The sequence below is a fragment of the Aminobacter ciceronei genome, assembly GCF_014138625.1.
Taxonomy (GTDB): domain Bacteria; phylum Pseudomonadota; class Alphaproteobacteria; order Rhizobiales; family Rhizobiaceae; genus Aminobacter; species Aminobacter ciceronei.
Map to the genome: position 1 here is coordinate 1 of NZ_JACJHY010000012.1, position 57,160 is coordinate 57,160.

The 57,160-nt window shown below is 63.4% G+C and carries 53 protein-coding genes (1 of these 53 cut by a window edge); 35 read left to right on the forward strand and 18 right to left on the reverse strand.

Features of this window, described 5'->3' with window-relative positions; genetic code table 11:
• Positions 1-202: 202 nt before the first annotated feature.
• Complete coding sequence (gene rpmE / locus HNQ95_RS13655) at positions 203-424, reverse strand: 50S ribosomal protein L31 (protein WP_067956883.1); 222 nt, start codon at positions 422-424, stop codon at positions 203-205.
• A gap of 188 nt (positions 425-612) precedes the next feature.
• Here rpmE and HNQ95_RS13660 point away from each other — a divergent pair, with 188 nt between their 5' ends.
• Complete coding sequence (locus HNQ95_RS13660) at positions 613-2,418, forward strand: ABC transporter transmembrane domain-containing protein (protein WP_067956880.1); 1,806 nt, start codon at positions 613-615, stop codon at positions 2,416-2,418.
• Positions 2,419-2,422: 4 nt separating this feature from the next.
• Here the strand turns inward: HNQ95_RS13660 and HNQ95_RS13665 are convergent, their stop codons facing one another.
• Together HNQ95_RS13665 and HNQ95_RS13670 are read right to left on the reverse strand one after the other, a co-directional pair.
• On the reverse strand, positions 2,423-3,112 hold the full coding sequence (locus HNQ95_RS13665) for a nitroreductase family protein (protein WP_182574293.1): 690 nt from the start codon (positions 3,110-3,112) through the stop codon (positions 2,423-2,425).
• 102 nt (positions 3,113-3,214) lie between these two features.
• Positions 3,215-6,079 carry an autotransporter outer membrane beta-barrel domain-containing protein gene (locus HNQ95_RS13670; RefSeq protein ID WP_067956873.1) on the reverse strand — a complete coding sequence of 955 codons (2,865 nt, stop codon included), beginning with the start codon at positions 6,077-6,079 and terminating at the stop codon, positions 3,215-3,217.
• Between the two features lie 767 nt (positions 6,080-6,846).
• Here HNQ95_RS13670 and HNQ95_RS34090 point away from each other — a divergent pair.
• Positions 6,847-7,341 (forward strand): helix-turn-helix transcriptional regulator, encoded by a 495-nt coding sequence (locus tag HNQ95_RS34090; protein WP_067956871.1) that lies wholly within the window; start codon positions 6,847-6,849, stop codon positions 7,339-7,341.
• On the opposite strand, the gene HNQ95_RS13680 is transcribed toward HNQ95_RS34090, so the two are convergent.
• From HNQ95_RS13680 to HNQ95_RS13690, 3 genes are all read right to left on the reverse strand, one after another.
• Positions 7,338-8,990: an FAD-binding dehydrogenase gene (locus tag HNQ95_RS13680; protein WP_067956867.1), complete on the reverse strand. Its 1,653-nt coding sequence runs from the start codon at positions 8,988-8,990 to the stop codon at positions 7,338-7,340. The two genes, HNQ95_RS34090 and HNQ95_RS13680, sit on opposite strands and share 4 nt — an antisense overlap.
• A 103-nt stretch (positions 8,991-9,093) precedes the next feature.
• Positions 9,094-11,727: a DUF3857 domain-containing transglutaminase family protein gene (locus HNQ95_RS13685; protein WP_246340717.1), complete on the reverse strand. Its 2,634-nt coding sequence runs from the start codon at positions 11,725-11,727 to the stop codon at positions 9,094-9,096.
• 45 nt (positions 11,728-11,772) lie between these two features.
• A complete protein-coding gene (locus HNQ95_RS13690; RefSeq protein WP_154386612.1) occupies positions 11,773-13,257 on the reverse strand; it encodes a carboxypeptidase M32 in 1,485 nt (494 codons plus the stop codon).
• Positions 13,258-13,395: 138 nt separating this feature from the next.
• On the opposite strand from HNQ95_RS13690, the gene HNQ95_RS13695 reads away from it, so the two are divergent.
• Positions 13,396-13,749 carry a DUF1304 domain-containing protein gene (locus HNQ95_RS13695; RefSeq protein WP_067956860.1) on the forward strand — a complete coding sequence of 118 codons (354 nt, stop codon included), beginning with the start codon at positions 13,396-13,398 and terminating at the stop codon, positions 13,747-13,749.
• A gap of 74 nt (positions 13,750-13,823) precedes the next feature.
• Complete coding sequence (locus tag HNQ95_RS33415) at positions 13,824-14,150, forward strand: hypothetical protein (RefSeq protein WP_154386613.1); 327 nt, start codon at positions 13,824-13,826, stop codon at positions 14,148-14,150.
• A 349-nt stretch (positions 14,151-14,499) separates the two neighbouring features.
• Here HNQ95_RS33415 and HNQ95_RS13705 read toward each other — a convergent pair whose 3' ends face one another.
• From HNQ95_RS13705 to HNQ95_RS13735, 7 genes are all read right to left on the reverse strand, one after another.
• The gene (locus tag HNQ95_RS13705; protein ID WP_067956854.1) at positions 14,500-15,531 is read right to left on the reverse strand and encodes a peptidoglycan -binding protein; all 1,032 of its coding nucleotides are present in this window, start codon (positions 15,529-15,531) and stop codon (positions 14,500-14,502) included.
• A 1-nt stretch (position 15,532) separates the two neighbouring features.
• Entirely contained in the window at positions 15,533-16,552 is a 1,020-nt protein-coding gene (locus tag HNQ95_RS13710; RefSeq protein WP_067956851.1) for a MotA/TolQ/ExbB proton channel family protein, read from the reverse strand.
• A 199-nt stretch (positions 16,553-16,751) separates the two neighbouring features.
• Positions 16,752-17,441: a PAQR family membrane homeostasis protein TrhA gene (trhA, locus tag HNQ95_RS13715; protein ID WP_067956848.1), complete on the reverse strand. Its 690-nt coding sequence runs from the start codon at positions 17,439-17,441 to the stop codon at positions 16,752-16,754.
• 175 nt (positions 17,442-17,616) lie between these two features.
• Positions 17,617-18,417 (reverse strand): inositol monophosphatase family protein, encoded by an 801-nt coding sequence (locus tag HNQ95_RS13720; protein ID WP_067956845.1) that lies wholly within the window; start codon positions 18,415-18,417, stop codon positions 17,617-17,619.
• A 25-nt stretch (positions 18,418-18,442) separates the two neighbouring features.
• Positions 18,443-19,009, reverse strand: coding sequence for an elongation factor P (gene efp / locus HNQ95_RS13725; RefSeq protein WP_018429990.1), 567 nt, complete (start codon positions 19,007-19,009; stop codon positions 18,443-18,445).
• A gap of 103 nt (positions 19,010-19,112) precedes the next feature.
• Complete coding sequence (locus HNQ95_RS13730) at positions 19,113-20,228, reverse strand: tetratricopeptide repeat protein (protein WP_067956843.1); 1,116 nt, start codon at positions 20,226-20,228, stop codon at positions 19,113-19,115.
• Between the two features lie 6 nt (positions 20,229-20,234).
• Positions 20,235-20,882, reverse strand: coding sequence for a thiamine phosphate synthase (locus HNQ95_RS13735; protein WP_154386614.1), 648 nt, complete (start codon positions 20,880-20,882; stop codon positions 20,235-20,237).
• A gap of 174 nt (positions 20,883-21,056) precedes the next feature.
• Here HNQ95_RS13735 and HNQ95_RS13740 point away from each other — a divergent pair, with 174 nt between their 5' ends.
• Both HNQ95_RS13740 and HNQ95_RS13745 read left to right on the forward strand, forming a co-directional pair.
• The gene (locus HNQ95_RS13740; protein ID WP_067956835.1) at positions 21,057-21,827 is read left to right on the forward strand and encodes a sulfite exporter TauE/SafE family protein; all 771 of its coding nucleotides are present in this window, start codon (positions 21,057-21,059) and stop codon (positions 21,825-21,827) included.
• A gap of 57 nt (positions 21,828-21,884) precedes the next feature.
• The gene (locus tag HNQ95_RS13745; RefSeq protein ID WP_182574292.1) at positions 21,885-23,519 is read left to right on the forward strand and encodes an acyl-CoA synthetase; all 1,635 of its coding nucleotides are present in this window, start codon (positions 21,885-21,887) and stop codon (positions 23,517-23,519) included.
• A 37-nt stretch (positions 23,520-23,556) separates the two neighbouring features.
• Here HNQ95_RS13745 and HNQ95_RS13750 read toward each other — a convergent pair whose 3' ends face one another.
• Entirely contained in the window at positions 23,557-24,108 is a 552-nt protein-coding gene (locus tag HNQ95_RS13750) for a DUF2269 family protein (protein WP_067956829.1), read from the reverse strand.
• 451 nt (positions 24,109-24,559) lie between these two features.
• Here HNQ95_RS13750 and HNQ95_RS13755 point away from each other — a divergent pair, with 451 nt between their 5' ends.
• The 10 genes from HNQ95_RS13755 to HNQ95_RS13800 all read left to right on the forward strand — a co-directional run bounded on the left by HNQ95_RS13755 (position 24,560) and on the right by HNQ95_RS13800 (position 30,691).
• Positions 24,560-24,937 carry a hypothetical protein gene (locus HNQ95_RS13755; RefSeq protein WP_067956827.1) on the forward strand — a complete coding sequence of 126 codons (378 nt, stop codon included), beginning with the start codon at positions 24,560-24,562 and terminating at the stop codon, positions 24,935-24,937.
• A 415-nt stretch (positions 24,938-25,352) separates the two neighbouring features.
• Positions 25,353-25,886, forward strand: coding sequence for a protease adaptor protein RcdA (gene rcdA, locus HNQ95_RS13760; RefSeq protein ID WP_067966050.1), 534 nt, complete (start codon positions 25,353-25,355; stop codon positions 25,884-25,886).
• Between the two features lie 90 nt (positions 25,887-25,976).
• On the forward strand, positions 25,977-26,498 hold the full coding sequence (ruvC, locus tag HNQ95_RS13765; RefSeq protein WP_154386616.1) for a crossover junction endodeoxyribonuclease RuvC: 522 nt from the start codon (positions 25,977-25,979) through the stop codon (positions 26,496-26,498).
• A gap of 60 nt (positions 26,499-26,558) precedes the next feature.
• Positions 26,559-26,810, forward strand: a complete 252-nt coding sequence (locus HNQ95_RS13770) for an AbrB/MazE/SpoVT family DNA-binding domain-containing protein (RefSeq protein WP_154386617.1) — start codon at positions 26,559-26,561, stop codon at positions 26,808-26,810.
• 103 nt (positions 26,811-26,913) lie between these two features.
• Entirely contained in the window at positions 26,914-27,153 is a 240-nt protein-coding gene (locus HNQ95_RS13775; protein ID WP_182574291.1) for an AbrB/MazE/SpoVT family DNA-binding domain-containing protein, read from the forward strand.
• A gap of 12 nt (positions 27,154-27,165) precedes the next feature.
• The gene (locus HNQ95_RS13780) at positions 27,166-27,582 is read left to right on the forward strand and encodes a type II toxin-antitoxin system VapC family toxin (RefSeq protein ID WP_210283767.1); all 417 of its coding nucleotides are present in this window, start codon (positions 27,166-27,168) and stop codon (positions 27,580-27,582) included.
• Between the two features lie 13 nt (positions 27,583-27,595).
• Complete coding sequence (ruvA, locus tag HNQ95_RS13785) at positions 27,596-28,216, forward strand: Holliday junction branch migration protein RuvA (protein WP_182574289.1); 621 nt, start codon at positions 27,596-27,598, stop codon at positions 28,214-28,216.
• Positions 28,217-28,256: 40 nt separating this feature from the next.
• A complete protein-coding gene (gene ruvB, locus HNQ95_RS13790; protein WP_067956812.1) occupies positions 28,257-29,297 on the forward strand; it encodes a Holliday junction branch migration DNA helicase RuvB in 1,041 nt (346 codons plus the stop codon).
• Between the two features lie 3 nt (positions 29,298-29,300).
• The gene (locus HNQ95_RS13795) at positions 29,301-29,792 is read left to right on the forward strand and encodes a GNAT family N-acetyltransferase (protein ID WP_182574288.1); all 492 of its coding nucleotides are present in this window, start codon (positions 29,301-29,303) and stop codon (positions 29,790-29,792) included.
• Positions 29,789-30,691 (forward strand): metallophosphoesterase, encoded by a 903-nt coding sequence (locus HNQ95_RS13800; RefSeq protein WP_182574287.1) that lies wholly within the window; start codon positions 29,789-29,791, stop codon positions 30,689-30,691. Before HNQ95_RS13795 ends, HNQ95_RS13800 begins: the two co-directional genes overlap by 4 nt.
• 12 nt (positions 30,692-30,703) lie before the next feature.
• Here the strand turns inward: HNQ95_RS13800 and HNQ95_RS13805 are convergent, their stop codons facing one another.
• Positions 30,704-31,918, reverse strand: a complete 1,215-nt coding sequence (locus tag HNQ95_RS13805) for a glycoside hydrolase family 5 protein (protein WP_246719241.1) — start codon at positions 31,916-31,918, stop codon at positions 30,704-30,706.
• Between the two features lie 341 nt (positions 31,919-32,259).
• Here HNQ95_RS13805 and HNQ95_RS13810 point away from each other — a divergent pair, with 341 nt between their 5' ends.
• The 11 genes from HNQ95_RS13810 (at position 32,260) to HNQ95_RS13860 (ending at position 44,522) form a co-directional block, all read left to right on the forward strand.
• Positions 32,260-33,081: a class I SAM-dependent methyltransferase gene (locus HNQ95_RS13810; protein WP_182574285.1), complete on the forward strand. Its 822-nt coding sequence runs from the start codon at positions 32,260-32,262 to the stop codon at positions 33,079-33,081.
• A 164-nt stretch (positions 33,082-33,245) separates the two neighbouring features.
• Entirely contained in the window at positions 33,246-33,713 is a 468-nt protein-coding gene (gene ybgC, locus HNQ95_RS13815; protein WP_067956802.1) for a tol-pal system-associated acyl-CoA thioesterase, read from the forward strand.
• A gap of 359 nt (positions 33,714-34,072) precedes the next feature.
• Entirely contained in the window at positions 34,073-34,783 is a 711-nt protein-coding gene (gene tolQ, locus HNQ95_RS13820; protein ID WP_067956800.1) for a protein TolQ, read from the forward strand.
• 10 nt (positions 34,784-34,793) lie between these two features.
• Positions 34,794-35,252, forward strand: coding sequence for a protein TolR (tolR, locus tag HNQ95_RS13825; RefSeq protein ID WP_067956797.1), 459 nt, complete (start codon positions 34,794-34,796; stop codon positions 35,250-35,252).
• 8 nt (positions 35,253-35,260) lie between these two features.
• Positions 35,261-36,331, forward strand: a complete 1,071-nt coding sequence (gene tolA, locus HNQ95_RS13830) for a cell envelope integrity protein TolA (protein ID WP_067956794.1) — start codon at positions 35,261-35,263, stop codon at positions 36,329-36,331.
• A 38-nt stretch (positions 36,332-36,369) separates the two neighbouring features.
• Entirely contained in the window at positions 36,370-37,686 is a 1,317-nt protein-coding gene (tolB, locus tag HNQ95_RS13835) for a Tol-Pal system beta propeller repeat protein TolB (RefSeq protein WP_067956791.1), read from the forward strand.
• A gap of 356 nt (positions 37,687-38,042) precedes the next feature.
• Positions 38,043-38,552 (forward strand): peptidoglycan-associated lipoprotein Pal, encoded by a 510-nt coding sequence (pal, locus tag HNQ95_RS13840; RefSeq protein ID WP_067956787.1) that lies wholly within the window; start codon positions 38,043-38,045, stop codon positions 38,550-38,552.
• Between the two features lie 159 nt (positions 38,553-38,711).
• Positions 38,712-39,764: a tol-pal system protein YbgF gene (ybgF, locus tag HNQ95_RS13845; protein ID WP_067956784.1), complete on the forward strand. Its 1,053-nt coding sequence runs from the start codon at positions 38,712-38,714 to the stop codon at positions 39,762-39,764.
• Positions 39,758-41,110, forward strand: coding sequence for a tRNA lysidine(34) synthetase TilS (gene tilS / locus HNQ95_RS13850; protein WP_246787032.1), 1,353 nt, complete (start codon positions 39,758-39,760; stop codon positions 41,108-41,110). Before ybgF ends, tilS begins: the two co-directional genes overlap by 7 nt.
• Before the next feature lie 110 nt (positions 41,111-41,220).
• On the forward strand, positions 41,221-43,155 hold the full coding sequence (gene ftsH / locus HNQ95_RS13855; protein WP_067956781.1) for an ATP-dependent zinc metalloprotease FtsH: 1,935 nt from the start codon (positions 41,221-41,223) through the stop codon (positions 43,153-43,155).
• Positions 43,156-43,496: 341 nt separating this feature from the next.
• On the forward strand, positions 43,497-44,522 hold the full coding sequence (locus HNQ95_RS13860) for a serine hydrolase domain-containing protein (RefSeq protein ID WP_246719242.1): 1,026 nt from the start codon (positions 43,497-43,499) through the stop codon (positions 44,520-44,522).
• A gap of 79 nt (positions 44,523-44,601) precedes the next feature.
• On the opposite strand, the gene HNQ95_RS13865 is transcribed toward HNQ95_RS13860, so the two are convergent.
• The gene (locus HNQ95_RS13865) at positions 44,602-45,234 is read right to left on the reverse strand and encodes a LysE family translocator (protein WP_154386622.1); all 633 of its coding nucleotides are present in this window, start codon (positions 45,232-45,234) and stop codon (positions 44,602-44,604) included.
• Between the two features lie 349 nt (positions 45,235-45,583).
• Between HNQ95_RS13865 and glmM the strand changes: the two genes are divergently transcribed.
• The 3 genes from glmM to HNQ95_RS13880 all read left to right on the forward strand — a co-directional run bounded on the left by glmM (position 45,584) and on the right by HNQ95_RS13880 (position 48,816).
• The gene (gene glmM / locus HNQ95_RS13870; RefSeq protein WP_067956772.1) at positions 45,584-46,936 is read left to right on the forward strand and encodes a phosphoglucosamine mutase; all 1,353 of its coding nucleotides are present in this window, start codon (positions 45,584-45,586) and stop codon (positions 46,934-46,936) included.
• 211 nt (positions 46,937-47,147) lie between these two features.
• Complete coding sequence (locus tag HNQ95_RS13875; protein WP_067956769.1) at positions 47,148-47,930, forward strand: outer membrane protein; 783 nt, start codon at positions 47,148-47,150, stop codon at positions 47,928-47,930.
• Positions 47,931-48,120: 190 nt separating this feature from the next.
• Positions 48,121-48,816, forward strand: coding sequence for an outer membrane protein (locus HNQ95_RS13880; protein ID WP_182574284.1), 696 nt, complete (start codon positions 48,121-48,123; stop codon positions 48,814-48,816).
• A 96-nt stretch (positions 48,817-48,912) separates the two neighbouring features.
• On the opposite strand, the gene HNQ95_RS13885 is transcribed toward HNQ95_RS13880, so the two are convergent.
• Positions 48,913-50,490 carry an ArnT family glycosyltransferase gene (locus HNQ95_RS13885; RefSeq protein ID WP_083948450.1) on the reverse strand — a complete coding sequence of 526 codons (1,578 nt, stop codon included), beginning with the start codon at positions 50,488-50,490 and terminating at the stop codon, positions 48,913-48,915.
• 191 nt (positions 50,491-50,681) lie between these two features.
• Here HNQ95_RS13885 and HNQ95_RS13890 point away from each other — a divergent pair, with 191 nt between their 5' ends.
• From HNQ95_RS13890 to serA, 3 genes are all read left to right on the forward strand, one after another.
• Positions 50,682-50,819 (forward strand): hypothetical protein, encoded by a 138-nt coding sequence (locus HNQ95_RS13890; RefSeq protein ID WP_169808307.1) that lies wholly within the window; start codon positions 50,682-50,684, stop codon positions 50,817-50,819.
• 180 nt (positions 50,820-50,999) lie between these two features.
• Positions 51,000-52,175, forward strand: coding sequence for a phosphoserine transaminase (locus HNQ95_RS13895; protein WP_067956760.1), 1,176 nt, complete (start codon positions 51,000-51,002; stop codon positions 52,173-52,175).
• Between the two features lie 171 nt (positions 52,176-52,346).
• Positions 52,347-53,945, forward strand: a complete 1,599-nt coding sequence (gene serA / locus HNQ95_RS13900) for a phosphoglycerate dehydrogenase (RefSeq protein ID WP_154386623.1) — start codon at positions 52,347-52,349, stop codon at positions 53,943-53,945.
• A gap of 53 nt (positions 53,946-53,998) precedes the next feature.
• On the opposite strand, the gene HNQ95_RS13905 is transcribed toward serA, so the two are convergent.
• Positions 53,999-54,931: a DMT family transporter gene (locus HNQ95_RS13905; protein ID WP_154386624.1), complete on the reverse strand. Its 933-nt coding sequence runs from the start codon at positions 54,929-54,931 to the stop codon at positions 53,999-54,001.
• 195 nt (positions 54,932-55,126) lie between these two features.
• Between HNQ95_RS13905 and HNQ95_RS13910 the strand changes: the two genes are divergently transcribed.
• Together HNQ95_RS13910 and HNQ95_RS13915 are read left to right on the forward strand one after the other, a co-directional pair.
• Entirely contained in the window at positions 55,127-56,425 is a 1,299-nt protein-coding gene (locus tag HNQ95_RS13910) for an adenylosuccinate synthase (protein WP_067956749.1), read from the forward strand.
• Positions 56,426-56,500: 75 nt separating this feature from the next.
• A protein-coding gene (locus HNQ95_RS13915; protein ID WP_154386625.1) for a hypothetical protein crosses the window boundary here: on the forward strand, positions 56,501-57,160 show its 5' portion. The gene runs 849 nt beyond the window's last position; 660 of the gene's 1,509 nt are visible here — the first part of the coding sequence; the start codon lies at positions 56,501-56,503; its stop codon lies beyond the right edge, outside the window.

The following is a 57,160-nucleotide window of genomic DNA, read 5'->3' on the forward strand; positions in this document are numbered from 1 at the left end:
AATCAGCCTCTGGCCAAAGCCAGAACCAAGCCTCGCATGAGGCCAAAGCCGGCTCGCAACGGCCTTGGCATCTGCCCCCCGACATCAATCCAAAAAAGCTCAATCAACCCACAAAACAAAACCCCGCCGAAATTCGACGGGGTTTGTCAGCAGTCTGACCCGCCATGAAGGCGGGTTCTTATATTCTTGGAAGCGGGTCGGCTTAGATGCCGAGGCCTTCGTAGCGCTTCTTGAACTTCGACAGACGGCCGCCGCGGTCGAGCAGGTTGTGCTGGCCGCCGGTCCAGGCCGGGTGCGTGGTCGGGTCGATATCGAGGTTCATCGTATCGCCTTCCTTGCCCCAGGTGGAGCGGGTCAGGTATTCGGTGCCATTGGTCATGACGACCTTGATGGTGTGGTAGTCGGGATGGATATCGGCTTTCATCGCTCTGTTCCTGCTGTCGCGGCGCGGCTTGCGCAGGTATCCTGCGGCGATGCGCCTCTTTCGAAAATTCGAAGCCACGGCTAGATAGGCCACGGCTTCAGAAACGGTCGGCGTGCCTATACATCAGCCGATTTCGAATCACAAGGCCGCGCAGCCGGCAAATGGCCCGCGGCCGAGAGGGAATTGACATGGCGAACACAACAACGGCCGCCAATGAACAGCGCCGACGTTCGCTCCGCCCGCTGAGCAGGCTTTCGCCCTACCTCTACCGCTATCCCAGGCTGGTCATCGGCGCCATCATTTCGCTTGTCGCCGCCGCCGTCACCACGCTGACCCTGCCGATCGCCGTGCGCCGGATGATCGACCACGGCTTCTCCTCCGCCGATTCGAGCTTCATTGCCAAATATTTCGCCATGCTGGTGGCGATCGCTGCACTGCTCGCGCTGGCCTCTGCCTGCCGCTACTATTTCGTCATCACGCTCGGCGAGCGTGTCGTCTCCGACATCCGCCGCGACGTCTTTTCGCACGTCACCTCGCTCTCGCCAGCCTTCTTCGACACGGCGATGTCGGGCGAGATCGTGTCGCGGCTGGCCGCCGACACGACCCAGATCAAGTCGGCCGTCGGTGCCACCGCCTCCGTCGCCCTGCGCAACATCATCCTCGGCCTGGGCGCGCTCGCCATGATGGTGGTGACGAGCCCGAAACTGTCGGGCCTTGTCATCGCCGCGATCCCGTTGATCGTGCTGCCTTTGGTCGCCTTCGGTCGCTCGGTGCGGCGCAAGTCGCGGCTGGCGCAGGACACGCTTGCCAACGCCACGGCCTTTGCCAGCGAACAGATCGGCGCCATCCGCACGCTGCAGGCCTTCACCAACGAAAAGCTGGTGACGGGCCGATTCGCTGCCGCCGTCGAGACCGCCTTCAACGCCGCCCGCGCCTCGGTGCTGGCCCGCGCCGTGCTGACCTTTTTTGCCATCTTCACCATCTTCGCCTCGGTCGTCGCCGTGTTGTGGTTCGGTTCGCGCGACGTGCTTGAGGGCACGCTGTCACCCGGCACGCTCGGCCAGTTCCTGCTTTATTCGGTGTTCGCCGCGGGCGCGCTCGGGGCGCTGTCGGAAGTGTGGGGCGAACTCAGTTCGGCCGCAGGTGCTGCCGAACGCATCACCGAGATCCTCGCCGAAAAGCCCACCGTCGCGACACCGGCAGCCCCCGTCGCCCTGCCAGCAAGGAGCAGCGGCGCGATCGAATTCCGCGACGTCACCTTCTCCTATCCGGTCAGGCCCGACCGCGCCGCCGTGCGCGGCCTGAGCTTCACCGTGAAACCGGGCGAGACTGTCGCCATCGTCGGCCCGTCGGGAGCCGGCAAGAGCACGGTGTTTTCGCTTCTGCTGCGCTTCTACGATCCCGAAGCCGGCGCTGTGCTGATCGACGGGGTCGACCTCCAGAAGGCCGACCCGCAGGCCGTGCGCGACCGCATTGCCATCGTGCCGCAGGACGTGACGATCTTTGCCAGCACGGCAGGCGAGAACATCGGCTTCGGCCGGCCCGGTGCTTCGCAGGCCGACATCGTCAAGGCAGCCGAGGCCGCGCTCGCCGTCGAGTTCATCGAGAAGCTGCAGGACGGCTATGACACCGAAGTCGGCGAACGCGGCGTCACGCTCTCCGGCGGTCAGCGCCAGCGCATCGCCATTGCCCGCGCCATCCTGCGCGACGCGCCTATCCTGTTGCTCGACGAGGCGACATCGGCGCTCGACGCCGACAGCGAGCGGCAGGTCCAGACGGCGCTCGAGCACCTGATGCAGGGGCGCACCACTATCGTCATCGCACACCGGCTGGCAACCGTGCTGAAGGCCGATCGCATCCTGGTCATGGATGGCGGCCGCATTGTCGAGGAAGGCACCCATGCCAGCCTCGTCGCAAAGGGTGGCATCTATGCCCGCCTCGCCAAGCTGCAATTCGACACCGGCGCCAGCGCCTTCCAGGGCGCCGCGGAATAACGCCTCACAGGAAGGTCGCGATCTCCGACAGCGGACGCTTCTCCGTGGCATGCACGGGGATGGTGGCGCCCTCCTTGGGATAGCCGACGACCATCAGGATGTAAGGCTTGTCGTGCGGGTCGCGGCCGCAGATCTGGTTGAGGAAGCTCATTGGGTTCGGCGTGTGTGTCAGCGTCGCCAGGCCAGCGCGGTGCAGCGCGGCGATCAGGAAGCCGGTGGCGATGCTGACCGATTCGGGCACGTAGTAGTTCTTGCGCGAGACACCGTCGGCCGAGCGGCTCTTGCGCTCGCCGAAGATGCAGATCAGCCAGGGCGCCTCTTCCAGGAAGGGCTTGGAGGCATCGGTACCGAGCGGCGCCAGCGCCTTCAGCCACTCCTCGCCGGCGCGGCCCTCGTAGAAAGCACGCTCCTCGATCTCGGCCGCTTCGCGAATCTGGCGCTTGATGTCGGCGTCGCCGATGACGGCGAAATGCCAAGGCTGGTGATTGGCGCCGTTGGGTGCTGTTCCGGCAGCCATGATGCAGGTTTCGATGATGTCGCGCGGCACCGGCCGCGAGGAAAAATCGCGCACGGTGTGGCGCGTGCGGATCTCGTCGTAGAACGACTTTGCGCCGGCGCGCATCTCCTCGACCGGCTTTTCCTTGTAGTCGGGCAGCGGCAGCGTGCGGTAGGTGTGTGCGGTTGAGACGGTCATGGTTGCTCCCCAGGATTGTCGATTGCGGCGACAATCTCGAATGCCATTGCCCGCGTCAACGGGGATTGGCGACGCCTGGAGCGGCGTCGCCTTGTTCCACGACTAGAATTTGACGCCGAGGCTTGCCTTGACGCCGTGATCGCGGGCGCCGCTGGCGAGCTGGCCGTTGTAGCTGAGGGCCAGATTGGCCTTGGGCGAGACGGCGAAGTCGAGACCGGCTTCGATCAACAGTGCATCGCGGGCGATCGGCGCGCCATGGACGGTGAAGCTGTCGCCGCCGCCTGCGAAGGCGACTGTCGAGGCAGGCGTGACGTCGCCGAAGGCATGGCGCCAGCCGAGGCCGCCCCGCACCGTCGCCTTGGCGTCACCAAGGTTGAAGTCGCTTGCGGCGCGCAGGCCGAGCGTGGTCGTGGTGCTGTCGAAGCTCTTGTCGGTGCTGGTCAGCGCCGCCGCGCCGCCGGTTTCAGTGAAGCCGTCGGTCGAGGTCGAGACATAGGCAAGGCCGGCGAAAGGCTCGAAGGCGACGCGGCCCATCTCGACCTTGTAGCCCGTTTCGACGAAGGCCTGCGCCGTGCCGGCATCGTAGCTGGCCTTGAGCGTTTCGGTGAGACCGGGGAACGAGACAGTGCGGCTCGTGTCGATCGCGTGCCTGGTGTAGGACGCCCCAGCGCGCAGCGCGACGGCGCCGAAGTGACGGCCGCCATAGACACCGACATGGAAGTTGTCGCTGTCGCCCGAGGCGGCGCCGCCATCCGTGTCGAAGCTGGTGCGGCTGTAACCGCCGAGCAGGCCGAGACGCCAGCCGTCGCCGACGATGGTGTCGCCGCCGGCGACGAGGCCGCCGCTCGCGTGCTTGAAACCGCCCGAATTGCCGTTGCCGTCGAACGAACCCCAATTGCCCAGCGCCTGGCCCCAGACGACGAAGCGGTCGGTATCGGCGGCGACAAGTTCGAGACCGCCCTCGCCATAGCCCATGACGGGCAGGTCGGGTGCCGCGACATCGCCGAAGGCCGAGCGCACGCGGTCGTTGGCGAACTCGCCGAGGAACTGGCTCGTCTGCGTCGTGCCGCCGCTGACCGAAGCATGCACGTCACCGGCAAGCTGATCGAGCGCGTCGCGTGCCTCGTCCTCGTCCGTCGACATCAGCAAGGCCGAGCGCACCGGATTGCCACTCGGCAGAGTGTCGACGGCACCCGCGACGGCCGACTGGTTCGGCGACTGGGCGACCTCCTCGACCGACAGGTCGTTGCGGCTGAGCGCCAGCGTTACGTCATTGCCGTCGCCACCGGTGTAGCTGATAAGATGATTGAGGAAGAGCAGGTTGTTGAGATTACCGACCGAGGCGAAGGTTCCGGTGACGGCGTCACCGCCATCATTGGCGATGATCGTGAACGGCCCGTTGAGCGGATCCCAGCCTCCGGCCGCGCTCGGGTCGTTGGGTGTCAGTACCAGATTGAGCGTCGCACCCGATATGTCGACCGTACCGTTGACCGTCAGCTTGTCGGCTGTCGTCGGCGTCGCCTCGATCTCGAGGATGCCGTGATTGACGTAGTCGCCGTTGACGGTCTGGGTATGGACGAGGCCCGTTGTAGCCGGGTTCGCCTTGTCGCCCACAGCATGCGCTGCACCTGATGCGATTGTCACGTTGCCGACAACCGTACCGCTGCCGCCGAACCGAGCGCCGGAGTCAACGGAGACTGGCCCAGCCAGCGTACCAATGCCCTTGTAACCGACATTCAGCATGCCGGTGTTGACGAAGGTTTCGCCGGCGAATGCGGAACTGTCGCCCCTTAATGTGATGGTGCCCGATCCCTGCTTGAAGAACTGCCCCGCGCCGGCAAGCTTAACGTTCTGCGGCAGGTAGCCCAGGCCATTGGACATGTTGGAAATCAGCTTGCTGCCAGCGTCGATGGTGATCTTGCCATCGGTCCCACCCAACCAACCGCTCGCCCCGCCGTCACCGAACTGGAGTGTACCGCCGTTAGAGATCAGCACGGTGGCCGTGCCGCTGCCGCTGTTGCCAGCGCCGGTAAGGGTCAACTTGCCACCGCCAATATGCTGGAACGAGCCTGCGCTATTGATCTGGCCGGCAACAACGAGGTCGTCGGAGCGATTGAAGACCAGCGTACCGTGATTGTTGACCGCGCCGGCAAGAGAACCTGACGTGCCACCAGATCCCAGCTGCAACGTTGCGCCGCTGGAGATGGCCGTGCTTCCGGTAAAGATGTTGTTGCCGGTGAAAATCTGTGTCCCGCCATCGATGCTGATGCCAGCGCTGCCATCGATCACGCCGGAAAAGGTGCCGCTGGCCGCTGTGATGTTGAGAATCTTGTCAGCGAGCTTGACCAGACCGCTGCCCGTCAACGCCTTGATGCTGACGCCGCCACCCTTGTTCGAGATGTCGAACGTACCGTCGACCGTCAATCCGCTGGAGGCGCTGATGCTGCTGCTGCTGCCAACCATCTGGAGTGTCGTACCGGAGCCGATCGTGGTGGCGCCTGTATAGGTGTTGACCCAATCGCTGAGCTTCAGCGTACCGCCGCCGACAATGTCGAGCCCGGCTGACCCTTTGATGACCATGCCGATCTCGGCGGAAACTCCAGGACCCACATTTATCGTCGCCGAGCCGATTGCCGGCGCCAAGGTAAGCGAGTCGGAAGCAGTAGCCGTAAGCCTGTAGCCGCTGGCCGTGAAACGAAGTGTATCGAAATTCTGGTGCCCCTGGACGTTTACCCCTCCACCAGTGCCGCCGAACACCGCTGTGCCACCAACCCATTGCTGGTTTGTTGTGCCGGTGACGTCGGTCCAGTTGGTGCTGCCAGCAACCCATGTGCCGGCACCTCCATTGACGGCACCATTGGCAACGATGTCGGCACCATCCCAATACTGGTCTGCAAGGACCGGCGACGCAGCGCCGAGCACAACCGCCACGGCCGCGAGCGTCGCCAGCGCCGTGCCGGACCGCAAGGCGGCGAGACGGGCGATTGGTCGGTTCGAGGGTTGGCTGGAAGAGGTCCTGTTGGCTTGAGCCGATTCCAAATGAGTCCGCGCAGCAGAGCTGCGGTCAAAAAAAGGCATGATATCCCCACCACTTATATGCACGCCCAAACCGGGCAAAGGCATTGTGCGGAGACCCCAATCTCCACCCAAAACTCAACAATAGATTTTGCTTAGAACAGCCAAGCTTATTCAGCAACAGAGAATATTAGGTATGAAGCATTAAACTTGCTTCAACTTGTACAACCGCCAACTCCACTCACCGACGTTTCGAGACGACTCGCGCATGCAAGTGAAATGCGCCAGCAAATGCCAAATGGGGCAGCAGGCATTTGCGACTGTTCTACTCCCTCGATATACACCACGCCTCAAATGCCCTCGAACGAACAGATGAGAAGGTCATCAGTGATGTCCTGACCACCCAGGGACCACCGATCGGCCCAGGCAGGCTGGAGCGAACCGCACAGGGCAAAAAGTGGCACACCCGAAAGAGCGCGCGTTCTGGAAAAAATGGCAGGCACTGCTTGCTCCCCACCTGCCGTCGGGAGGGGAGCTTATCCCTCAGGCAGGCCCCTAAATGATGAGCCACACCTAAGCGACAACACCGTGGTTGGGAAGATTTCGTCCCGCGCCATTTTTGGGTCTAATTCCGGAAACCGGCATTTGACAGATTAGGGCCACGCGGCTCCAGCGGGCACCATGGCTCAAAACTTCACCGCCAAGGTGGCCCTGGCCCCGTGGTCACGCGTACTGTTGCCGATCTGGCCGACATAGGCCGTGGCAAGACGCATGCGCAGCTTCTCAGCTATCGGGCGCGAGGCCGCGGTCGATACCGCAGCGCCCCCCGCCTGCGCCAAGCCGCCGAAGAGGAGGAAAGCCTGCTGCCGGGGGATATTTTGGCCGCGGCGCGGACGATCATCGACCAGCGCCACATGGATGCGGAGCCGTCGCCGGGGTGCGTTGCCGCCCGCGGTGGATGCTCGCGTTCCGAGCTTTATCGCGCATTCTCGGGACAGGCCGAGTCCGTCGCGCCTGCCATCTGGACAGCGCGGCTCGAACGATCGCGGCGCATGCTGACGCTGAGCCCGGCGCTCGACCTCAGCGTCGCCCAGATCGCTTCCAGCTGTGGCTTCCTCGATCCCTCCAACTTCAACCGCATGTTCCGCAATCGCTACGGCATGACGCCGCGCGAGATGCGCGAGCTGGACCGCGACAGGTCCGAAAACGGCTAGCGCGCCGCGTGCCGGCCGGCGTTGCGGCCGGAGAATATGCAACCGCCGAGGAAGGTGCCTTCGAGCGCGTTGTAGCCGTGATAGCCACCGCCGCCGAAGCCGGCGACCTCGCCGGCAGCATAGAGGCCGAGAATAGGCTCGCCATTGGCACCGAGCACCTGACCATTCAGATTGGTGTGCAGCCCGCCCAGCGTCTTGCGGGTGAGCACATTGAGGCGGACGGCGATCAGCGGGCCGTTGGCGGGATCGAGGATCTTGTGCGGCTTTGCCGTCCGCACCAGCCGGTCGCCGAGATAACGCCTGGCGCCATGGATGGCGGTGACCTGGGCGTCCTTGGAGTAGGGATTGTCGATCTCGCGGTCGCGCGCTGCGATCTGGGCATGCAGTCGGTTATGGTCGATGAGGTCGTTGCCGGCGAGCACGTTCATGCCGGCCACAAGATCACGGAGATTGTCGCGGACGACAAAATCCTCGCCATGCTGCTTGAAAGCCTCGACCGACGGCGGCGCGCCCTTGGCGCGGCGGCTCTTCAGCACCTCGATCCAGCGCTTGGAGGTCAGGTCCGGGTTCTGCTCCGAGCCGGACAGCGCGAACTCCTTCTTGATGATCTTCTGGGTCAGCACAAACCAGGAGTATTCGTGGCCGGCGGACAGGATGCGCCGGAGTGTGCCGAGCGTGTCGAAGCCAGGCAGGAACGGCGCTTCCAGCCGCTCGCCCAGCGCGTCGAACCACAGCGACGACGGCCCCGGCAGGATGCGGATGCCGTGGTTGGGCCAGATCGGGTTCCAGTTGGTCAGGCCCTCTGTGTAGTGCCACATGCGGTCGCGGTTGATGACCGCGCCGCCGGCGGCTTCAGTGATCGCGACCATGCGGCCGTCGACATGGTGCGGCACGCCGGCGACCATCTTCTTGGGCGCCGGCCCGAGCCTGTCGGTCGGCCAAGCCGTTCGAACGAGGTCGTGATTGCCGCCGATGCCGCCCGAGGTAACGATGACGGCGTCGGCATGGAATTCGAAATCGCCTGTCACCTTGCGGCCGGATTGCTGGCCACGCTCGACGGCAGACGACTCCAGGATTTCGCCGGCGACACCGGACATTGCACCATGGGTCTTGATCAGCCGGCTGGCCTGATGACGGAATTTCAGCGCGATCCGGCCCGCCGCAGCATGATCGCGGACACGACGGACAAACGGTTCGAGCACGCCCGGGCCGGTGCCCCAGGTGACATGGAAACGCGGCACCGAATTGCCGTGGCCATGCGCCAGCGCGCCGCCACGCTCGGCCCAACCAACGACGGGAAACCAGCGCATGCCCTGGGCATGCAGCCACGGCCGCATCTCGCCGGCAGAGAAATCGATGAAGGCTTCGGCCACCTTGCGCGGCCAATGATCTTCTGGCCGGTCGAATTGCGCCGATCCCATCCAGTCCTGCAAGGCGAGCTCGCGGCTGTCCTTGATGCGCATGCGGCGCTGTTCGGGACTGTCGACGAAGAACAGCCCGCCGAGCGACCAGAACGCCTGGCCGCCGAGCGAGTTCTCGCTCTCCTGCTCGAGCATGATGACCCGCTTGCCGGCATCGGCCAGCTCTGCCGCGGCAACCAGACCGGCAAGTCCGCCACCGACAACGATCGCATCCGCCTGGTCAGCCAACTGCCCCTCCCAAGGTCCTCTGCTGTCGCGGCGAGTTTCGGGCAACGGACGGCAAGATCAAGCAGAAAGTCTGGCCGCATTGGTTCCGCTGGGGAAAGAGCGGTCAGCCGGAAGTCAGATCGTAGTGAGTCAGAGCCACGGTGAAGAAGACCCCGAAGACCATCCAAACCTTGTCCCAGCCGCTGAGCAGGGCGTTTCGAGCCAGATACTCGGGATTTCTTTCATTGATGCGATTGATCGCGACAACGAGTGGCAGCGGCGCGAGCGCGGAAATGGCCAAACCGCCGAATATCCTGAGACCATTCGCCCAGAATGCTTCGGGTGGCTCGATCGCAAAGGTGTAGACTTCACTGCCCAGCAGCAGCAATCCGGCTACTACGCCCAGCCCGGTTGCGACCTGCCGGGCGCCGAGGTCTCGGTTGACGCGGAGGAAAATCTGTACTGCGAAGAACGACAGAAAGACCCCGCGCAGAAACGACCAATAACGCGCGCCATATGCCAGGTTCTGCTGGCGGAACACGCGCCAGCCCCACAGCATGCCGTACAACCCTCCTGTCATCACCGTCATCACGACGAACTTCTGAGGCGAGATCGGCCAGTAAAGCTGGCCGGGCCGTGGTTTGAAGGTCCGCTGTTCGACCACACAGGTCGCAAGCACGGCCAACAGCCATGCGACAAATGTGATCGCCTGAAGTCCCGACATGCCCTCTTCTTCGTCGGGCTCCTCATGGGTGAAATCATAGAACCACCGTGTATTGTCGGTAATCTTGCCGACCGCCGCTACGTAGTCGCCCACGACTGACGCCGGCACCTCAGATGCCAGCTTTTTCAGGTCCCAGTTGAGAGTGAACTCCGTTGGCGTGTTGCTCCATTCGATCCGCATGGTCATGTACGGCGTCATGACGTTCGGCGCCTCCGGCCCGGCGAACCGGGCCTTCAGGTTCTTGACCACCACGCTGTGGCGGCGAAACATCGGATTGCCAATCCATATCGGACCGACCCGGCCAATCATTGCGGGCTTGGGAAAGCTGCCGTCGTCAAGATCGGCGCGGAGTGGAAACTTCTTGGCCAGGTCGTTCGCAGCTAGAGCCTCCGGAGACAGCTCATAGGCTTCCGACAAGGTGATCACATTGCGATCGCGATCATCCACCGGTTTCAACGCCGCCACGCTGCGAATACCAGGATATTGCTGGTCATAATATTTGAGGTAGCTGTCGGCGAACTCTTGAAGCGACTGGCCCGCCAGCTTGCGCCGCATCGCATCCGCGTCGGCGCCACGGTAGGTGCTGACCGTCCTCAGGGTCAGCGGATCGCCGGCCTGCACAGGAAAACTGATCTCCTCGGCAACGGCAGTCGTCGGTTCGTGGGCCTCGGCTGCCTGCATCTTTTCCAGCTCGCCTCTCGAACTCGAGAGCGGCAGAACATAGCCGTAGTCGGGCTCGACGAGCCGGCCGCCGCGGCCCCCCTGGAGGTAATCAGTACCATCCAGCCAGAAGACGCGGGAGCCGATTTCTGCGCGCACGATCGCGTGGTCGAATGCCCGCAACGCAGGCAGGAAGCTGGCCAGGCCATAACCGCCATCAAGGTCGGCGAGCGCAACCTCGGCCTTGACCCCGAGATAGGTCAGAGCCGACGCAAGCAGCAGCGCCTTGTCCTTGCAGTCGCCAAAGCCGCTGGCGATCACGGTTGCAGGGTCACGCGGAAGGTATGACCCGGCGCCCATCGAGAGGCTGATGTAGCGAACCTCGTCCTGAACGATGCGCAAGGCCTCGACCATGCGTTCCCGCGGATCGCTCTGGTGCGCAGCAATTTCATCGAGCTTCGCCGCGAAGGCAGGAGGGAAGGTGTTGACCGGCTGATAGCTCGCGGCCACCGCATCAGCCACGTCTCGCCAGCTTGTGGTGGACGATATCTGGACATAACCCCAAGGCGCAAATGAAGCCGGCAGATTGTCTTCAACCTTGACCGGCTCCGGATTGACGATCTCCCAGAGGTAGCGCGTGTGCCCGGCAACATTCGATATCTTCGGCTTGACCGTGGTGCGCTCCTCCTTGAGCGTCAGCGGGCGCGACGTCGGCCAGATGATCTCGCGTCGCATCATGCCGATCGGCATCTCCCACTCGGTGGCAAAGCGATAGTAAAACAGATCTTCGCCGACGAGCTGTTTTCTGTCCGACGTGGTCGCATAGTCGATGGTGTCGCCGACGCGAACGTCCCTGACATCGAGGCGCGCCGTCAGCCAACCATCAAAGACACCGCGCACCGAATCGCGCTCCTGTCGATAGATATCGAAGGTGGCCTCGGCCAGCCTGTCTTGCACGACACCGTCGCGGATGACCCGCAGATGGTTCAGTTTGATGCTATGCCGCGCCGGATCGAAGTTCAGGTTGATCGTCGCAGCCTGCTCGAGCCCCGGGCGGTCGACGACCTTGTAGACCTCGCGCTCATATTCAACATAACCGCCGGGGCGATACATCACCTGCCAATCCGAAAGCAGGCTGGAAATTCCGTTGCGGATCTGGTCGGCCCGGGTCGGGTCGGCAGTCGGAATATCGACTTCAGTTACCCAGCTTTCGGCAGGTCCCTTGCCAACGTCACTGCCAGCATTGGCAAGTCGAGGATGCAAGACCATCAGAAACAGAACAAGGCTGGCGAGGAGCCAGTCCCTTGCCGAAATACTGCAACCCACAACCAAAACCCCGCCGAACAACAACAGCGATGTTGTCGGCGGGATCAATCGGGAAGTAAAGGCCAGGCCTCGAAAGAAGACCTCGCGCTTTTGTTACCTGCCGTAGCGCTTCTTCAGATGTGCCGTGAAATGCGCCGCATTGAGCCTTTCGCCGGTGGCGCGTTCGAGCAGGTCGGGGGTCGACCAGCGCGAGGCCTGCGACCAGATCTTGTCGCGACGCCAGGCGTTGACCGTTTCGAAATGACCGCGTGCGATCTCGTCGTCGACCGAAGGATGTTCCCTGCTCAGCGCTGCCCACTGCTGCGCCGCCATCATCGCGCCCAGCGTGTAGGAGGGGAAGTAGCCGAAGGCAGCACTCGGCCAGTGCACGTCCTGCATCGGACCGTCGGCCGGATTGTCGATGGTCGACAGGCCGAGATAGTCGCGCATCCTGGCGTCCCAGGCCTCGGGCAGGTCGGCGACCGCAAGACGACCCGAAATCAATTCCTGCTCGAGCTCGTAACGCAGGATGACGTGCAACGGATAGGTGACCTCGTCGGCGTCGACGCGGATCAGTCCGCGCTCGACATGGTGCACATGCGGCAGGATCTCCTCCATCGACCAGCGCTCGCCGAGATGCTGCTCGACCAGCGGCAGCGCCCATTGCCAGAAGGCCGGGTTGCGGCCGAGCTGCTTTTCGACAAACAGGCTCTGGCTCTCGTGCACTGCCATGCCCCGCGCCTTGCCGAGCGGCCAGTGCGACCAGGCTTCCGGCAAATTCTGTTCGTAGAGCGCATGGCCGGTCTCATGCAGCACGCCCATCAGCGCCGACAGGAAATCGGAAGTCTTGTAGCGCGTGGTGATGCGCACGTCGGACGGCACGCCACCGCAGAACGGGTGGTGCGACACAGACAGGCTGCCGCGGGTCAGGTCGAAGCCGACGGCGCCCATCATCGCCAGGCCAAGCTCGCGCTGGCGCTCGATGGCATAGACGCCCGACAGCGGCCGCTTCGGGCTTTTGGCCAGGCGCTCCTGCTGCACAGCCAGCGCCTCCGGCACGAAATCCCTGAGGAAGGCCTTGAGGTCGGTGAAAACGGGTGTGATGTCGGCAACGCGGTTCCCGGGGTCGTATTGCTCCATCAGCGCATCATAAGGATCGAGGCCGAGCGCTTCTGACCGCAGCGCCGCCTCCTCGCGCGCAATGGCGACGATGCCTTCAAGCGCCGGCTGGAAGCCGGCCCAGTCGTTCTTGGCCCTGAGGTCGCGCCACAGCTGTTCGCAACGCAGGCGGGCAGCGGTCTGGCGCTCGACGAATTCCGTCGGCAGGCAGGTCATGTTGGTGTACTGGCGGCGGAACTCACGCACGGCGAGGCGCTGATCGTCATTGAGCGCCTCGGTCTCGGCGGCAGCGATCCAGTCTGATATTTCGGGCGCGGTTGCCTGGCGGTGATGCATGCCGGCGAGCGCGGACAGCGCCTCGGCGCGCTTGGCGCCGCCGCCAACCGCCATATGGGTGGCTTCGTCGGCGCCGAGGATGGCGAGCGCATGTTCGAGCGCTTCGAGCTTGCGGCCGAGTTCGTCTAATCTTGCGAAGGACATGGCATTTCCTCTGTCTCAAAGTCGCGGCGAGAGGATACCAATCCGTGCGCCTTCGCAAGACCGTTCGGCTGGTCCACCACTTGCCGGAACGGCAGCCGGCATGCTCAACTTGTGCAACTGAGGTCGAAGGGGGCGACTATGGTCGCAAACATACTGGTCGGGCTCGTCGCCCTGATCCATCTCTACATCGTCTGTCTCGAAATGGTGCTGTGGGACACGCCGCGCGGCCACAAGGCGTTCGGCCTCAAGCCGGACTTCGCCACGGCGTCGAAAGTGCTGGCGGCCAACCAGGGGCTCTACAACGGCTTCCTCGTCGCCGGCCTGATCTGGGGCCTGTGGCTCGGCGAAGCGGGTTTCCAGGTCAAGGTCTTCTTCCTGCTCTGCGTCGCCATCGCCGGGCTCTACGGTGCGGCGACCGTCAGCCGCAAGATCCTCTACATCCAGACCGTGCCGGCAGCATTGGCACTGGCGGCACTCTGGCTCGGCTGGTAGCTCAAAACCCAGTCACCCCCGGGGAGCGATCCGGGGGGACTGGGTACTCGCTTCTCCTAGCGGAGAGCGGCGTCGTGGTCGAGCTGCAGGCCGAGATCGTTGACCTCCGCCATCAGTTGGTCGTACGCGCCAGCAGGAATGTTGCCGCCGTCACGGGCCGAATCACGGACAGCGGTCCTGCGGATCCTCGCCTCTTCGCCGCGCAGACTGCGAAGCTCGGCCGGGGTGATCAGCCTTGCCTTGCTGTCGCTCATGATGCGGGCATCGTCAGCCTGGAGATCCTCAAGGATGGCGCGCAACTGGCCGCCGGTCGCATAACCGTCGGACAGTGCACCGGCGCGTCCGGCTTATCGCCGCCGCTGGGGCTGTTCTGGAACGAAAACTCGCGCATCGTTCCGTGATGCTCCTTGGCGAAAGCCGTCGCCAGGGGCGTTGAAGCAAGGATTGCGGCAAGCGCCGCCTTGAATGCCATAGAGCGCGTTTTTGCGACTTGCGGACCCGCCGGACGCGACAGGACGCCACGTCAATAGCAGGCCGTCTGGAACCGTCGTGTCACGGTGGGAGGTCATCGCCGGCGGTTCCCGGACCGCCAGCGAAAACTAGGCGCGTCACCGCCAGAAACCTAGTTAAGAAAAGATGATCTTGGCCGCCACATTCGGCCTCGGCCTGCCGCAACTCCACCCCCGATGGGGCGGGCCTGTTCACACACGAAATCTTGAGAACGGCCTCACCTGAGTCCGGTGCTGCGGGCTAGCGCTCGGTCAGCTTTAGCTCGATGCGGCGGTTCCTGGAGCGCGCCTCGTCGGTGCCGCTGTCGTCGAGCGGCTGGAATTCGCCAAAGCCGGCGGCGACGAGGCGATTGGCCGGAACGCCGTTCTCGATCAGAAACTTGACCACCGAGGTCGAGCGCGCCGAGGAAAGCTCCCAATTGTCGCGATAGCGTCCGGTGCCTGACAACGGAATGTTGTCGGTGTGACCGTCGACGCGCAGCACCCAGTTAATTTCCGGCGGAATTTCCTTCTGCAGCTCGATGATGGCGTCGGCGAGCTTCTTCATCTCGCCACGGCCGGCCTCGTTGATCTGTTCTGATCCGGTCGGGAACAGCACTTCCGACTGGAACACGAAACGGTCGCCAACGATGCGGATGTTCTCGCGGTCGGACAGGATCTCGCGCAGGCGGCCGAAGAAGTCGGAGCGGTAGCGGTTGAGCTCCTGCACACGCTGGGCCAGGGCCACGTTCAGCCGGCGGCCGAGGTCGGCAATCTTGGTGTTGGATTCCTTGTCGCGCGCCTCGGACGCGTTGAGCGCCTCTTCGAGGGCGCCGATCTGGCGGCGCAGCGCCGAAATCTGCTGGTTGAGCAGCTCGACCTGGCTCAGCGCGCGCTGGCTGACCTGGCGTTCGCTCTCCAGTTCGCCCGACAGCGTGCCGATACGGGCATTGGCCTCGGCGCCGGCGCCGGCGCCCTGGGACAGCAGCTGTTCAAGGCGGCTCTTTTCGCTTTCGGCCGCATTGAGCGAGGCCTGCAGATTGGCGAGCGCATCTTCGGCGTCCTGCGAGCTGGATTTTTCGAGCGCCAGAAGCTGGGTCAGCTCGTTGATCTGCGAGTTGAGCCTGGTCAGTACCTCGTCCTTGCCGGAGATTTCGCGGCTGAGCAGGAACTGCGCCAGAACGAAGACCGAGAGCAGGAACATGATGGCCAGAAGCAGCGTCGACAAAGCGTCGACAAAGCCCGGCCAATAGTCGATCCGGCGGTCGCCGCGCCGCCCGCGCGCCAATGCCACCTTAGTGCACCCCTTCCTTCTTCAGGGCGTCAGCGATCTTTTCGAGCGTGTTGCGCATCGCCTTCTGTTCATCCGACTGCGCCTCGACCCAGTCGCGCATGATTTGCTGTTCGCTGCGCATGTTCTTGACCAGGCCGGAGATGCCATCGGCGAGATTGGCCATGGCGGCGGCGACACGCGGGTTCGAGCCGCCTTGCTCCTGCATGTTGCGCAGGCGCTCGCTGAGCACGCGGAGTTCGTCGGCCGAACCGTTCTTGGCGTCGGCGACGACCATGTCGGAGGACAGATCGGTGACCGACGACAGCCAGTTTTCCAGTTCGGTGTAGAAACGCGTCTGGGCACGTCCGGCCTGGAGGTCGAGAAAGCCGAGCACCAGCGAGCCGGACAGACCGAACAGCGACGACGAGAACGCCGTGCCCATGCCTTGCAGCGGTGCCGCGAGGCCGGCCTTCAGTGCTTCGAGCACAGCCGAGGCATCACCCGAACCGGGATCAAGCGACTGGATGGTCTCGCCGATCGAGCCGATGGTGCCGAGCAGGCCCCAGAAGGTGCCGAGCAGGCCAAGGAAGACGAGCAGGCCGACGAGGTAGCGCGAGACGTCGCGGCTTTCGTCGAGGCGCGTCGCGATGGAATCGAGCATCGTGCGCATCGAGCTGGTCGAGAATGCCATTGATGCGGAACGCCCGAGCATCGCCTTCATCGGCGCCAGCAGCACCGGTTCGGTGGCTTCGGAGCCGGCGCGGAAGGAATTGACCCAGCGCACCTCGCGGAACAGCCGGCCGACCTGGACGAAGGCCAGCCCGATGCCGACGACGAGCACGCCGAGGATCAGACCGTTGAGGCCGGGATTTGTGCCGAAAGCGCTGGAGATCTGCCGCGTCAGAATCGCGGCGATGAAGGCGACGATTGCCAGGAAGATGATCATCGTCAGCAGGAACACCTGCGGAGAGGACAGGCGGTGCGGGTCGTAGCTCAGCACATCGGAGCCTTTACCCACCCCGAGAGATTTCAACAATGCCATCGGCGCCCCGGTTCCGGTTTCCTGCGATCGGAGCCCCGCCTATCCATACGGATGCGCCCGGGCTGCTCCATCGCCGTAAAGTCTATGCACCGAGCTTTTCATGAGTTTCGGCGCGTTACGTTAGTGGACTACGACTGTAAGCGGAAATGTGACGAAAATGAAAGACGCTTGCGCGCGCTGAGCTGGGACCGGCCGTCGGTCAAAGCCGCGCCACGACCAGAAGGTCCATCATTGCGGCCAGATGCAGGCCAGCGCCGGTGACAACGAAGCCATGCCAGACCGCGCTCTGGAAGCGCAGCCGCTGCCACGCGTAGAAGAAGACGCCGCAGGAATAGACCATGCCGCCGGCAAACAGCAGCCACAACGTCGCCGCCGGCAAGGTGGCGATCAGCGGCTGCAGGATGACGATGCCGCTCCAGCCCATGGCAAGGTAGAAGGCGATCGCCAGCCGGTCGAGCCGGCCGGGCAGGAACAGCTTGATCGCCATGCCGGCTGCCGCCGCCGACCAGACGATGCCGGCCATCCAGCCTGCCGTGACGCGATCGTCGAGCTGGACAAGGAACGGCGTGTAGGTGGCGGCGATCAAAAGGTAGATGCCGGCATGGTCGAAGCGGCGCAGCACCCACTTGGCCGGCGATACCGGCCACAGATTGTAGGCACATGACACCGACAGCACGGTAAGCAGGGCGACGACGAAGACGATCGCGGCGAGATATTCGCCCGTGGCCGTAAAGAATGCGGAGACGGAGAGCAGCACAGCACCGGCGGCGACGGCGAGCACGATGCCGACCGCATGGACCACGCCGTCGGCGATCAGCTCGGCGCGCGAATGACTGTAGCGCCCGACGAAGGGCACAGCTGTGTCAGGCTTGCGCTGCGTGTCCGACATGGTCCGTCCCTGCGCCCTTCATGGTGCATGACCTCGAAAATCGGTACCGATTTCGGAAAGGATCATGCACCGCTCAAACGTTCTACAGCGTCCTTGGCGCGTCCACATGGACGCGCGGCACTGTAGATATGGGCAGGCGTAATTGACGATGGCAAGAAACCGGCGACGCGGCGGATCAGCGCGGCGTGACCGGGCGCTTCAGCGTCTTGATGAGCGCGCGGTGTATGGTCTCGTTGCCGGCGACGATCGAGCCGCCGTCGAGCATGTCCTGGCCGCCCTTGTCGTCGGAGACGAAACCGCCGGCTTCGCGCACGAGCAGGATACCCGCAGCGACGTCCCAGGGCGACAGCGACGTCTCCCAGAAACCGTCCATGCGGCCGGCAGCGACATAAGCCAGGTCGAGCGCGGCCGAGCCGAGACGACGGATGCCCGCCACTTCGCCCATGACGTTGCGCAGCTCGAGCAGGAAGTTGCCGTGATGGCCACGGCCGAGATGCGGCACGCCGCAGCCGATGACGGCATCGACCAGCTTGGTACGGCCGGAAACACGCAGGCGGCGATCATTGAGGAAGGCGCCACCGCCACGCTCGGCGGTGTAGAGCTCGTCCATCGCCGGGTTGTAGACGACGGCGGCAACGATCTGGCCCTGGCGCTCCAGCGCGATCGAGATCGAGAACACCGGAATGCCGTGCAGGAAGTTGGTGGTACCGTCGAGTGGATCGACGATCCAGCGATGCTGGTCGTCCTCGCCGGCGACGGCGCCGCGCTCTTCCATCAGGAAGCCATAGCCGGCGCGTGCCTTGGACAGCTCGGTGAAGATGATGTCTTCGGCCTTGCGATCGGCCTGGCTGACATAGTCGCCCGGGCCTTTCAGCGAGACCTGCAGATTCTGCACCTCGCCGAAATCACGCGCCAGCGAGCGGCCGGCCTTCATGGCGGCCTGCACCATAACATTTAGGATCGCTGAACGCGCCATTTCTACAACCTCAGCAGTGTCGAAATCAGTCCGCGCGGCGGACGTAGGTGATTTCGTTGGTGTCGACGATGATGCGCTCGCCCGAAGAGATGAACGGCGGAACCAGCACGCGGACGCCGTTTTCCAGCACGGCCGGCTTGTAGGACGACGCAGCCGTCTGGCCCTTCACGACAGGATCGGCTTCGGTGATCGTCAGCGTCACCTGGTCGGGCAGCGCGATGCCGATCGGGCGCTCGTCATAGAGCTCGACGGTAACCATCATGCCGTCCTGCAGGAACGCAGCGCGATCGCCGACAAAATCCTTGAGCAGTTCGAGCTGCTCGTAGCTGGCGGTGTCCATGAACACCAGGGCGTCGCCCTGCTCGTAGAGGAACGAAAAATCCTTCTGCTCCAGGCGGACCTTCTCGACGGTCTCGGCTGAGCGGAAACGCTCGTTGAGCTTGGTGCCGTTGATGAGGTTCTTCAGTTCGACCTGGTTGTAGGCGCCGCCCTTGCCGGGCTTGACGTGATTGGTCCTGACCGCCACCCAGAGGCCGCCGTCATGCTCGATGACGTTGCCGGGACGGATTTCGTTGCCGTTGATCTTGGCCATGATTGGATTCCGGAAGAGAGGTTTGCGCCGGAAGGGGCGCTATCGGCGCCTCCAAGACCACAAAATGGCTTTTTAGGCAAGAGAAGTCGAGATTTTCGCTGGATCAGCGCAGACGGTTGGCACGTTCCAGCGCCTGCTTCATCTCGGCGTCGGTCAGGCCACGCAGGAAGTCGTCCATCTCGGGATCGTTGAGCCCGGCACGGCGGGCGTTGATGTACCACGCCGCCGCCAGAATGGGATCGGGATCGACGCCGATGCCGCCCATATAGAACTTGGCGAGCCGGTTCTGCGCCGCGACATTGCCGCCATCGGCGGCAAGCTTCATCCAGCCGAAGGCGGATTTCAGGTCGCGATCGCCGCCACGGCCATCGGCCATCCATAAGCCGAGGTCGAACTGGGCCGAGTCGTAGTTCTGCCTGGCGGCACGGACGAGCAGCAGCCGCGCCTGGTTGTCGTCGCGGCGCTTGCCGCCGACGCCGTTGGCGTAGACCTGGGCCATGGCGTATTGCGCATCGGGCAGCCCGGTGGCCGCCGCGCGCTCGTAATAGGGCACGGCCTTTTCGAGGCCCTTGCCGCCCGGTTCGCGCTGCACCAGCATCTGGGCATAGTTGAACTGGGCGAAACGGTTGCCGGCTTCGGCCGCCGCCTGCATCAGCGCATTGGCGGCCTTGTCGTCGCGGGTAACGTATCTTCCATCGAGCAGCATCAGCGCATATTGGAACTGGGCTTCGGGAATGCCCTGTTCTGCGGCGCGTTCATACCATTTGGCCGCCTCGCTGTCGTTGCGGGCGACGCCCAGGCCGCGCGAAAGGATCTCGGCGACCAGCGTCTGCGCAGCGGCATCGCCGGCCTCGGCACGTGTGATGCCAAGATTGTAGGCCGTCTTGTAGAGGCCACGCTGGAAGGCGCCGTAGGCTTCGTCAGAATGCTTGCCGCCGAAACGGTTGGGGTCGATGCCGTCTGTCGTCTTGGCCGCCGGATTGGCGCCGAGGTCTGGAGTTTGAGGTGCGGGCACCGGTTCGACGACCGGCATGGGCGCGGCGTCGAGCGGCATCGGCGCCGGTCCGAAGCGATTTGGATCGATCAGGTCGAGCGGCTTGCCGAGCGAAGGAATGGCTCCCTGGTCGGACGGCGTGATCGGCGCGCTCTCGACGGCAATCGCGGGCTCGAGCCCAAAGCCCAGGCACAGCAAAGCGGCAAGAAGGCGCGAACGATCCATCGATGACTACTCCTCGAAACGCGGCGCGGTTTCGTCGAGCAGCGCATTGGCGCGGGCCACCGCCTCGCGCGGGTCGATGCCTTCGCCGAACACCGCCGACGACAGGGCAACGAATTCGACGCCGGTAGCAGCCACTGCCTCGACCGAGGCGATGTCCGAACCGGCCATGACGATGCACGGGATCTCGATCATCTCGGACCACCATTCACCGAGCGAGAGATTGCGCGAATGCGGCTCGGGCTTGTTGTCGTAACCGAAGCGACCGAAGAAGATGTAGTCTGGTCGCTCTTCGCCGAGCTCAAGCGCATCGTCGCGCGTCTTTGCGCCACCGGCACCGACCATCATGCGCTGCTGGTAGCTTTCGACGGCCTCCGCAAGCTCTTCCTTGTTGCCCTCTATATGGATGCCATCGGCATGGACACGCCCGGCGACGCGGGTGTCGCCGGCGACGACCACTGCCACCCCGGCCTTCTGCGCGGCGGCCACGACCTTTTCGGCAAAGCTCTGGAACGACGCTTCATCGACGCCCTCGCCGGGCAGGATCAGCGATGCGACGTCGCCACCGGCGAGTGCCGCCTCGACCTGTTGCGGGGCGACTGTCGGCGGCGCGATCAGCACGATACGGCAGCGATTGGGTGGCGTGGTTGGGTTCATGTGCATCGATCCGGGTGCTTGTCGCCTATGCAAGGCGATCATGTTTGCATTGGGGCATAGAACAAAGTGCTGCCGTTGAACAGGATGGGCGGCAAAGCCCAAGCATATGAAAACATGGGGAAGGCACTCGCCAACTGCCCGGCATCCCGATATTGCGGATTCGAGAGGCCCTCGATGACCGACCTTCTTCTCGACCCGTGGTTCTATGCAGCGGCAGTTCCTGCCGTGATTCTGGTTGGCCTTTCCAAGGGTGGCTTTGGCGGTGCCGTCGGCTTCGTCGGCGTTCCGCTGATGGCGCTGGTGATTTCGCCGGTGCAGGCTGCTGCAATCCTTTTGCCGATCCTGATCCTGATGGATGTGGTGTCGCTGTGGACCTGGCGCGGCGTCTTCGACCGCACGATCCTGTGGCAGATGCTGCCGGGCTCGATCATCGGCATCGGCATCGGCTGGCTGATGGCCTCTGTCGTGACTGCCGACAATGTGCGCTTCATCGTCGGCGCCATCGCCTTCATCTTCGTGGCGCGCTGGATTTACACCAGCCTGCGCCACGGCGCCGACCACAAGACCGAGCCGAACGGCGCCGCCGGCGCCTTCTGGGGATCGATCGCCGGCTTCACCAGCTTCGTCGCCCATGTCGGTGGCCCGCCATTCCAGGTCTACACCTTGCCGCTGAGGATGGATCCGAAGGTGCTGACCGGCACCAGCGTCATCTTCTTCGCCGTCACCAACGCCATCAAGCTGGTGCCCTACTTTGCGCTCGGCCAGTTCGACACAGCCAATCTGACCGCCTCGCTGGCGCTGATGCCATTGGCACCGCTGGCGACGCTGGCCGGCGCTTGGCTGGTCAGGCGGATGCGGCCGGAAATCTTCTACCCCTTCACTTACGCGACGGTGGCAATCGTCGCCCTGAAGCTGCTTTATGACGGGGTGGTCGACTTTATGTGAGGATGACCGCCTCGCGGCGGTGGAATAGGCTCGTCGCGACCAGGGAGGAGAACTGTCATGGGCAAGTACGAGGAAGACCTCGACAAGACCCCCGCCAATCACCAGCCGCTGACGCCGCTGAGCTTTCTCGAACGCGCCGCAAAGACGTTCCCAGACCATGTCGCCATCATCCATGGCAGCCAGCGCACGAGTTACCGGCAATGGTGGGAACGGTCACTGAAACTTGCCGCGGCGCTCAAGGCGAGCGGCATCGGCAAGGGCGATACGGTGACGGTGATGCTGTCCAACACCCCGCCGATGCTGGAGGCGCATTTCGGTGTGCCGATGACAAAGGCGGTGCTGCATTCGCTGAACACCAGGCTCGACGCGGCGATCATCGCCTTTCAGCTCGACCATGCCGAGACCAAGCTGCTGATCGTCGACCGCGAATTCACAGGCGTGGTCAAGGAGGCTCTGGCGCTGGCAACGGTGAAGCCGCTGGTCATCTGCTATGACGACCCTGAGTACCCCGCGGACGCCCCCTATCCCAAGGGCGAGCGTATCGGCAGCCTCGACTACGAAGACTTCGTCGCGACAGGCGACAGGGCTTTCGCATGGTCGATGCCCGACGATGAATGGGACGCGATCTCACTCAACTACACATCGGGAACGACCGGAAATCCCAAGGGTGTGGTCTACCACCATCGCGGTGCCGCGCTGATGGCCTACACCAACACCATCCACGCCGGCATGGCCAAGCACGCCGTCTATCTCTGGACGCTGCCGATGTTCCACTGCAACGGCTGGTGCTTTCCGTGGACGCTCGCCGTGCAGGCCGGCACCCATGTCTGCCTGCGCTGGGTACGCGCGAGGCAAATGTATGATGCCATCGCCGACCATGGCGTGACGCATCTGTGCGGGGCACCGATCGTCATGTCGATCCTGATCAATGCCCAGGACGAGGACAAGCGCACATTTCAGCAGCAGGTCACCTTCAACACAGCTGCCGCGCCGCCGCCGGAAGCGGTGCTGTCTGGCATGGCCGACGCCGGCTTCGCCGTCACCCATCTCTATGGCCTGACCGAGACCTACGGGCCTGCGGTCGTCAACGAATGGCACGGCGAATGGGACAAACTCGAGAAGGAACCGCGCACGGCGAAGAAGGCGCGCCAAGGTGTGCGCTATGCCGCACTCGAGGACCTGACCGTGATGGACCCCGAGACGATGCAAAGGACACCCGCCGACGGCGAGACCATCGGCGAGGTGATGTTCCGCGGCAACATCGTCATGAGGGGCTATCTCAAGAACAAGAAGGCGACCGACGAGGCCTTTGCCGGCGGCTGGTTCCATTCCGGCGACCTCGGTGTGATGCATCCGGACGGCTACATCCAGATCAAGGATCGCTCCAAGGACATCATCATTTCGGGCGGCGAAAACATCTCGTCGATCGAGGTCGAGGACGCGCTCTACAAGCACCCCTCGGTCGCTTCATGCGGAGTGGTGGCGCGGTCCGACGACAAATGGGGCGAAGTGCCCATTGCCTATGTCGAGCTGAAGCCAGGCAGGCAAGCGACGGAGGCCGAAATCATCGAGCACTGCCGCTCCCTGCTCGCGCGCTTCAAGGTGCCGAAGGCGGTGATCTTCGCCGAGATTCCCAAGACCTCGACCGGCAAGATCCAGAAGTTCCGGCTGCGCGACATGGCCAAGGGATAAGGATCGAGGGCGACGCGCCGGAAGCGCGCCCATTCCTTCAGGCCGCAACCACGGTGGACGGGTGCAGGCCATCGAAGGCTGCCCACAAGCCGGCCGCGAAAACGACAGCCATCGCCGAGAGGATCGGTAGGTCGGAAGCCGTCGGCTTGAGCACCATGTCGGCGACGATGATCAGCATCATCGCATAGTCGAATCGCGCCACCTTGAGGATGCGCCGGCCCTGATCGAGCGCTGCAGGCGTCACGCCATCGCGGGCGATGATCGCAGCCATGCGGTCGGCGGTCGGCTTGAACACCAGGGTGCCGATCAGGAAGGCCATGGCGTAACCTGCAAGCCCGAGCACGATCCAGAGATCGGTGAAGCCGACCCAGAACCAGCACATGACGAGGCCGAGCAGAAGCGTGACCAGCGATGCCGGCATGAACAGCCGGTTGCCGAGTTCGCCGACCGAACGCATGACCTGCAACATGCCGTCGGTGTCGCCGGCACGGTCGGCGCGAACCGCGAGCAGCATCAGTGCGAAGCCGCCGCCGACCCAGAGAACGGCTGCGACGACGTGAAGAAACTTGAAGAGAGAGTACCAATCCATACTCCTGACCTTTCCAATCCGGTTTTGCGAAATCGCAGCACCCACTTCAGGCCGCGCTCATTTTCGGGCCGGCTAATAGCGCCGGTGCTGTTTCGGTAGTGTGTCGATGAAAACGGCGGGATGTTTCGGCAATGGAAACGATGGTCGGGGGCCCCACAAGGTGGCAGGGGAAAACACGTCATTTCAGCTACAAGGCATGTAATGCCGACCGGGCGACGTGATATCGTCCTTCATGCGCTGGAGGGGCGCGTATCCAACCGGCCGCGGGGGGGGCGAATGGCCGGACACATCATCCTGACGATATCTGCAATGTAACGACCCGACATGCGCGCGGCCTGGCCGTGCGGCATGCTGCGGAAACACGGCCGGTGCACATGCGCCGTAACAGCGGTTCGTCACGGGCCGACATCAACCCATTCCCTGCTGGGGGAAAAGGCATCAGGAGACTACAATGCAAGGGGTAGCACGGAATTTCTTCACGCTCGCGGTCGTCTACGCGCTGTGCGGCATGGCGCTTGGCCTGCACATGTCGATCAGCCAGGACCACAGCCAGATGCCGGTTCACGCCCACACCATGGTGGCGGGCTGGCTGATGTCGGCGGTGTTCGCCTTCTTCTACCATCTTTTTCCTGTCGCCCGCGACAAGACGCTGGCCAAGGTCCATTTCTGGCTGACGGCGGTCAGCGGCATCGGCCTTCTGGTCGGCTTGTTCTTCCTGCTCGGCGGCAATGCGGCGATCGAACCTGTGGTGGCGATGTCGTCGATGGGCTTTTACGCAGCGATGCTGCTGTTTGCCTTCATCGCCCTGCCGACGGTGTGGAAGTCCTGAGTCGGCATAAGATCCTGCCTGCCGGCAACGCCACACCGTTGTGCCGTGCCGGCACAGTCTAACGCGCCATAAGGCGAAATCGGCACCGATCTTAAGCGCCCATTAAGCATTCCCAGTGTTTACTGTGCGTATCCAGTCATCTGGATTCTTACCGAGTGGTTGGAGCCACTTTGTTTGACGCCTCCCTGTTAAACTCCTGAGAGCCGCGCTTTTCCGCGGCTCTTTTTTTCGCCCGCGCGCCTTCGGAAATGCCCTCCAAAAGCTATCCGATCCGGCGCGTTAACCCTTTGTTAAACATGCGCTTGCGTTCACATCGGCGGAAGCGCATTTTCATCGGGCTTGGCGTATAGGAACGGCCGCGCAGAATCCGTCGGGAAAGACGGGCAGAACGCGAACAGGGTGCAGGGTAGCGATGATGAACGAGCCTTCGAGGGAAAGCGCAAACACGATCAAGCTCGCCGAAAGGCGGGTGTTTTCGCCGTCCTTCAAGCCCCTCTACAATGAGGGCATGGGCCTGGTCGAACAGGCCGCCGAGTATCTCGACGGTGCCGGCCGCGTCGAGGCCAAGAAGCTGTCGCGGCTTGCCGCCACCCTCTACGCCGCCGAATCGATGCGGCTGACCACCCGCCTGATGCAGATCGCCTCGTGGCTGCTTTTGCAGCGCGCCGCCAACTCAGGCGAGATGACCCGCGACCAGGTCGCCTCGGAGAAGTCCAAGGTGCGGCTCGACACGGCTTCCGCCCATGACGACGCCGCCGGCTGGAACGAACTGCCCGCCGATTTCGTCGACCTGGTGCGCCGCTCGCTGCGCCTGCAGGCGCATGTGCGCCGCATGGACGATGAAATCTATGGCAATGGCGCAACCGTCGTGCCGGTGCAGGCGATGCGCCGCAGCAACCCGGTTTCCGACCAGATCAGCCTGCTCAACACGGCCTTTGCCCGCAACTGACGCAGCACAATCCCTGCGATGACGCGGGGATTGTTTCTGTTTTGTTCACATTTTTCTGGCGTCTTGTCTCCGTGAAGATAGAGTTCGCGGATGAGAGAGACGATTCGTATCATTGGTATCGATCCCGGCCTTCAGCGCACCGGTTGGGGCATCATCGAGAGCCTCGGCAACGCGCTGCGGTTCGTCGCCGCCGGCACCGTGCGCTCCGACAACAAGGCGGCGCTCGCCAGCCGGCTTTGCCAGTTGCATGACGGCCTAGCCGACGTGCTTCACCGCGAAATGCCGCATGAGGCGGCCGTCGAGGCGACCTTCGTCAACAAGGATGCCACTGCAACCCTGAAGCTCGGCCAGGCGCGCGGCATCGCCATGCTGGTGCCGGCCCGCGCCGGGCTCGTCGTAGCCGAGTACTCACCCAATGCGGTGAAGAAGGCGGTCATCGGTGTCGGCCACGGCGACAAGAAGCAGATCGCCATGATGGTCAAGGTGCTGTTGCCGAAGTCGGTGTTCGACACCGCCGATGCCGCTGATGCCCTCGCAATCGCCATCTGCCATGCCCACCACCGCCAGAGCCCGGCATACAGGCTGGCTGCATTGGCTGCCGCTCACGCGTGATGTTCTTGACTTGTTCTCATCGCTGCAACATTCCTTTCCGGCAAGAAGAGGAATGATTCCATGCGGGTTACCAGCAAGGGCCAAGTGACGATCCCTCGCGATCTGCGCGAGACGTTCGGCATCGGCGCCAACACCGAGGTGATTTTCGGTATCGAAGGCGGCAAGATCACCATCGTGCCCAAGGATGAGATCAACAGGCTGGCCGACCGCGACCGGCTTGACCGGTTCCTGGCCATTCTCGACCGGCTCGAAGGCGCCGGGGATCTGGCGACAAATGGTGACGAAATGCTGGCGCTGGTGAAGGGCCGGTGACGTCCAGTCAGGCGCCCCGACCGCACACCACACCCTCGCCGCGACCTACGTGTTCTTGACTTGTTCTCACATCGCCACTAAGTAATACCTACGAGGTATTACCATGCGCGTGACCACAAAGGGCCAGGTGACGATCCCCAAGGAAATCCGTGACCGGCTCGGCATCGAGGCAGGGTCGGAGGTGGATTTTGTCGAACGCGCCGACGGCGCTGTCGAACTGGTGCGCGGCACCGAGCCAGATATGCGGGCGAAGGCGCTTGACCGCAGCCTGGAGGATTGGTTCCGGCGTATCGAAGGTACGGGCGACAGCAATCTGACTGCCGATGACATCATGGCCATGTGACCAGGGATCGTGATGTCCGCGACAATCATTGATTCCAACGTCATCATTGATGTCGTCGAGCCCGGCTCGCAGTGGGCGACCTGGTCCAGGCAGCAGATTCGAGAAGCACGACGGTATGGCGACCTGATATTCAATGCCATTGTCGCAGCCGAAGTTTCGCATGAGTTCGTTTCGGCGGAGCGTTATCAAGGCGTCTTTGTCTCGACGCTATGGACCTTCGAGGACATACCTTTCGAGGCCGCGCTGGCCGCCGGTTGGGCGCACCGCGAATACCGGCAGCGGGGCGGTCGCGGTGAGCGGGCCCTGCCCGACTTCCTCATCGGGGCGCATGCGCTTGTGTCCGGACATCGCCTGTTGACCCGAGACGCCACCCGCTACCGCACCTATTTCCCCGAGCTCGAGATCATCGCGCCCGATACCCATCCATGACGAGGCTTGAACCATGATCGGCAAGTTGAAGGGCACCGTCGACGAGATCGGCGAGGATTTCTGCGTGCTCGACGTGCATGGCGTCGGCTACGTCGCCTATTGCTCGACGCGCACGCTCGCAGCCTTGCCCGGCGTCGGCGAAGCCGCGATCCTGTTCATCGAGACTTATGTCCGCGAAGACATGATTCGGCTCTACGGCTTCAAGACCGAGCTGGAACGCGAGTGGTTCAAGCTCTTGATGGCCAACGTCCAGGGCGTCGGCGCCAAGGTGGCGCTGGCGATCCTGTCGACGCTGGCGCCTTCCGATCTCGCCAACGCGATCGCGCTGCGCGACATCGCCATGGTCAGTCGCGCGCCCGGCGTCGGCAAGAAGGTTGCCGAGCGCATCGTCACCGAGCTCAAGAACAAGGCCCCGGCTTTCGCCGGCGAGGCAACGGGCACGATCGGGCTCAAGCAGGAACTCGGCGAAGGCGTCGCCCCTGCCCCCATCGCCGACGCGGTCTCGGCACTGGTCAATCTCGGCTATTCTCGCGACATCGCCGCCAACGCCATTGCCGCCGCCATGAAGAGCGTCGGCGAAGACGCCGATTCCTCCAAGCTGATCCGCTTCGGCCTGAAGGAGCTGGCACGGTGAGCGCCTTGCTCGCAGCCGGTCTCCGTGCGAGGACGGACGCATGAATTCGCCTGACCGTCTTATCACCCCCGACAAACGCGGCGAGGATGCCGACAACAGCCTGCGCCCGCAGACGCTGGACGATTTCGTCGGCCAGGCGGCGGCGCGCGCCAATCTCAAGATCTTCATCGAGGCGGCAAAGGGCCGTGGCGAGGCGCTCGACCATGTGCTGTTCGTCGGTCCGCCCGGCCTCGGCAAGACGACGCTCGCCCAGATCATGGCACGCGAGCTCGGCGTCAATTTCCGTTCGACCTCCGGCCCGGTCATCGCCAAGGCCGGCGACCTTGCCGCACTGCTGACCAATCTCGAAGAACGCGACGTGCTGTTCATCGACGAGATCCACCGCCTCAACCCGGCAGTCGAGGAAATCCTCTATCCGGCGATGGAGGACTACCAGCTTGACCTGATCATCGGCGAAGGTCCGGCGGCGCGCTCGGTCAAGATCGACCTGGCCAAGTTCACGCTTGTCGCCGCGACCACCCGTCTCGGTCTGCTGACGAACCCGCTGCGCGACCGCTTCGGCATCCCGACCCGGCTCAATTTCTATACGGTCGAGGAGCTTGAGCTGATCGTGCGGCGCGGCGCCCGCATCCTCGGCATGCCGCTCGCCGACGACGGCGCCATCGAGATCGCGCGCCGGGCCCGCGGCACCCCGCGCATCGCAGGCCGCCTCTTGCGCCGCGTCCGCGACTTCGCCGCCGTCGCCGGCTCCGGTCCGGTCGACCGCCGCATCGCCGATGAGGCGCTGTCGCGGCTGGAGGTCGACGCACTCGGTCTCGATTCGCTCGACCGGCGCTACCTCTCGATGATCGCGATGAATTTCGGCGGCGGCCCGGTCGGCATCGAGACCATCGCCGCCGGCCTGTCCGAGCCACGCGACGCCATCGAGGACATCATCGAGCCCTATCTGATCCAACAGGGCTTCATCCAACGCACGCCGCGCGGCCGCGTGCTGACGGCCAATGCCTGGAAGCACCTTGGCCTCGAGATCCCGCGCGACCTTGCCGTGCAGCAGATCAACCTGTTCCAAGAGGAAGACTGATACATGATCGGCTATCGCCCCGGACTGATAGCCGACATCGTTGGACTGCACGCCGTCTACTACGCCCGCGACTGGGGTTTTGGGCTGCCTTTCGAGGCCAAGGTCGCCAGCGAGCTTTCCGCCTTCATGCGCGACTTCAGACCCGGCCTCGACTTCTTCGCCGCTGAGGATGACGACAACTGCGCCCTGCTTGGCACGATCAGCCTGGAGGCTCCGACCTCGACGGAGCTGCTGGCGCATCTGCGCTGGTTCATCACCAGCGATGGCGCGCGCGGGACGGGCCTTGGGCGCCGGCTGATGGACAAGGCCATGGCGCATGTCGACGCCAAGGGTTTTCCCGGCGTCTATCTCACGACATTCGTCGGGCTCGGTCCGGCCCGGCATCTCTATGAATCGTTCGGCTTCAACCTCGTTGCCGAGGAAGAACGCGACCAGTGGTCCGGCGGCGTGCGCGAGCAGCGCTTCGAGCGCCATCGCACGAGTGCCAAAGCTTGATCACTCGCCGCGGCTTCTTCCGTTTTCTCGGCGGTTCGGTCCTGGCTGCGGCGGCGCTTGGCAGCTATGCGGTCGGCATCGAACCGATGCTGCTGACACGGGTGAAACGCTACGCGCTGACCCCGCCCAACTGGCCCGATGGCTTGAAGCTGCGCGTCGTGGCGCTCGCCGACATCCACGCCTGCCGGCCATGGATGACGCCAGAGCGCATCGCTTCGTTGGCGGAAGAAGCCAACGCGCTGGAGCCCGACATCATCGTACTGCTTGGCGACTACGTCGCTGGAACCCGCATGGTAAGCAGCTGGGTCGATTCCCATGAATGGGCTTCGGCCCTTTCGGGCCTCAAGGCACCGCTCGGCGTGTTCTCCATCCTTGGCAATCATGACTGGTGGGAGGACCTGACGGCGCAAAAGGCCGGGCAAGGTCCGACAATTGCCAGGCGGGCGCTGGAAGCGGCGGGTATTCCCGTCATGGAAAACGACGTCGTCCGGCTGGAAAAGGAAGGTCATGGCTTCTGGATCGCAGGCCTCGCCGACCAGCTGGCCTTGCGGCCAGGCAGAGCATGGGGCCGCAAGGGCTTCACCGGGCTTCACGACCTTAGAGGCACGTTGGCGAAAGTCGGCGATGAGGCACCTGTCCTCCTGCTCGCCCATGAGCCCGACATTTTCCCCGACGTTCCCAGCCGCGTTGCGTTGACCCTGTCGGGCCACACCCATGGCGGCCAGGTGCGCCTGTTCGGCTATTCGCCGGTCGTTCCCTCGCGTTACGGCAACCGCTACGCCTATGGCCACGTCGTCGAAGCTGGCCGCAACCTCATCATTTCGGGCGGCCTCGGTTTCAGCATCGCACCGATCCGTTTCGGCGTGCGTCCGGAAATCCTCACGATCGACCTGGGTTGAGCTGAAGCGAAGCTACTTCAGCCCCTTCACAACCTCGAGCACGTCAGGTTCCGCCTTCCGCCCCTCGAATTCGTCGACGATGCCGAAAGCGCCGCCGTAGCCCCAGATCGACCAGGCATAACCGCGCGCCTCGGCGCGAGCGATCATGTCGTTGACATAAGCGGCGCGCCAGGCACCGGGCATGACGTAGGGATTGTTGTACTCCTGGCGGATCATGCCGAACTCGCCGAGATAGATATTGTCGGGCGAGATGTCGTGCTTCTTCGCCCAGGCATCGACCTGGCGGAACGGCGCGTCGAGCTCGGCTTCGAGCTTTTCCTTGCTGTCGATCAGGGCGATCTGCTCATCGAGATAGGCGAGCATGCCGGCCCGGCGCAGCATCGGCGCCTCGGCCCGGATCTTGGCCCGGACCTTGTCGAGCACAGCATCAAGCTCGGCGCGAGGCACGGCATAGGGCGGATAAGGCAGCCCGGTAACATAACGAATGAAGTCGCCGGCCCAGGTGGCGCCCTGGCTGGTCAGCAGGAACGGCTGGTAAGAATGGAACGTCCAGATGACATTGTCGTCGGGAATATCCTTGGGGTCGAGCGCGGCGAGACCTTCCGCACCGGCCCAGCAACTGCCGGACAGCACAAGGGTCAGGCGGGTCGCCGTTGCGCGCGCGGCGGCATAAAGGCGCTTGAGACGTTCAGGCCAGAGCTTGGCCTCGCCTTGTTCGCAATCGACGACCGGCTCGTTCATCAGCTCAAAGGCGACCAGGCCCGGATCTTCCTTGGCCAAGGTGAGTCCCATCTGCCGGACCAGCTCGACATAACGGTCGAAATTGGCCGGATCGTCCATCACCTCGGACATGCCGATCTGGCCATTGCCGCCTGACGGAATGAGGTGAAGGTCGACCACCGCCTTGAGCCCGGCCGCGTTGACCATGCGCGCCGACTCCAGGACGCTCTCAAGCAATTGTTCGCGCAGCGGTTCTGTCTTTTTGGACAGGAACACCGAAGGGTCGACGGGAATGCGCACGACGTCGAACCCGCCGGCCTTGAGCGTTTTCAGGTCGCCCTCACCGAGCCGTTGGCGCCATTCGGGAAACGGCAGGATGACGTTCGCGTCGTCCCATTTGCCCTCACCGGGCCAGGTTTCCCAGATATCGAGATTGATGCCCCGCTTCATCGTGAAAGTCGCCGCGTCGGCCGTGCAGAGCGGCAACGCGAGCACAAGCAAGGCCATCACTAAGGTTCGGATCATCACCACCATCGCCACCCTCTCGGTCAGACAGAATTGGTGCCCAAAAGCCCGGAGAAAGGAAAGCCCCAAGGCCGAACATGGTGAAAGTCCAGGCCACCGACGCACTAAAGCACCTTCTAAACAACACGTCGACAGATTCGTCGGCACGATTCATTACAAAAGCTGCGCGAGATCCATTGCGAATGTATCTGCATTGAAAGCAATAAATTTTCAGGTTAACCGTAAACGATGATCTTCATGATTTGTTTGCTAAGCATGGATACTTGTTTGCAGATCACAGCTATTGATAGAATTTCGATCGATTGCGCAGCGGGGGTTATGCAATGACGGTGGTTGACCAATGGCGGCCTGAGACAGCAGCCGGCGGATTTACCCGGGACGATGAGGCGATCGAGTTCTACACGCGCGTCAACGCCCTTGTGGAGCCCGATATGGTGGTCGTCGACCTGGGGGCCGGGCGCGGCTCCCGTTTCGACCACGGCAGTGCGCCTTTCCGCAAGTGGTTCTGCAATTTCCATGGCCGCGTGAGGAAGGTCATCGGCATCGACGTCGACCCGGTGGTGATGACGCATCCGCATCTCGACGAGGCGCGGGTCATTGAACCTGGCGGCCGCCTGCCACTGGAAGACGCAAGCGTCGACATCATCATCTGCGAATGGGTGATCGAGCATGTCGAACATCCCCGGCAGTTCGCGCAGGAAATCCACCGGGTGCTCAGGCCCGGCGGATGGCTTTGCGCGCTCACCCCGAACCGCCTTGGCTATGTCGGGATTGGCACCACGCTGGTGCCGGAAACGGTGAAGGATCGCATCATGAGGCTGGTGTGGCCCGAGCGGCCACGGGAAGATGCGTTTCCGACATTCTACCGCATGAACACCTTGGGCAGCATTCGGCGCGCCTTCGACGAAAAGAGCTGGTCGCACCATGGCTACGTTTCCAACGGCACGCCGAAATATCATGGCGGCACGGCGGCGGGCTTTGCCTTCGTCTCGCTGCTGCAATGGCTCATGCCGCCGGCCATGCGGACCAACCTGCTGGTGTTTTCGCGCAAACGTCCGGGGCCGATGGGTACGCAGGCTCGACTGCAGAAGGCATGCCAGGACCTGAGCGTCGCACCTGCCGAAAGGCAGGGCGAAAAGGTCTGACGGAACTGCCGCAAGGCGCTGCCCTGGCCAAGGCTGCTCGGCTGTCGACAAACCCGTGCCGGCAATGCGTCAGACAGTTCTTGATCGTTGCCACCGATAATGCCATCGGACTCCCTGCCCTGTTGCCGGATCGTGCCGACAATGGACCGCAAAGAGGATGTGCAATGGCGGATGATGTGGACCAGGACTTGCTGGCGGCCGGCCTATCCGGCGCCCTGACGCCGTTCGGCCACCGGCTGATGGCGCGGGTCTATTATGCCGACACCGACTTCTCCGGCGTCGTCTACCATGCGCGTTATCTCGAATTCTTTGAACGCGGGCGCTCGGACTTCCTGCGCCTCGCCGGCGTCCACCACACCGAACTTGTCGACGGCAAGCATGGCGAAAAGATCGTCTGGGTGGTGCGCCGCATGGAGATCGATTTCCGCGGATCAGCCAAGATCGACGACATCCTGACCATCGAAACCCGGACGCAGGACGTCTCGGGCGCCCGCATCACCATGGCCCAGCAGTTGAAACGCGGTGACGAGGTGCTGGTCGAAGCCAAGGTCGAAGCGGCAATTATCGGCGAGAATGGCCGCCCCAGGCGTTTCCCAAAGGACTGGATCGAAGCCTTCATGCCCGGACGGTAATGTCGGCCGAGCGGCGGCACACCGCCGACGGCCCTGCCATGAGAGTTCACTGATCACGAGATCGTGTGACGCCGCGCAGCGATTACTGGGCTCCGGAGCGCTGCAATCCCGTCGCACCGGGTGGCAGGTTGGCGCACCATCATGTTCCTAACCCATCTTTAACCATAACGGTCCATTAAGGGGTCGGTGAAAGTCGTAAGTATTCCGAGCGGCCTTCCTTTCACCAAAATTGGCTCCGAAAAGGCCGAAAAGGCGCATTTTGGGGCACTTCCGGAAGCTTCGCGCGAACGGACCACGATGGGATGATGCGCAAGGGCTAGCTGCGAGCCGGGCCCGGAAATCTTAAGGACTGTTACAAGATGGAAAACCTACCTCTCGCCCAAACCGGCGCGGAATTGTCGATTTGGGCGCTGTTCTGGCAGGCCGGCTGGGTGGTCAAGCTGGTGATGCTGGGCCTGCTCGGCGCGTCGGTATGGACCTGGGCGATCATCGTCGACAAGCTGGTTGCCTACAACCGCATGCGCGCAGCGCTGAACCGCTTCGAACAGATCTTCTGGTCGGGCCAGTCGCTGGAAGAGCTCTATCGCAACCTTTCCGATCGCAAGACCACAGGCATGAGCGCGATCTTCGTCGCTGCCATGAAGGAGTGGAAGAAGAGTTTCGAGAAGGGCGCCAAATCGCCGCTGGCGCTGCAGACCCGTATCGACAAGGCAATGGACCTGGCGCTGACGCGCGAGATGGAGCGGCTGGAAGGCCGGCTCGGCTTCCTCGCCACCATCGGTTCGGCCGCCCCCTTCATCGGCCTGTTCGGCACCGTCGTCGGCATCATGACCTCGTTCCAGGCCATTGCCGGCTCGAAGTCGACCAACCTCGCCGTCGTCGCCCCCGGCATCGCCGAGGCACTGCTGGCAACCGCAATCGGCCTGCTCGCCGCTATTCCCGCGGTCATCGCCTACAACAAGCTGTCATCCGACGCCGGCAAGATTGGCATGCGCATGGAGGGCTTCTCGGACGAGTTCTCCGCCATACTGTCGCGCCAAATCGATGAAAAAGTCGCGCAGCGGGCCTGAGGAGTAGACCATGGGTATGTCAGTTAGCGCGGGCGGTTCGGGCCGCGGCGGGCGCGGCCACAGGCGGCGCGGCCGCCACCACGGCCTGATGTCCGAAATCAACGTCACGCCGTTCGTCGACGTGATGCTGGTGCTGCTCATCATCTTCATGGTGGCCGCACCGCTGATGACCGTCGGCGTGCCAATCGACCTGCCCGAGACCCAGGCCAAAGCGCTGAATTCGGAAACACAGCCGATCACCATCTCCATCAACGAGGCCGGCCAGATCCACATCCAGGAAACCGAGATCCCGATCGACGAGGTCGTCGCCAAGCTCGGCGCCATCGCCAAGGCCGGCTACGAGGAACGCATCTACGTGCGCGGCGACAAGACCGCCGACTACGGTACGGTGATGAAGGTCATGGCCCGTATCCAGGCCGCCGGCTACAACAAGATCGGCCTCGTTACGCTGCAGGAACAGGACCAGTAGCCCGCAAAATGAAGACCGGCATCACGACATCTGTGGTTTTGCATGCAGCGGTGCTGGGTTTCGGCCTGTTCACCCTGTCGGCACCCAGCGCCCTCGAAGTCGCCGACGTCGAGGCGTTCCCGGTCGACATCGTGCCAGTGGAATCGATCACCCAGATCCAGAAGGGCGACAAGAAGGCCCCGGCCAACGAAAAGCCGGCGCCCAAGCCGACAAGCCGTCCCGACATCGTGCCGGACGCCCAGAATGTCGGCGACAACAAGACCGACAGCGACAAGCCGCCGACGCCCGAGCCGACGCAGAAGGACGTGGATGTCGCAGCCGCACCGCCGCCCTCGCCCAAGCCCGAGCCCAAGCCGACACCGGTCGAGCAGCCCAAGCCCGAGCCGGTGAAGCAGGCCGAGCCAAAGCCTGTGCCGGTACCGGCGACCGAAGTGACGCCGCAGCCTCAGCCCAAGCAGGAAGTCAAGCCCGACCCGGTTGCCGAGACCATCGTCAACGACCAGGCTGAGGCGGAAGCCGTCAAGCTGCCCGAGAATGCGCCGGCACCCGAAGCCAAGCCGCAGCCTCCGCAGGCGCAGACGGCCAAGACGCCCGAGCGCAAGCAGGAAGACAAGCAGACCCAGCAGGCCTCGTCCAAGCCGAAGTCGGAAGAAAAGGAATTCAACGCCGACGAGGTTGCGGCCCTTCTCAACAAACAGAAGCCTTCGGGCGGCGGCGCCAAGCGCTCCACCGAACAGGCGTCGCTTGGCGGCAAGAAGGACACCGGCGGCAACAAGCTGAGCCAGAGCGAGATGGACGCCCTTCGCGGTCAGGTCCAGCGTTGCTGGAACGTGCCGGCAGGCGCCATGGACGGCGGCAACCTCAAGGTTTCCATTCAGTTCAATCTCACCCCTAGCGGCGAAGTCGAGGGACGGCCGGAGATCATCTCCGGTGGTGGTTCGGCCGGCATCGAGCGGGCGGCAGCCGAGTCGGCGCGCCGCGCGGTCCTCCAGTGTGCTCCGTACAATCTGCCGGCTGACAAATATGCCGGCGGCTGGGACCAAGTCATCGTCAATTTCGACCCGAGCGAAATGTTCTGAGCGCCCACACGCTCACCCGGAACTAAGAGGCCTGTCTAATGAAGCATGTAATCAAAGCGATCCTTCTGATCGGCGCCATGGCGAGCGGCATGACCGCGTTTGCAACCTTGCCCGCACGCGCGCTGGTCGAGATCGACGTCAACAAGGGCAATGTCGAGCCGCTGCCGATCGCCATCACCGATTTCCTGTCAGGTGATGCGATGGGTGCCGAGATCGCCGGCATCGTCGCCGCCGACCTGCAGCGCTCGGGCCTGTTCGCCCCGATCGACAAGGGCGCCTTCATCGAGAAGATCTCCAACCCCGATGTCGCACCGCGCTTCGAGGACTGGAAGGTCATCAATGCCCAGGCGCTGGTCACCGGCCGTGTCAGCCAGGAAGCGGACGGCAGGCTGAAGGCCGAGTTCCGGCTGTGGGACACCTTTGCCGGCCAGCAGCTTGCCGGCGAGCAGTTCTTCGCCAACAAGGCCAATTCGCGCCGCATCGCCCACATCATCGCCGATGCCATTTATGAGCGCCTGACCGGCGAGAAGGGTTACTTCGACACCCGCGTCGTGTTCATCGACGAGTCGGGCGCCAAGACCGCGCGCAAGAAGCGCCTCGCGATCATGGATCAGGACGGCGCCAATGTGCGCTACCTCTCCGATGGCCGCTCGATCGCCATGACCCCGCGCTTCTCGCCGACGCGCCAGGAAATCACCTACATGTCCTACGAAAGCGGTCAGCCGCAGGTCTACCTGCTGCAGATCGAGACCGGCCAGCGCGAACTCGTCGGCAACTTCCCCGGCATGACCTTTGCGCCGCGCTTTTCACCCGACGGCCAGAAGGTGATCATGAGCCTGCTGCGCGACGACGGCAATTCCAACATCTTCTCGATGGACCTGCGCAGCCGCACCACAACGCGCCTGACCAACTCCAGCGCCATCGACACCTCGCCATCCTATTCGCCCGACGGTTCCAAGGTGGTCTTCACCTCCGACCGTGGCGGCCAGCCACAGATCTACGTCATGGGCGCCGACGGCTCGGGCCAGACCCGCGTTTCCTTCGGCGGCGGCAGCTACTCGACCCCGGTGTGGTCGCCGCGCGGCGACCTGATCGCCTTCACCAAGCAGTCGGGCGGCCAGTTCCAGATCGGCGTCATGAAGACCGACGGTTCGGGCGAGCGCATCCTGTCGACCGGATTCCAGCAGGAAGGCCCGACCTGGGCGCCGAATGGCCGCGTCGTGATGTTCTTCCGCGACCAGCCCGGCGGCGGCGGTCCCAAGCTCTACTCGGTCGACCTCACCGGCCGCAACGAGCAGGCGATCCCGACCTCGGGCTTTGCCTCCGACCCGGCCTGGTCGCCGCTGCTCGACTAAGTGCACGGGCGCGAAGATCGGTTTCGAACTTCGCAACGGGGCAGTCACCCGTGTCAAAGTGTGACAGCGCCCTTTGCGCGTCCCAGCTGACACGCAGTGCCACAGGGGCCCGTTGTTAACCTTCTCCGGTGAAGGCGCGACGAATGGACCAGGCGGCGTCAATTGACCAATGACGCCGCCTTTCTGCCGTATTTTCGCCTACGGTGCGCGGCGAAGTGCATGTTCGACGGCTGCCGCATGCGGGGACACTACAGCGAGCAGCAACGATATTTTAACCACGTTTCTTGAATGCCGGTTAACCCCAACGTGGTTACTGGATGTTCAACGAAATCACTCGAATGCGAAGGAGAGGCGGGATGCGCCGTATCGCAAAATTTGCAACCAACCCCGTGGTCGTGGCCCTGATCGCCTCTCTGGCGATTGCCGGCTGCGCCTCGAAGAAGACCCCGAACAACGCGGCCGATCTCGGCCTCGGCGGCGGCGCCGGCTCGGCAACGCCGGGCTCGTCGCAGGACTTCACCGTCAATGTCGGCGACCGCATCTTCTTTGACACCGACTCTTCGTCGGTTCGTGCCGACGCCCAGGGCATCCTGAGCCGCCAGGCGCAGTGGCTGAACAAGTACGGCCAGTACGCAGTCGTTGTCGAAGGCCATGCCGACGAACGCGGCACCCGCGAATACAACCTGGCTCTCGGCGCACGTCGCGCCGCTGCCGCCCGCGACTACCTGATCTCGCAGGGCGTTGCCGCCAATCGCCTGAAGACGATCTCCTACGGCAAGGAACGTCCGGTCGCGGTTTGCGACGACATCTCCTGCTGGTCGCAGAACCGCCGCGCCGTCACGACGCTGTCGGGCGCCGGCAGCTGAGCTGCGCGAAGCCACTGAGTGAAACGAAAGGCGGTCTTCGGGCCGCCTTTTGCTTATCTGGCAGTCCGAAACAAAATTTGGCCGAAGTCTCCGGTCCTGATAAATGACGAGAGCGCATCGGCGCGAAGCAACCAAATTCTCTTCCACGGCGAGAGGCTAATGCATTTTCGATCAATCCTGAGTGGCACACTTGCCATCTTCCTTCTGTCGGGGGCCGCAGCGCACGCGCGCGACGGCATTGGCATCGACTTCCCCAAGATCGGCCTGCCGGGTGTTTTCGGCAGCAAGACGGAGAGCACCGAAGTTCCGATCCAGCTCGCCCAGGCGGGCGATCCGCGCGTCACCGCGCTCGAGGAGGAAATCCGCAAGCTCAACGGCTCCATCGAGGAGCTGAACTTCCAGATCCTGCAGATGCAGGAGCAGATGCGGAAGATGCAGGAAGACAACGAGTTCCGCTTCCAGGAGCTTGAGGGCGGCGGACAGAAGAAGTCCGACGCCTCCGGCAAGAGCAACAGCTCGATCGTTGAGGCGCCCACGGCGCCTCAACCCGGCGCGGCCCAGACGGCGACCGCTCCCGCCCCAGGCGCAAACAGCGTCGAAGACGTAATCACCGATTCCGGCACCGGTGAGCCCGGTGCAGTTGCCGGTGGCGGCACCGGCGCGCCGCCGACGACATTCGGCACCATCACCGTCGATGCCAATGGCAACGTCGTCTCGGAAAGCGCCAATCCGCAGGTCGCTGCACCGGCCCAACCGCACGCGCCTGCCGCAACGCAACCGGCGCAACCGAAGAGCAATGGCACCGCTGTTGCCGCATTGCCCGACACCAACGATCCGGACGAGCTTTACCGTAACTCCTACCAGTTCGTGCTTTCGGGCGACTACACCACCGCCGAACAGGGTTTTCGCGATCACATCTCGCGCTTTCCCGCCGATCCCAAGACGGCCGATGCGCGCTTCTGGCTGGGCGAGTCGCTTCTCGGCCAAAAGAAGTACCGCGACGCTGCCGAGATTTTCCTCAACGCCTCGAAGGAATATCCGAAGTCCAAGAAGGCGCCTGAAATGATGCTCAAGCTCGGCGTTTCGCTTGTCGGCCTGAAGCAGCGCGATGTTGCCTGCGCCACCTTCGGCGAGATTGGCAAGCGCTATCCCGACGTCTCCGGCGCCATCAAGGAACGGGTCAAGCAGGAACGGGCTCTCGCCGCGTGCTGACGCAGCCGATCGACGCTGACTTCTTTGCAGACTTTTCCGAGTTCGACTTTGCCGCGCACGCAACGATCATCGCAGCGGCATCAGGCGGCAGCGACTCGACAGCGCTTCTCCTTCTTCTCAAATCCCATCTCGACAGGCACGCGCCGACGACGCGCTTGCAGGCGGTGACCGTCGACCACGCGCTGCGCCCCGGTTCGGACGCCGAGGCCGACGCGGTTGGGCAGCTCTGCGCCCGCTTTGGTATTGCCCATCGCACGATGCACTGGACCGGCGACAAGCCGTCGACCGGCATCGCAGCCGCCGCGCGCAATGCGCGCTACGATCTGCTCGCCCAGGCAGCGCGCGAGGCGGGTGCGACGATCCTGGTCACCGGTCACACCGCCGACGACCAGGCCGAGACGGTGCTGATGCGCAGCGCGCGCGGCACGGGCCGCGGTGCCGCCGGCATGGCCTCGGCCACGCTTTTCGACGGCGACATCTGGATCGTCCGCCCGCTGCTCGGGCAGCGCCGCGAGCGGCTGCGCGACATGCTCAGGGCGCTCAGGACCAGCTGGATCGACGACCCCACCAACACCAATGACGCCTACGAGCGGCCACGCATGCGGCTGTCGCTGCAGAACGATGGCATCCAGCGGATCGAGGCCGCCCTAAGCGACGCCCGGCAGGCAGGCGCGGCGCGCACCAAACTGGGCGAGCGTGCGGCAGCGCTGATCGCCACCCATGCCAGTCGCGTCAGCCCGGGACTGAACCGTCTCGACCCGGCCTTCGCGGAGACACCTGACAGCGATGCGGCGGCCTACGCGCTACGTGTGTTGATTGCGGTGTCAGGCGGCGTGCCGCATCTGCCTGACGAGGCACGCGTCCGCGACCTGCTGGAGCGTCTCGCCGATGGGCCGGCTAACAAAAAACCGGCCCGCGCCACATTGTCGCGCGCGCTCGTCGACATCAGAAGCACAGGCATTTTCCTGCTGCGCGAGGGACGCGGATTGCCGCGGGCAACGCCATTGGCGACGGGTCTGTGGGACGGCCGCTACAGGATTGCGGCCCCACAACCAGGACAGGCTGAAATGACCGTCGCACCACTCGGTTTGACGGCCGCCATCTCGATGGCGTCGGAGGTGAATGCACCGCAAAGTCTTGTCCGGGCGGCACTTCAGGCCGAGCCCGCCTTGTGGCGCGGCGAAAGATTGGCGGGATTGGCTTTTCTAACAAATGCTGACGCGCTGGCCGGCCCTTGGGCGCGTTTCCTCCCCGGCTTCGACCTGGCTCCGGCTCAGGCAGTGTCAGAACTGATTGGCGGGCGAGCGATCCCGGTCTCGCCATGCCGTGGTCACATTGCTGTTTGACCTTAACCGAGACTTAGGGACGCGCTTGGCAATGTCCGAGGCCGTGCCTATGTTAGGGGCAAGCTTACTCTCACCATACGCGCCCCTCGTGGGCGCCAACGGGAAACTCGATGAATCCGAACTATCGCAACTTCGCGCTGTGGGCGATCATAGCCGTTCTGCTCATCGCCCTGTTCAATCTGTTCCAGACCCCGCAGACCCGCGGCGCGTCGAGCGAAGTGGCATATTCGCAGTTCCTCCAGGATCTGGACTCTGGCCGCGTCAAGACGGTGACGATTGCCGGTGACCGCATCAGCGGTACCTATATCGACAACTCGACAGGCTTCCAGACCTACTCGCCGGGCGACGCGACGCTGGTGTCGCGCCTCGAGCAGAAGAACGTCACCATCAACGCCCGCCCTGAAAATGACGGTTCGGGCTCGATCTTCTCGGTGCTCTTGTCCTGGCTGCCGATGATCCTGATCCTCGGCGTGTGGATCTTCTTCATGCGCCAGATGCAGTCGGGTTCCGGCCGCGCCATGGGCTTCGGCAAGTCCAAGGCCAAGCTTCTGACCGAAGCACACGGCCGCGTCACCTTCGGCGATGTCGCCGGTGTCGACGAAGCCAAGGAAGACCTGGAAGAGATCGTCGAGTTCCTGCGCGACCCGCAGAAGTTCCAGCGCCTCGGCGGCAAGATCCCGCGAGGCGTGCTGCTCGTCGGCCCTCCCGGTACCGGCAAGACGCTGCTTGCCCGCTCGGTCGCCGGTGAAGCCAATGTGCCGTTTTTCACCATCTCGGGTTCTGACTTCGTCGAAATGTTCGTCGGCGTCGGTGCAAGCCGCGTCCGCGACATGTTCGAGCAGGCCAAGAAGAACGCGCCTTGCATCATCTTCATCGACGAAATCGACGCCGTCGGCCGCCATCGTGGCGCTGGCCTCGGCGGTGGCAACGACGAACGCGAGCAGACGCTGAACCAGTTGCTGGTCGAAATGGACGGCTTCGAGGCCAACGAGTCGATCATCCTGATCGCCGCGACCAACCGTCCCGACGTTCTCGATCCCGCGCTGCTGCGTCCGGGCCGCTTCGACCGCCAGGTCGTTGTGCCGAACCCGGACATCGTCGGTCGCGAGAAGATCCTCAAGGTTCACGTTCGCAACGTGCCGTTGGCGCCCAATGTCGACCTCAAGACGGTCGCACGCGGCACCCCCGGCTTCTCCGGCGCCGACCTGATGAACCTGGTCAACGAATCCGCCCTGATGGCTGCGCGCCGCAACAAGCGCCTGGTCACCATGCAGGAATTCGAGGACGCCAAGGACAAGATCATGATGGGCGCCGAGCGCCGCTCCTCGGCCATGACCCAGGCCGAGAAAGAGCTGACTGCCTATCACGAATCCGGCCACGCCATCCTGGCGCTCAACGTGCCGGCCGCCGACCCGCTGCACAAGGCGACCATCATCCCACGCGGCCGCGCATTGGGCATGGTCATGCAGCTGCCGGAAGGCGACCGCTACTCGATGAGCTACAAGTACATGATCTCGCGTCTGGCGATCATGATGGGCGGTCGCGTTGCCGAGGAGTTCAAGTTCGGCAAGGAGAACATCACGTCCGGTGCCTCCTCCGACATCGAGCAGGCGACCAAGCTGGCGCGCGCCATGGTCACCCGCTGGGGCTTCTCCGACAAGCTTGGCCACGTCGCTTACGGCGACAACCAGGAAGAGGTGTTCCTCGGCCACTCGGTGGCCCGCACCCAGAACATCTCGGAAGAGACTGCCCAGATCATCGACGCCGAAGTGCGCCGTCTGATCGATGAGGCCTATTCGACGGCCAGGACCATCCTGACCAAGAAGAAGAAGGACTGGATCGCACTCGCCGAAGGCCTGCTCGAATACGAGACGCTGTCGGGCGAAGAGATCAAGCAGTTGATCGCCGGCAGCAAGCCCGCCCGCGACATGGGTGACGACACCCCGCCGTCGCGCGGCTCGGCCGTGCCGAAGGCCGGTTCGACCCGCGGCAAGAAGAAGGGTTCGGAGCCCGAAGGCGGCATGGAACCCCAGCCGTCGAGCTGAGGCCCGGACAGCGGTACTGAATGAAAAACGCCGTCGAGGAAACTCGGCGGCGTTTTTGCATTCTGGGCGGTCGCAGACTGCCTCCAAGCAGATGACCGTTTCCGCCAAGTTTTCGCAGAGGTCATCGGCACGCTGCCGCCAATGTTCGGGCACGCATCCGAATCGCATCCAGTCGGCAGACCGAAGCGGAACAGATTATGGTCGCATCGCGTCGTTCACTGCTCAAACTGGGATTGACCGGCATGCTCATCCCTCAGCGATCCTTGGCCTTTGCGGTCGACGCAAGGAACCCGTCTTTCGAAGACTGGCGCCGCAACTTCGCAGCCGGCATTGCTGCACGGATGAAGGCGGCAAACGTCGTGGGCGCGGCCGTTGTAATCGCATCCAGGGAAAACACCACGCTCTTCGCCGAGGCCTTCGGCTTCGCCGACCTGAAACAGCAGCGAAAGCTCACCACCGACACCCCGATGCACCTGGCGTCCATAAGCAAGCTTTTCACGGCTTCCGCCCTGGTGCAGCTGTTCGAACGCAAGGGTCTCGACCTGCAGGGCGACGTCAGCGGGTTCATCGATTTTCAGGTCCGCAACCCGCACCATCCACAGTTGCCGATCACGCCGCACCACCTTTTGACCCACACATCGGGCATTTTCGACGAAGGCCATGGCGACGTTTCTTTCCCGGGCGATCCCACGCAGAGCCTGTCGGACTTCCTGCGGAACTATCTTGTGAGTGGCGGCAGCACCTATGCACCCGGGACATCCTTCCTCCAGGCGGAGCCGGGCACAAAGTGGGAATACAGCAACGTCTCCATTGCGCTCGCGAGCTACGTCGTCGAACGCGTCAGCGGGACGAGCTTCCCGGCTTACGTCAAGGAGAACATTCTCGACCCGATCGGCGTCATCAATGCCCATTGGTATCTGAGGCAATTTCAGCGCGATGTGCTTGCCAAGCCCTACAGCTTCGAGGACGGCACGTTCGTCGAACTGCCGCAGCAGGGTTATCCCGACGTTCCGGCCGGACTGCTACGCTGCTCGGTGAGCGACCTCGTCAAGTCGCTGCATGCCATGCTGTGGGGAAGCCATAATGCCGTCCTGTCCCAGCGAGCATCCGCCGAAATGCTGCGCAGGCAGGTCGACCCGAAGATCTACCCTTATCAAGGGCTCGGCTGGACCGAAGAGGAAAGTGCCAGCCGCAAAGTCGTCGGCCACACAGGCAGCGACAACCGCGCCTCCAACATCGTGGCGCTGTCGGAGGACCAGAACCACGTGGCGGCACTTCTCATGAACAACGATGGCACTCTAGAGAGCGGCGCGTTCCGGGCGTCGGTGATCGACGACCTACTGGCCGGCGCGAAACTTGCGACGTGAGTCGATAGCGTTCTCAGGGAGCCGCCGCTGAGGACACCCAGCGGCGGTTTTGCATCTTCGGTTCAGCAGCCGGCGATGCTCAGTTTCGGCTGCCCAGCGCCACCCGGCATGCCAGCCCGGCAAAGACACTGGCGAGGAAATATTGAGGAAGCCTGCCCAGCCGCACCAATCCGCCTGCCCGCTGGCGCAGGTGGCTGCTCAGCAGGATGACCGAGCCGTTGACGATGAAGCCGATCCCGTTGAGCACGGTCGCCAGCACCAGCGTCTGCACGATCATCGATCCGGTGTCGGGACGGATGAACTGCGGAAACAGCGCCAGCACGAACAACGCCATCTTGGGGTTGAGCAGGTTGGTGGCAAGCCCTGCGCCGAGGATGCGCCTTGACGAGAACCGCTTGAGACCGGACACCGGCGCAAAGGCCGATGTCTCGGAGCGCAGCGTCTTCCAGGCAAGGTAGAGCAGATAGGCGCAACCGGCCCAGCGCACGATCTCGTAGGCGACAGGCACTGCCACAAACAGCTGCGAAAGCCCGAGGGCCGCGGCCAGCGCATGGCAATAGGTGCCGAGCGCGATGCCGAGATAGGTCAGGAAACCCGCCGAGCGCCCCTGGCTGATGCTGCGCGAGGCGATGAGCAGCATGTCGGGACCGGGCGTGGCGGTCAGAACCACCGATGCGGCGGCAAAAAGCATGAGTGTGGAGAGTTCCGGCATATCGTGTTCCTTCGAGTGAGCCGGAGTTCCTGTCTAGCTGGATTCAAGGAATTGGCAAGGTGGCGCCTTCTGCATCTGCGCCCGACAGCCAAGCAACTTCTGCAACCAGTGCGATATGGATCCTGTCGGGCTCCAACAAACGGTTTGCCCAAATTGGAGCCGCGCCACGTTTGTAGCCTGGCATCAGGGGGCCGAGAAAGGCCAACCCACCTTCAAGTCGGGGAGACTGCCGCGAAAAACCCCAACCCTTTTCTAAGCTTTTGTGACATAAAATCACCAAATGTGATGCGTTGGTCGGCCCGCGTTGTGGCAAAGCAGGCGCGGGTGGACTCCACGGGGACAGGCTAACATGGCTGGACGCTATTTCGGCACCGACGGCATTCGCGGACGGGCCAACAAATTTCCGATGACCGCTGAGGTTGCGATGAAGGTCGGCATGGCTGCCGGCCTGTCGTTCCAGCGCGGCAATCACCGCCACCGCGTCGTGCTTGGCAAAGACACGCGCCTGTCGGGCTACATGATCGAGAACGCGCTGGTGTCGGGCCTGTGCGCAGCCGGCATGGACGTGTTCCTGCTCGGCCCGATCCCGACGCCGGCTGTCGCCATGCTTGTGCGTTCGCTGCGCGCCGACATCGGCGTGATGATCTCGGCATCGCACAATCCCTACCACGACAACGGCATCAAGCTGTTCGGCCCAGACGGCTACAAGCTCTCCGACGAGATCGAGGAACGCATTGAGGCGATGCTCGACCAGGATGTCGAGGCGCTGCTCGCCGATTCCGACGGGCTCGGCCGGGCAAAGCGCGTCGATGGCGTGCATGACCGCTACATCGAATTCGCCAAGCGCACCCTGCCGCGCTCGATGTCTCTGTCGGGCCTGCGCATCGTCGTCGACTGCGCCAACGGCGCAGCCTACAAGGTGGCGCCTGCCGCCCTTTGGGAACTCGGCGCCGAGGTGATCCCGATCAATGTCGAGCCCAACGGCTTCAACATCAACGCCGAATGCGGCTCGACCCATCCGGCCGGCCTGCAAAAGAAGATCCACGAGGTTCGCGCCGACATCGGCATCGCGCTTGACGGCGACGCCGACCGCGTCGTCATCGTCGACGAAAACGGCACCGTCGTCGACGGCGATCAGATCATGGCGCTGATCGCGCAATCCTGGCAGCAGAGCGGCCGTCTCGCCGGCGGCGGCGTCGTGGCGACCGTGATGTCGAACCTCGGCCTGGAGCGCTATCTCGGCGAGCTCAACCTCGAACTGCATCGCACCAAGGTCGGCGACCGCTATGTCGTCGAGCACATGCGCGCGCATGGCCTGAACATCGGCGGCGAGCAGTCGGGCCACATCGTTTTGACCGACTACTCGACCACGGGCGACGGGCTGGTGGCGGCGCTGCAGGTGCTTGCCTGCATCAAGCGCTCCAACAAGCCGATGAGCGAGCTCAGCCGCACCTTCGAGCCGGTGCCGCAGTTGCTCAAGAACGTCCGCTTCTCCGGCGGCAAGCCGCTGGAGGAGACACTGGTGAAGGCGGCGATCGAAGACGGCCGCAACCGGCTGGGCAAGACCGGTCGTCTGGTGATCCGCCCGTCGGGCACCGAGCCCCTGATCCGCGTGATGGCCGAAGGCGACGACCCGCAACTGGTCGAAACCGTGGTCAACGACATCGTCGGCGTCATATCGGAAAGCCGCTCGGCCGCCTGAGCCAAGATATCTGAGAGACACTGAAAGGCCCGCCTCTGGCGGGCTTTTTTTGTTGTTCAAAAGCTTGAGGCCACAACCTCGGCAACCATTGAGCGCAGGCAAACATGGTTAATCGCCAGGGTTAAGCGGGCCTTAACCTATACCAAGCATTATCCATCCCGGTTAGTGACGTCGGGCGCGTAGCGGGTCCGCAAGTATAGGGTTATGGGCAATGTTCAATATTGGAAGGAACGCATTATTCGCCGCGCTGCTCGTCGGGGTCGCCGGGCCGGCTTTCGCCGCCGACATGCCCGAGCCGATCATCGAGGTCGAGCAGCCATCCTATGGCGGCTGGTATCTGCGCGGCCACATCGGCATGAGCAACCAGCGCATCAAGCGACTGGAATCGCCGCTGTTCGACATCCCGTTCGAACATGGCTGGTACGATGACGGCAGCTTCGGCTCGGCGCCGACTTTCGGCCTCGGCGTCGGCTATCAGTTCAACGACTTCCTGCGTGGCGACATCACCGCCGAGTATCGCGGCGCGGCGGACTTCACCGCACAGGACTGGCTGAGGGCCACGGCTCCCGGTGATCCGGTAACAACCAACGACTATCGCGGCAGAAAGTCGGAATGGCTGTTCCTGGCCAACGCCTATGCCGACGTCGGCACGTTCTATGGCATCACGCCATATGTCGGTGCGGGTATCGGCGCGTCGCGCAACACGATCTCCAGCTTCACCGACACCAACCCGCAGACGGGCGGTGGCGCTTATGCCGCCGACAAGTCGCGCTGGGATCTCGCCTGGGCACTTCATGCCGGTCTCGGCATCAAGGCCACCGAGCGCATGACCATCGACCTCGGCTACAGCTTCGTCAATCTCGGCGACGGCCAGACCGGTGAGTTGAAGAACGTCGACCCGTCCTTCCCCTTCCCGCCTGCCAATGACGGCATCCGGTTCAAGGACATCACCTCGCACGACTTCAAGCTTGGTGTCCGCTACTCGCTGAACTAACCGTCCAAGCGGATTTTCCTGACACCAAACCGCCCGGCTCGCCGGGCGGTTTTTCTTTGCGGCGACGTCCGCAAACACCAGCTAACCATCTGTTATCCTTAACTGTGACTTAACCTCTATGGTTAATGATGAGCTGAACGGCTGCTGGGCTCATCGGCAACATCTGGCGCCATTTCGGGAGAATGCGATCATGACCTTGACGTCTCGCATAGCGCTGGCACTGGCCGCGACCATGCTTTGGCCACTTGCAGCCGGCGCTGCCGACTACGACCCGCCAATCGCCATCGACGAGGCCCCGGAATATGTCCCGGTCGAAGTCGGTTCCGGCTGGTACCTGCGCGGCGACGTCGGCTACAACATCACCAAGTCGCCCTACGACTTCACGCTGTTCGGTGTTAAATCCGACAGCACCAGCATCACCGGCAGCATCGGTGCGGGCTATCATTTCAGTGATTTCCTGCGCGGTGAGCTCAATGTCGGCTTCCTGGGCACCGACAGTTTCAGCGCTTCGGATGCCGACACCACCGTCTCGCTGAAGAACAGCTTCTGGAACGGCATGGCAAATGTCTATGCCGATCTCGGCACCGTCGCCGGCTTCACGCCCTATGTCGGCGCCGGCCTGGGCCTGATCTATTCAAGCCAGCGCGTGAGCATCGACGATGTCGACCCGACACTCGACTTCTATGCCCGCGACGCGCAATACAAGGTCGCATACTCGGTCGGCGCCGGTGTCGCATATCGCGTCGCCCAGAATACCTCGATCGACGTCGGCTACCAGTATCTGAGCGCGCCCGATCTGGAATACATGGATTTCAGCACGCTCACCACCAAGAAAGGCCTCGACTACCACCAGGTCAAGGTCGGCCTGCGCTACGATCTTTGGTAAGCGCCTGATCTCCCCTAAGATGATGACAGCGGCGGGCTATTGCCCGCCGTTCGCTTTCTAGAAGCGCTGCGTTCTCTCGAAGAAGCCAGCCGTGCCTCACATCCGGCTTTTTGCTGCCGGGATGCATGAGGCGCCGCGCTTGAGATCGTATATCCTGACAGTCGGCGCGACGAAGCCGTAGTCCCCATAGAGCCGGGAAATCGTTGCGACAGCATACCCGTCGAGGCAATGGAATATCGATGCCAGCTCGTAGACTTGCGAGTCTTGTGCTCTCAGCTCGCCACCGCGCAAATAGCGCTCGAATCTGAGCGACAGCAGATAGTCATACGAGGCCAGCGCTTCATAGTCCCATGTCTGCGCCACTGGATGACCGATCGGATAGTCGGAGACCACATTGGTCATCCCGTTTGCCGTCAGGAATTCGACTGCCCTCGTCCGCGTGTCCTTGCCGGGATTCATGTTCCGAACATAGGAAATCCCCGCATGTGCTGTGACCGTCAGCGCAACAAGGGCCAACACCATGGCCCCGGCTCGGCTTCGAATGGCGACCGAGCGCGAGCAGGCAATCCCAGCGGCGAGCAGGAAATAGATGACAACTGGAAGCACATAGCGCATCTGCCCCACGATCTTGAGCGGCGAGAGCTCAAGCGCGAACAACCATATGATCGCGGCCGCCGCAAAGGCTGCCACTTGCCGGTCTCGGTCCTTGACCAGCGCCAAACAGATTGCCCCGAGACCGATCAGAAACGTCATCGCCGTGATGCTTGGAAGCAGGTGGTGACGCAGATGGGTGAATCCATAGCCTGCCCAGACCCATTCCTTGAGGTCATGACCATCCTCGGCATGCCTGAGTTCCCTTGCGAGGCCAGTCAACACATCGCCAAGACCGGTTCCGCTTTCGCCCGCGAAGGAGACGAGCAGAACGGCGAGAATGGTGGCGGCGCCCGCGACGACCACCAATGCGCCCCCCCTCACGCCTAACCGGCAGTACCACAGGGCAAAGGCGAACAACCCGACGCTGTTCAGGAAACCAACATACTTGGCCGACGGCGCAAGACCGAGAGCAATGCCCAAATAGATCAGATTGTGCAGGTCGGTTCTTTCCACAAGCCGCACCAGCGCGTGGAGGCCAAGGCAAATGGCGAGCACGAGCAACGCATCTTCCTTGAAAAAATGGGCGTGCACGGCGATTGCCGGAGACGACGCGAAAACGCAACTCCAGATAACGGACTGCAGGCGATCAATGTAGCGCGCCATGACAAGGTAGAAAAGCGCGCTTGCGGCCGTCATTGCCATGACACTGACGAAGCGGCCGGCCCAAAGCCGATCCAGGTCGCTGGAAGCCGACACGAGCCACACAACGCCCCTCGCCAGAACGATCAGTAACGGTGGGTGGAAATAATTGTTGGGCTTGTCCGCGACCAGTGCCACCTTCGTTGGTTCGTCGACATGGGCGCCATAGAGGAAGTCGAGATTGTAGAATCCGAGGGCCAGAGAAATGCCGACGATTGCAGCCAGCGAAGCCACGGTCACGGCTTGCGGACGAGCGGCAATCAGCCCCTGAAACCGCAGTCCGAGTGAAAACACGTGAGCCACGAACCACCCCGCCAATGCAAGCCCTGCAAACCGATGCCCGTTCTGCGTTAATTCCAATCGCCGCACAACCGCTGACATAAACCGGTCTTCCCTGTGCCCACAAAGAGCGTTGGAGGCATTTCCGCCACCTTCCCACCAGCCACTTCGTTATTGCAATTTCATCTTTCAGAATTTACGATTCTCTAAATTAGACTTCACTTGGGGGGGCGGACTTGCGTGAACAACTTCCGAAACGAGGGCGGCGGCCGGCGGGGACCGAGGCCGTGCATATGAGGTTTCCATCGACCGTGCTGGACGCCGTGGACGAATATCGCCGCAACAAGCAGAGCGACGCCAGCCGGCAGGAAGCCATCCGGGAGTTGCTCCACGACCATCTGGTCCATGCGGGCTATCTGCCGGCAGAGTAGGTGGCGATTTGCGGGCATGCCCGGTCGGCGACCAGCGCTGCCTGCATTTCCGCACCGTCACGGCATGTCCTCTTTGCGACAGAAACTTTCCTCTTGACGCCCGAACGCTAAACGCATATCGCCGTCCGTGGGCCACCCCTCCCCAACGAGGGGCCAACTATCTGGAAGGATAGAACCACGATGACGATCGTCGCCAAACCCGGACTCCGTCCGGCAAACCCCAATTTCTCCTCAGGTCCCTGCGCAAAACGTCCCGGCTGGTCGCTCCAGGCCCTCGCTGACGCGCCGCTCGGCCGCTCGCACCGTGCCAAGATCGGCAAGACCAAGCTCGAGCAGGCCATCGCGCTGACCCGCGAAGTTCTCCAGGTCCCATCGGACTACCGCATCGGCATCGTTCCGGCTTCCGACACCGGCGCCGTCGAGATGGCGATGTGGTCGCTGCTCGGCGAACGTGGCATCGACATGGTCGCCTGGGAGAGCTTCGGCGCAGGCTGGATCACCGACGTGGTCAAGCAGCTCAGGATCGAAGACGTGCGCAAGTTCGAGGCGCCCTATGGCGAGCTGCCCGATCTCGGCAAGGTCGATTTCGACCGCGACGTCGTCTTCACCTGGAACGGCACGACCTCGGGCGTGCGCGTCGCCAATGGCGACTTCATCCCCGCCGACCGCAAGGGCCTGACCATCTGCGACGCCACATCGGCGGCGTTCGCCCAGAAGCTCGATTTCCGGAAGCTCGACGTCGTCACCTTCTCCTGGCAGAAGGTGCTCGGCGGCGAAGGCGCCCACGGCATGCTGATCCTCAGCCCGCGCGCCGTCGAACGCCTTGAGAGCTACAAGCCGGCCTGGCCGCTGCCCAAGATCTTCCGCCTGACCTCGGGCGGCAAGCTGATCGAAGGCATCTTCAAGGGCGAGACCATCAACACCCCGTCGATGCTCTGCGTCGAGGATTATCTCGACGCGCTGAACTGGGCCAAGGGCCTGGGCGGCCTCGATGCGCTTGTTGCCCGCGCCGACGCGAACTTCGCGGCCATCGACGCGTTCGTCGAAAAGTCCGGCTGGCTCGCCAACCTGGCCGTCGTTGCGGAGACGCGCTCCAACACCTCGGTCTGCCTGTCGATCGTCGACCCTGAGGTCGCCGCTCTCGACAAGGACGGTCAGGCGGCCTTCGCCAAGGGCATGGTTTCAGCGCTGGAAAAGGAAGGCGTCGCCTTCGACATCGGCGCCTATCGCGACGCGCCGCCCGGCCTGCGCATTTGGGCCGGCGCCACCGTCGAGACGTCCGATCTGGTGGCGCTGATGCCCTGGCTCGACTGGGCCTTCGCCAACCAGAAGGCAGCGCTCAAGGCTGCGGCCTGACGCCCTTGCCCTCCCCCGCGCGGGGGAGGTCGATCCGCACGGCGGATTGGGATTGGGGGCGCATCAGACTTTGCTCCCATCCCCGCGTTCAACCCATTCCCCCACCCGGTCGCTTCGCGACCGACCTCCCCACAAGGGGGAGGCAGACCAATCGCAAAGGGATTAAGACCCATGCCTCGCGTTCTCGTTTCCGACAAACTCTCCACCACCGCCGTCCAGATTTTCAAGGATCGTGGCGTCGAGGTCGACTACCTGCCCGACCTCGGCAAGGACAAGGAAAAGCTGCTCGAAGTCATCGGCCAATATGACGGCCTGGCCATCCGCTCGGCGACCAAGGTCACCGAAAAGCTGATCGCTGCAGCGACCAATCTCAAGGTCATCGGCCGCGCCGGCATAGGCGTCGACAATGTCGATATTCCTGCCGCCTCGCGGCGCGGTATCATCGTCATGAACACGCCCTTTGGCAATTCGATCACCACCGCCGAACACGCCATCGCGCTGATGTTCGCGGTCGCCCGCCAGTTGCCCGAGGCCAATGCCTCGACCCATGCCGGCAAGTGGGAGAAGAACCGCTTCATGGGCGTCGAGATCACCGGCAAGACGCTCGGCCTGATCGGCTGCGGCAACATCGGCTCGATCGTCGCCACGCGCGCCGTCGGCCTCAAGATGCATGTCGTTGCCTTCGATCCGTTCCTGTCCGAGCATCGCGCCGAAGAACTCGGCGTCGAAAAGGTCGAGCTCGACGAGCTGTTCGCCCGCGCCGACTTCATCACGCTGCATACGCCACTGACCGACAAGACGCGCAACATCATCAACGCCGAGTCCATCGCCAAGATGAAGACGGGCGTGCGCATCATCAACTGCGCCCGCGGCGGCCTGATCGTCGAGAAGGACCTGATCGCCGGCCTGAAAAGCGGCAAAGTGGCAGGCGCCGGCATCGACGTGTTCGAGGTGGAACCGGCTGAGCAAAACGAACTATTCGGCATGGACAACGTCGTCTGCACCCCGCATCTCGGCGCCTCGACCTCGGAAGCGCAGGAGAACGTCGCCTTGCAGGTGGCCGAGCAGATGGCCGACTATCTGGTCAAGGGTGCTGTTTCCAACGCCATCAACATGCCGTCCATCACCGCTGAGGAAGCGCCGCGGCTCAAGCCCTTCGTCAAGCTCGCCGAAGTGCTCGGCGCCTTTGTCGGCCAGGTGACGGAAGACCCGATCACCGAGGTCGAGATCCTGTTCGACGGCCAGACCGCACAGATGAACACCAAGGCGCTGATCAGTGCTGCGCTCGCCGGCCTGATCCGGCCGCAGGTCTCCGACGTCAACATGGTGTCGGCGCCGATCATGGTGAAGGAGCGCGGCATCATCGTCGCCGAGGTCAAGCGCGACAAGTCGGGCGTGTTCGACGGATACATCAAGCTGAGCGTGAAGACCGAGCATATGACGCGCTCGATCGCCGGCACGTGCTTCTCCGACGGCAAGCCGCGTTTCATCCAGATCAAGGGCATCAATCTCGATGCCGAGGTCGGCCAACACATGCTCTATACCACCAACGCCGACGCGCCTGGCATCATCGGCCTGCTCGGCACCGTGTGCGGCGAGAGCGGCGTCAACATCGCCAACTTCCAGCTCGGCCGCGACCGGCCGGGTGGCAATGCGATCGCCTTGCTCTATCTCGACGCACCGTTCCCCGAAGACGTGCTCGCCAAGGTGCGCGACCACAAGTCGATCGACTCGGCCAAGCGCCTGCAGTTCGACATCAACGGGATCTGACAAAGCCTCCCAAGGCACCAAAGGGCGCGGGCCGATCCCCGCGCCTTTTCTTTTCAGGCATCGGAGCTGTGTTCTTCGGCAGCCAAAAGCTCCTCGGCGCTCGCCATTTTCCGCCCGGAGTGCTCGGCAAGCCAGATGCCGCCAAGCACCAGCACGATGGCGACTGCGTGGTAGAGCTGGAAGTCCTCGCCGATGATCATCACCGACAACAACGTGCCAAAGATCGGCACCATGTTGATGAACAGGCCCGCACGATTGGCGCCGATGAGTTCGACACCCCTGATGTAGAAGATCTGCGCCAGGATCGAGGGAAACAGCACCATGTAGGCGGTGATCGCCCAGCCCGTCGCATCGGGCGCGATGGCCCTGCCAGTGCCGATTTCCCAGGCGACGAACGGAAGCGAGGTGACGAATGCGGCCGATGTCATGACGATCATCAGGCTCAGCCAGTGGATGTCCGGCTTGAAGCGCAGCGCAACCGTGTAGGCACTGTAGACGAGAACGGCGATCAGCATCAGCGCATCGCCGAAATTCATGTCGAGCGCGAGCAAGCTCCTGAGATCGCCATGGCTGGCGGTCAGCGCGATGCCTGTCAGCGACAACAGGAAGCCCAGAATCTGGCCCCAGCTGACCCGCATGCGAAACAGGATGAAGTTGGCAGCAAAGATGACCATGGGCATGCCCGCCTGCTCGATGCTGGCATTGATGGCCGAGGTGAAATTGAGCGCGGAATAGAGGGCGGCATTGAAGGCGGTGAAGCCTAACCCGCCCAAGGCGACAAGCAGCCAGAGTTGCCTGCGCGCCACCGCCCAGTCCACCCGGAGCCTGGACCAGCCGACGGCGCCGAGAAATGCGGCGGCGAACGCCCAGCGCAATGAGGTCAAAAGCATCGGCGAGGCGTGGCCCACGGCAAGCTTGCCCGCCACCGCATTGCCACCCCAGAACAGGGTAGTCGCCAACAGCAGGACATAGGCGTTTCGATGCATGCGGCCGGACTTTCGCTGGCGAGGGGCACCATGCCGACCTAGGTGCTGGCTGTCGGCATGTAAATGCGCCCAAAGGCTGAATTTGTTGTGCCTGAGGCGGCAAAGAAAGGTCGCACATCCAATTGCTTGGCGTTATAGAGGCCTGTCATTTTGCACTGTTCGCGGCCTCAGCCGCGATGTCGGAAGGAAAATATTATGGCCAATGTGGTGGTCGTCGGTTCCCAGTGGGGCGACGAAGGCAAGGGCAAGATCGTCGACTGGCTGTCGGAGCGCGCCGATGTGGTGGTGCGTTTCCAGGGCGGGCATAATGCCGGCCATACGCTGGTGGTCGACGGTGTGGTCTACAAGCTGTCGCTGCTGCCATCCGGCGTCGTGCGCGAGGGCAAGCTGTCGATCATCGGCAATGGCGTGGTCTTCGACCCGCATGCCTTTGTCGCCGAGATCGAGAAAATCCGCGCCCAGGGCGTCGAGATCGGCCCCGATCGCCTGAAAATAGCCGAAAACACCGCGCTTATCCTGTCGCTGCATCGTGAGCTGGATGGCTTCCGCGAGGACGCCGCCTCCAATTCCGGAACGAAGATTGGCACGACCCGTCGCGGCATCGGCCCCGCCTACGAAGACAAGGTGGGCCGCCGTGCCGTCAGGGTGATGGACTTGGCGGATTTGGAAACGCTCCCCCAGAAGGTCGACCGTTTGCTGACGCACCACAATGCCATGCGCCGCGGGCTTGGCCATCCCGAGGTGACGCACGACGTCATCATGGCCGAGCTGACCTCGATCGCCGACAAGATCCTGCCCTACATGGACCGCGTCTGGAAGGTGCTCGACGACAAGCGTCGCGCCGGCGAACGCATCCTGTTCGAAGGCGCCCAGGGCACCCTGCTCGACATCGACCACGGCACCTATCCGTTCGTGACCTCGTCGAACACAGTCGCCGGCCAGGCGGCAGCGGGTTCCGGCATGGGCCCGGGCTCGATCCACTACGTGCTCGGCATCACCAAGGCCTACACCACCCGCGTCGGCGAGGGCCCCTTCCCGACCGAGCAACAGAACGAAGTCGGCGAATTCCTCGGCACCCGCGGCCACGAATTCGGCGTCGTCACCGGCCGCAAGCGCCGCTGCGGCTGGTTCGATGCCGTGCTGGTGCGCCAGGCGGTTGCCGTCAACGGCATCAAGGGCATCGCCTTGACCAAGCTCGACGTGCTCGACGGTCTCGACGAGATCAAGGTCTGCACCGGCTATATGCTCGACGGCGAACTGATCGACTACCTGCCGGCGAGCCAGGGCGCCCAGGCGCGTGTCGAGCCGGTCTACGAGACGCTGGAAGGCTGGAAGGGCACCACCGCGGGCGCCCGCAGCTGGAACGACCTGCCGGCCCAGGCGGTAAAGTATGTGCGCTACATCGAGGAGCTGATCGGCGCCCCGGTGGCCATGCTTTCCACCAGCCCGGAGCGGGATGACACGATACTTGTGACCGATCCGTTTGAAGACTAGTTTTGGCAACTTTCCGGCGGCTGATTTGCCGCCGGAATCGCCGCGGCCCAGAAGAAGAGATAGGTCGACGAGAGAATGGCAGACTTCGTAGCGGTTCTGAAAAAGACGCTGGATGGCATGGGCGACACCACGCCGGCGATGCGCGCGCGGGTGTATGACAAGGCCCGCAGCACCATCGCGGCCAAGCTCGCCGCGCTCAACCCGCAGCCGCCCGCAGCCGTTGCCGAACGCCAGACCAAGTCGCTCGAGGACGCGATCGCGATCGTCGAGGCGGAATTCCATCCGCCCGTTGTGGAAGACGATCCGCTGGCCGAGCTGGAAAACGTCTTTACCTCGATCGCCCGCAACAAGGATCAGCCGGCCTATACCAGGGCAGCACCTGCACCGGAGCCACGCAGCCCGGTGACCCCGGTCGCGCCACCGCCTGCCGCAGACCCCATTCCGGCCTACACGCCGCAGCAGCGCGAGCCCCTGCCCGACTTCTCGGCAAGCGACGATGACGAAGCGCAGGACGGCGAAGGCGACAACAACTTCGGCGACGCCGCAGCCAACAATGGCGATCCATTCGCCAACACGCGGCAGAAGCCGCGCAAGCGCATCAGCGGCGGCCTTATCGCAGCGGCACTTGCCGTGGTGGTGGTCGGCGCCGGCGGCTATGCGCTGTGGTCCAACCGCGATGCCTTTGTCGGCAGTGGCGGCGACACGGCGGCGGAAACGCCCCCGCCAACGAATGAA

Excerpts from the sequence above, each read along its gene's own strand:
- rpmE (WP_067956883.1), bottom strand. The coding sequence starts at position 424 with ATGAAAGCCGATATCCATCCCGACTACCACACCATCAAGGTCGTCATG.
- HNQ95_RS13660 (WP_067956880.1), top strand. The coding sequence starts at position 613 with ATGGCGAACACAACAACGGCCGCCAATGAACAGCGCCGACGTTCGCTC.
- HNQ95_RS13665 (WP_182574293.1), bottom strand. The coding sequence starts at position 3,112 with ATGACCGTCTCAACCGCACACACCTACCGCACGCTGCCGCTGCCCGAC.
- HNQ95_RS13690 (WP_154386612.1), bottom strand. The coding sequence starts at position 13,257 with ATGTCCTTCGCAAGATTAGACGAACTCGGCCGCAAGCTCGAAGCGCTC.
- HNQ95_RS13695 (WP_067956860.1), top strand. The coding sequence starts at position 13,396 with ATGGTCGCAAACATACTGGTCGGGCTCGTCGCCCTGATCCATCTCTAC.
- HNQ95_RS13710 (WP_067956851.1), bottom strand. The coding sequence starts at position 16,552 with ATGGCATTGTTGAAATCTCTCGGGGTGGGTAAAGGCTCCGATGTGCTG.
- trhA (WP_067956848.1), bottom strand. The coding sequence starts at position 17,441 with ATGTCGGACACGCAGCGCAAGCCTGACACAGCTGTGCCCTTCGTCGGG.
- HNQ95_RS13720 (WP_067956845.1), bottom strand. The coding sequence starts at position 18,417 with ATGGCGCGTTCAGCGATCCTAAATGTTATGGTGCAGGCCGCCATGAAG.
- efp (WP_018429990.1), bottom strand. The coding sequence starts at position 19,009 with ATGGCCAAGATCAACGGCAACGAAATCCGTCCCGGCAACGTCATCGAG.
- HNQ95_RS13730 (WP_067956843.1), bottom strand. The coding sequence starts at position 20,228 with ATGGATCGTTCGCGCCTTCTTGCCGCTTTGCTGTGCCTGGGCTTTGGG.
- HNQ95_RS13735 (WP_154386614.1), bottom strand. The coding sequence starts at position 20,882 with ATGAACCCAACCACGCCACCCAATCGCTGCCGTATCGTGCTGATCGCG.
- HNQ95_RS13740 (WP_067956835.1), top strand. The coding sequence starts at position 21,057 with ATGACCGACCTTCTTCTCGACCCGTGGTTCTATGCAGCGGCAGTTCCT.
- HNQ95_RS13745 (WP_182574292.1), top strand. The coding sequence starts at position 21,885 with ATGGGCAAGTACGAGGAAGACCTCGACAAGACCCCCGCCAATCACCAG.
- HNQ95_RS13750 (WP_067956829.1), bottom strand. The coding sequence starts at position 24,108 with ATGGATTGGTACTCTCTCTTCAAGTTTCTTCACGTCGTCGCAGCCGTT.
- HNQ95_RS13755 (WP_067956827.1), top strand. The coding sequence starts at position 24,560 with ATGCAAGGGGTAGCACGGAATTTCTTCACGCTCGCGGTCGTCTACGCG.
- rcdA (WP_067966050.1), top strand. The coding sequence starts at position 25,353 with ATGAACGAGCCTTCGAGGGAAAGCGCAAACACGATCAAGCTCGCCGAA.
- ruvC (WP_154386616.1), top strand. The coding sequence starts at position 25,977 with ATGAGAGAGACGATTCGTATCATTGGTATCGATCCCGGCCTTCAGCGC.
- HNQ95_RS13770 (WP_154386617.1), top strand. The coding sequence starts at position 26,559 with ATGCGGGTTACCAGCAAGGGCCAAGTGACGATCCCTCGCGATCTGCGC.
- HNQ95_RS13775 (WP_182574291.1), top strand. The coding sequence starts at position 26,914 with ATGCGCGTGACCACAAAGGGCCAGGTGACGATCCCCAAGGAAATCCGT.
- HNQ95_RS13780 (WP_210283767.1), top strand. The coding sequence starts at position 27,166 with ATGTCCGCGACAATCATTGATTCCAACGTCATCATTGATGTCGTCGAG.
- ruvA (WP_182574289.1), top strand. The coding sequence starts at position 27,596 with ATGATCGGCAAGTTGAAGGGCACCGTCGACGAGATCGGCGAGGATTTC.
- ruvB (WP_067956812.1), top strand. The coding sequence starts at position 28,257 with ATGAATTCGCCTGACCGTCTTATCACCCCCGACAAACGCGGCGAGGAT.
- HNQ95_RS13795 (WP_182574288.1), top strand. The coding sequence starts at position 29,301 with ATGATCGGCTATCGCCCCGGACTGATAGCCGACATCGTTGGACTGCAC.
- HNQ95_RS13805 (WP_246719241.1), bottom strand. The coding sequence starts at position 31,918 with ATGGCCTTGCTTGTGCTCGCGTTGCCGCTCTGCACGGCCGACGCGGCG.
- HNQ95_RS13810 (WP_182574285.1), top strand. The coding sequence starts at position 32,260 with ATGACGGTGGTTGACCAATGGCGGCCTGAGACAGCAGCCGGCGGATTT.
- ybgC (WP_067956802.1), top strand. The coding sequence starts at position 33,246 with ATGGCGGATGATGTGGACCAGGACTTGCTGGCGGCCGGCCTATCCGGC.
- tolQ (WP_067956800.1), top strand. The coding sequence starts at position 34,073 with ATGGAAAACCTACCTCTCGCCCAAACCGGCGCGGAATTGTCGATTTGG.
- tolR (WP_067956797.1), top strand. The coding sequence starts at position 34,794 with ATGGGTATGTCAGTTAGCGCGGGCGGTTCGGGCCGCGGCGGGCGCGGC.
- tolA (WP_067956794.1), top strand. The coding sequence starts at position 35,261 with ATGAAGACCGGCATCACGACATCTGTGGTTTTGCATGCAGCGGTGCTG.
- tolB (WP_067956791.1), top strand. The coding sequence starts at position 36,370 with ATGAAGCATGTAATCAAAGCGATCCTTCTGATCGGCGCCATGGCGAGC.
- pal (WP_067956787.1), top strand. The coding sequence starts at position 38,043 with ATGCGCCGTATCGCAAAATTTGCAACCAACCCCGTGGTCGTGGCCCTG.
- ybgF (WP_067956784.1), top strand. The coding sequence starts at position 38,712 with ATGCATTTTCGATCAATCCTGAGTGGCACACTTGCCATCTTCCTTCTG.
- ftsH (WP_067956781.1), top strand. The coding sequence starts at position 41,221 with ATGAATCCGAACTATCGCAACTTCGCGCTGTGGGCGATCATAGCCGTT.
- HNQ95_RS13860 (WP_246719242.1), top strand. The coding sequence starts at position 43,497 with ATGAAGGCGGCAAACGTCGTGGGCGCGGCCGTTGTAATCGCATCCAGG.
- HNQ95_RS13865 (WP_154386622.1), bottom strand. The coding sequence starts at position 45,234 with ATGCCGGAACTCTCCACACTCATGCTTTTTGCCGCCGCATCGGTGGTT.
- glmM (WP_067956772.1), top strand. The coding sequence starts at position 45,584 with ATGGCTGGACGCTATTTCGGCACCGACGGCATTCGCGGACGGGCCAAC.
- HNQ95_RS13875 (WP_067956769.1), top strand. The coding sequence starts at position 47,148 with ATGTTCAATATTGGAAGGAACGCATTATTCGCCGCGCTGCTCGTCGGG.
- HNQ95_RS13880 (WP_182574284.1), top strand. The coding sequence starts at position 48,121 with ATGACCTTGACGTCTCGCATAGCGCTGGCACTGGCCGCGACCATGCTT.
- HNQ95_RS13885 (WP_083948450.1), bottom strand. The coding sequence starts at position 50,490 with ATGTCAGCGGTTGTGCGGCGATTGGAATTAACGCAGAACGGGCATCGG.
- HNQ95_RS13890 (WP_169808307.1), top strand. The coding sequence starts at position 50,682 with ATGAGGTTTCCATCGACCGTGCTGGACGCCGTGGACGAATATCGCCGC.
- HNQ95_RS13895 (WP_067956760.1), top strand. The coding sequence starts at position 51,000 with ATGACGATCGTCGCCAAACCCGGACTCCGTCCGGCAAACCCCAATTTC.
- serA (WP_154386623.1), top strand. The coding sequence starts at position 52,347 with ATGCCTCGCGTTCTCGTTTCCGACAAACTCTCCACCACCGCCGTCCAG.
- HNQ95_RS13905 (WP_154386624.1), bottom strand. The coding sequence starts at position 54,931 with ATGCATCGAAACGCCTATGTCCTGCTGTTGGCGACTACCCTGTTCTGG.
- HNQ95_RS13910 (WP_067956749.1), top strand. The coding sequence starts at position 55,127 with ATGGCCAATGTGGTGGTCGTCGGTTCCCAGTGGGGCGACGAAGGCAAG.